Source organism: Gilliamella sp. Nev5-1, assembly GCF_001690895.1.
In the GTDB taxonomy this organism is placed as follows: Bacteria; Pseudomonadota; Gammaproteobacteria; order Enterobacterales; family Orbaceae; genus Gilliamella; species Gilliamella apicola_C.
Genome location: NZ_LZHO01000038.1, coordinates 1 through 57,671 on the forward strand (window position 1 = coordinate 1; position 57,671 = coordinate 57,671).

Consider the following 57,671-nt stretch of genomic DNA (forward strand, 5'->3'; position numbering starts at 1 on the left):
CACCGAGCACCGAGCACCGAGCACCGAGCACCGAGCACCGAGCACCGAGCACCGAGCACCGAGCACCGAGCATTTTCCTAACTATTGGTAGTCAGTATTCTGTACTTGGTTCAAGCTTTTGGTATTTAGTTTTATCTTCTTTTAATTTTACCTTCTTCCCATTTAAACCTGATTTTATAACCAAAATAACGGCACTTACAGCTTGCTTAAAGCCCAAACTAGCTAAAATAAGTTTGGTTTTATTATCTCAATTGGCAATAGCAAGTTCATCTCATGCCATATTAACTGCCACTACAACAAACGTTATTATAGGCAATGCGCCAGAGGTTATCGCGTTATCCAGTGCAGATAAGCAAGGTTTTACGGTTAACGGTGTTTTTTATAGTGAAGCAAATGGTAATATAAAAACGGGTGAAATTAAGGAATTTGACGGCAATTTAACGTTTAATGACTTTGTGATTTCAAGATATGATTCCAAGAATTTGGATAAAGTGAAAAATTATCGTGATATTGATGGTGATAATGCTGATCCGAGTGTTCCGTTTAAATTAGAAACGACCTATTATTGGTGGTACGACAATACAGGAAAACGGATAGAGGGTGATGATAAGAAAAAAATCATAGGCTGTGGTAGTGGTTATGCAATGCCATTAAAACTCATCATTAAAACTAATGTCAAAGCATATTCGGCGTATGGGATCCCAAAAGAAAGTGAACCTATTACTCTAACCAAAACGTATCAAATAGCGCCTAGAACACAAATTTGCTATGCTAAACCAAATGATATAGTAATTTCCAAAAACCAGCAATGGCGCTCATATGATCCGAGCATTACATCTCCGATCTCTGGGCCTTGGGCTTGGAACGCAGCTAATATAAGTCGCCATCCAGTTCATGGTGGAGGATATAGTGCTGATTATGTTCCTTTTTTTGGGTTTAAAGTTAATCCTATAACCGCAAATAAGCAATTTTTTCCAACAACTGGGTTCCCAGGCGCCAAATTTCAATTAGTGATGACTGGTGCACAAACGGATTACCATTACCAAGTAATTAACAATGGAGGAGGAGATATTTCAGTTGATCATAATGGCGTTGTAAAACTTATGAGCAAACCTGTTGGAAATGTCACTGTGAGGGCAACTTTAAAAAGAGATACTTCTATCATCAGTGATTATAGATTTAACCCTACTATTGTGTGGCTAGAGCCTCAAAAAAATGAAAATATCACATTATCCGATGCAATAAATTTGTGCGGTGGAATCAAAAATATACCTTTACGTAAAGACTATACTAATTCTCCAGCTATTAATGTTGCAGAAAATGAAAATTGGAGTGTTTACCCAAACAGTTTTACTCGATCGATTGGTGGTTCAATTATGGGCGAATGGGGATGGGTATCTGGCATAAACTACCCTGAATCTAATTGGCCTATAGAAAATACTTACTATATTCTTTATTGGACGCGAGAAATAAACAATGCTCAATATAATATTTATTTTACAGTTAATTTATCCGGTCACGTTTCTGTGCTTGAGGCAGAAAAAGGAGATACTAGCAAGATAGCGTGTAAACGTTAATCACTTTGGCATATAAAAAAATATTTAGCTATATTTTAAATATATAATTTTAACGGTTAAAAATAGATCTTACGACAGTGCTAGAATGTGCACTGTTGTTTTATGAGAGGTTATTTTTCCGTGCTTATAACAAATTAGTCTATCTTCTAACGCAACTAATTATTTTTAAATTAAAAATTATAGAGATAATGTAATGTTTTAGTATAAAATTAGTGTGTTATCTATGTGATAACCATTAAAATTTAAAATGCCTTATTAGGCAATTCTATTTACTTCTTAATAAAACTTTACAAAAAAGTTGGCAACATAAACGTATTATTCTTTTAAAATAAGGTTGATATTATTGTATAATGCATTACAAATTTGCATTGTCAGTAAATTAAAACTAACTGCTTATATAAATAAATCAGTAAAAAAGAGTATAGAGGATGATGAAAATATGATAAAATACGATATGAAACAGAGCACCGAGCACCGAGCACCGAGCACCGAGCACCGAGCATTTTCCTAACTATTGGTAGTCAGTATTCTGTACTTGGTTCAAGCTTTTGGTATTTAGTTTTATCTTCTTTTAATTTTACCTTCTTCCCATTTAAACCTGATTTTATAACCAAAATAACGGCACTTACAGCTTGCTTAAAGCCCAAACTAGCTAAAATAAGTTTGGTTTTATTATCTCAATTGGCAATAGCAAGTTCATCTCATGCCATATTAACTGCCACTACAACAAACGTTATTATAGGCAATGCGCCAGAGGTTATCGCGTTATCCAGTGCAGATAAGCAAGGTTTTACGGTTAACGGTGTTTTTTATAGTGAAGCAAATGGTAATATAAAAACGGGTGAAATTAAGGAATTTGACGGCAATTTAACGTTTAATGACTTTGTGATTTCAAGATATGATTCCAAGAATTTGGATAAAGTAAAAAATTATCGTGATATTGATGGTGATAATGCTGATCCGAGTGTTCCGTTTAAATTAGAAACGACCTATTATTGGTGGTACGACAATACAGGAAAACGGATAGAGGGTGATGATAAGAAAAAAATCATAGGCTGTGGTAGCGGTTATGCCATGCCATTAAAACTGATCATTAAAACCAATGTTAAAGCATATTCGGCGTATGGCATCCCAAAAGAAAGTAAATCTATTACATTAACCAAAACGTACCAAATAGCGGCTAGAACACAAATTTGCTATGCTAAACCTTATTCTTTAGAAAAAAAACCAGAGCATCAATGGGATGGTGTGGATGATATTGGGCGCTATTTTTGGAATGATCCAAACTATGCACAACGCAATTCTGCGGGCGGAGGTTATACTCAAGATTATGTGCCAAATTATGGTTTTAAAGCTAAACCAACTGTGTCATCAAGCACTTTTCCCACAACAGGCTTTCCTGGTGCTAAATTTCAGTTAGTAATGACTGGTGCACAAAGTGATTACAAATATAGTATTGTAAATGACAATGGTGGACAAGTTGCCATAGATACAACTAAAGGTTATGTGATTTTAAACAAGAAGCCAGCAGGTCCAATAACAGTTCGTGCCACTTTGCTTCGAGATACCCAAGTTAAAATCGATTATACATTTGATCCAAGAAGTATTTGGGCCATACCTCAAGGTAATTTTGGGGGATCATTTGAAGAGGCAAAAATACGTTGTGGTGGTGAACAAAATATGCTGACTCGCCTGCAAATGTCTAATTCTCCTCGATCTGAGCTAGTGGGGAATGAAGCGTCGTTTGAAAATGCTGGAGACGATTTTTTATCAAATGCTTATACTCGATCAATAGGTCAATCGCTTTTCGCAGAGTGGGGATGGTCAGATCAAGTGACTTATCCTGATTCTGGTTGGCTATTTGGTGTTCATTATTGGACTAAAGATAAATTTAATGGGTCGCCGACAAGCTCCAGTCACTATGTAGTTCATAGTCATGATGGTTGGATTGGGTGGCGATTGCCAGCCGGAGGCGTTTCTGTTGCCTGTAAAGAATAAAGAATTAAATTGAAAACTAGTCATCAGTGACCAGTATGATGGTTATAATCCAGTAGCCAGTAAGATAACGCAGTAGCGTTATCTAGCCCAAAAAGTATTCATAAAAAATGAAAATTAATTTTGCCAAAAAATAAGCAATACTTGATAAAGGTTTTTTTAGAGTTTATAAACAATCTTCATATATTATTAATGAATTATATCAACGAAAGTTGGAAATATCTTTAAATGCAATTGAAAAATTACAGAATTGTTTATTGTGTATTCCCAAAACAGAATTTTACATTACGGTTCAACAATGCTCAAAAAACCATCGGGTATGAAGTTGCTAGTGATTTTGAATTAACGTATCATATAAACTGGCTTAATCATCTATTTGTAGGGAAGCCTGAGCTGTATAAAAAAGCGAAGCATCATATTCAAAATTCATTCTAATAATTTATTTCACTTAAATCCGCAACAAGTCGCATTTTTAATAAATTGGAAACTAGGGATGAATGGCAACATTATTACCGATAACTTATTAAAAGCTTAAGGTAGCAGTTATTGATAAAGCTTTAAAGCTGTCTGTAGCAAAGCTAAAATGATAATAAGGTTCTTCATTTAAAACTTAAGCATTAAATGATAATCTTAAATTTATTATTATTTATTGTATGGATTTTTTACTGAAACATATACTTACCTGAAATCTTATTTACAATAAGTTTGAAGCAATTCAACAAAATTTGTATCAAATCTACATAGCTTTTATTTGAATTATGCCTAGTAAGCTAGATAAAGTGTAGTTTTCTTCAAACAGCTAAAAAGTAAGGAAGGATACCCCCATTCTCACTAGAATTTCATACAAATATGCGAGATAATTCCACAAGGTACAGGCAAAACCAAAAGGAGGTAGTATTATGGATGATCTAAATAAATTTAGCCAAAATCGCAAACCGAAGCAAAAAGCAATAAATAGTCCCTATTTACAAATATAGGCTAAATAATACATGCTAATGTTGTTTTGTTTTTATTGGTACAAGTGCCAAATATTTTCTCAGTAATTTTCTTATAGGTAGAAATTTTATCAGTGCAATTCCTTTTGGATTTTTTGACAATAAAAAAATGCATTAATGAAATTGTAGTAGGCGTGTTTTTTATGTTGAATTTTCTATTTTTATTTTGAAACATATGAGCCTAATTAAAATTCAAGCTAGATTCAGCTCGCTTGTTATAAGTACATTTATAGCCGTTTAAGATTATAATTCTCATTGAATTTCATTATGTTTCTTACCTGTTAGAAGTTATAATCTATATGATTAACTAATTGGATATAAATATGTTGAAATATTTACTATTAATTGTTTTATTCTTTCCTGTTTCCGTTTTTGCCGCTAAAAAAGAGTGTGGAGTTAAACCTAGTTACAACATCACGATAAGTAAAGAAAGCGTACATATTTTTAATAAAAAAAATGATTTAACTATAACGCAAAATGGTCGTGTTATCTTAAATGAAAAATTAGTAACACTTAACCCTTCATTACAAAAAGAACTCATTCAATTTCAACATGTATTACGCCAACAGCTACCTCTTTTAGAGTTGCAATCAGTAAATCTTTTAACTGAAGTTAAAGAGGCGTTTGAAAAAGTAATAAAAAATCAGTTGAGTGATGATAATGAACTCAAAGGTGAGTTAAATAAGTTATATAAACGTTTAGTTCAGTTGCTACATACTGCGATTATTACTGAAAATGGTTATACTCGATTTTCCTACCAAAATTTTAATAATCTAAAAAAAGACGGTGAAGATATTGGTCAGCGTATTTTCTATAATGTCGTGGGTGGCAGTATTTTGCATTTTAATTTTTTTAAGAATTTAGCCGCAATTAAACAAATCTCTAAAAATGAGTGGAAAGCTCAAAAGCCTAAATTAAAAGCTTTTGATGCACATATTTGTTCAGTTATAACAGATATTGATAAGCAATATACTCTAATATTAACTCAACTTAACAATCAATTCACAAGTAAATAGACATTAATAAAAACTTTTGCGAAAATGATAACATGACTAAGATAGCTAAACGGAAGCTTATGACTGCACATATTATTGATGGAAAAGCATTGGCACAACAAATACGAACGGATATTGCTAATAAAGTTAAAATACGCATTGAAAAAGGCCTATCTGTTCCAGGTTTGGCTGTGATTCAAGTTGGCTCAGATCCTGCATCGAAAATCTATGTTAAAAATAAACAAAAAGCTTGTGATGACGTTGGCTTTGCTTCCTTTGCTTATGACTTTTTATCGGCAACTACCGATGAGTTACTGGCATTAATTGATGAGCTTAATCAACGCCCAGATGTGCATGGTATTTTAGTGCAACTCCCTTTACCTGATAATATTGATAAAACAAAAGTCCTTGAACGTATCGATCCAAGTAAAGATGTTGATGGTTTTCATCCATATAATATTGGACACTTACTACAACGCGATCCTATTTTACGCCCGTGTACGCCATATGGTGTGGTTAAAATGCTAGAATCAACGGGGATAAATTTATCAGGTTTAAATGCAACTGTTGTAGGAGCATCAAGCATTGTTGGTCGTCCAATGGCATTAGAATTGTTGCTATTAGGTTGTACAACTACCATTACCCATAGCCGTACCGTTGATTTAGCAAAGCATGTCAATAATGCAGATATAGTGGTTGCAGGTGTCGGTATTCCAAATTATGTTAAAGGTGAATGGATTAAACCAGGAGCAATTGTGATTGATGTTGGTATCAATCGTTTGTCGAATGGTAAATTAGCAGGTGATGTAGAGTTTGATGTGGCTGTTGAAAGAGCTGGATGGATCACACCTGTTCCGGGTGGTGTTGGTCCAATGACTGTTGCTATGTTAATGAGTAACACGCTTGAAGCATGTGAAAAATTTAGTAAGCCAAATTGACCCCGACTCATTAAATTTTATAGAAAGATGTACATTAAATAAAAATAAGGAATATGTAATGATTATATTTCACACTAATTTAGGTGATATTAAGATCAAAACTTTTGACGATAAAGCCCCTGAAACCGTCAAAAATTTTGTTGAATATTGTAAAGCTGGTTTTTATAACAATACAATCTTCCATCGTGTTATTAATAATTTCATGATTCAAGGTGGCGGTTTTGAACCAGGCATGAAGCAGAAAAAGACAAATGCGCCTATTAAAAACGAAGCAGATAATGGTTTAAAAAATGATCGTGGTACATTAGCGATGGCGCGCACATCAGATCCACACTCTGCGACAGCTCAATTTTTTATCAATGTAGTTGATAATGATTATCTCAACTTCCGTTCTGCTGACGTTAATGGTTATGGCTATTGCGTGTTTGCACAAGTCACTGATGGGCTTGATGTGGTTGATAAAATAAAAGCTGTAAAAACAGGGCGCAGTGGCATGCATTCAGACGTTCCTGTTGAAGATATTATTATTACGAGTGTAACGGTTGAATAATCCAGCTCGTTATTTTATTGCAGATATTCATCTAGCAGATAATAAACCTGCTTCTGGTTATAGCGATATAACCGCAGGTTTTTTGTCTTTTCTAGATACCTTACCTGAAAATTGTGAGCTTTATATTTTAGGCGATCTTTTTGATTATTGGGTTGGTGATGATGTAAAGACTGAATTACATCAACAAGTTGTCCAAGCATTGTGCTGGTTATCAAAACGAGGCATCACTAAATATTTTGTGCATGGAAACCGCGATTTTCTATTAGGTAAAAAGTATGCTCAGCAATGTGATATGACTATATTGCCAGAAATTAATTGTTTACCTAATCAAGAAACAAATATCGTATTTTTACATGGTGATTTATTATGTATTGACGATTCTCAGTATCAAAAGTTTAGAAAAATCATGCATAATAAATGGTTACAAAAACTGTTTTTATTACTGCCTTTGTTCCTTCGACTAAAAATTGCGGCTAAGCTACGACAAAAAAGTAGCCAACATAATCAAATAAAATCTGGAACTATTATGGATGTAAATCAACACGCTGTGGTTAAGATGATGACAGAGCATAAAGCTGATATTATGGTGCATGGTCATACACATAAACCTGCAACTCACCATTTTCAAATTGAAGGGCGCAGTGCAACTCGCCTTGTTCTTGGCGCATGGCATGATGGTGTGACATACATTAAGCAATCACAAGATAGCAATACTTTGGAGCTTTATAGCCATTCTTTCAAATAATCACTTTGTAACACATGCTCGACCTTACCAAATTCAATCAGCTTCCCTTGATCTAATATTGCCACATTATTGGCTATCTGTTTAACTTCATTAATATTATGGGTCACATAAATAATGGGTATATTTAACTCATTGGATAATTTTTTAATATAGATTAATAATTCCTTTTTTCTTGGCATATCAAGCGCCGAAAGTGGTTCATCCATCAATAGCAATAACGGGTTGGTTAATAGCGCTCGACCTATTGCCACTCGTTGCTTTTCGCCACCAGACAAAGTGGCTGGATAACGATTTAATAATGAACGAATATTAAGCACATTGACGATTTCGTCAAATTTTGACAGATTTAAATTCTTAGCTCCATAAGTAAGGTTTTTTATAACTTTATAATGAGGGAAAAGTAATGCATCTTGAAAAATGGTGCCAATCTGCCTATTTTCTGGGGCAATAAAAAGATGTCTATTGCAATCAGCCAGAAGAGTATTATTTAGTTGAATATAGCCATGATCAGGCTTAATTAACCCATTAATAAGGTTAATTAGTGTGGATTTTCCCGATCCAGAAACCCCTAAAATAGCGGTGATACCTTGACATTTTATGTCATGCTTGAATTGGAACGAAAATGAAGCCAGTTGTTTGCTAATTTGTATTTGTAACATGAGTTATTATCCTACAATTTTGTTTTTATGCCAACGATTTAACAATTCGGATAAAAAAAGTGCAATTAGTGATAACACAACTGAAATAATACAAAGCCGTAGTGCACTGTGTTCACCATTGGGAATTTGCAGAAATGTATACATTGCGAGAGGTAAGGTGCGGGTTTCACCTTGAATATTTGATACGAACGTAATGGTTGCACCAAATTCTCCTAAACAACGTGCAAAACCTAGCACCATCCCCATTAAAATGCCAGGAACAGCTAAAGGTAACGTGATAGTTATAAACACCCGCCATTTATGAGCACCAAGAGTACGCGCTACGTTTTCAAGGCGGATATCAATCGATTCAATGGCTGAACGAATTGATCGAACCATTAGCGGAAAAGCTACCACCGCCGAAGCTAAAGCTGCCCCCTGCCAATTAAAGCTGAAACTAATATTAAAATTATTATTTAACCATTCACCAATTACACCATGCCGGCCCATAGTTATTAGCAATAAATAACCTAAAACTACGGGAGGTAAAACAAGTGGAAGATGTATAATGCTATCAAATAACGATTTACCAAAAAATTGACAGCGGGCTAATACCCAAGCAGTTAAAATTCCTATTGGTAAGCTAAACCCAATTGCCGAAGTAGCTATCTTTAAACTAAGTAATAAAGTTTGCCATTCAAATTCACTTAATAACATATTTCAAAATACACTTGGCGATAAATTATTTTATTATAAAACCGTATTGTTTAAAAATGGCTTTAGCTTGTGGCGAATTTAAATATTGATAAAAATCGTTTGCTTTGGGATTCAATAAGGTAATGGGATATTCTATAGGCTTAAAAGTATCCATAGGGAATGTCCCAATAATTTTTACCTTATCGCTTACCTTTGCATCTGTGCTATAGACAATACCAAGCGTAGCTTCATTACGCTCGACTAACATCAATGCGTCACGTACATTGCTAGCAGGAGCAAATTGTGGTGACAATTTATTAAATATTCCTAAATTGGTTAAGGATTCTTTGGCGTAAAGCCCAGCAGGAACATGATCTGGATCGCCAATGGCTATTTTTTCCCTTTTAGGTAAAATTGCTTCCCAGTCAGTTTGAGTATTAATAACAACATGATTTAATTTCGATTGCTTGGGAGCAATAAGAACCAATGTGTTTTTCAAAAGATCTTGTTTATTTTTAGCTACGTTATGTTCAATAAGGTAAGTCATCCACTTTTGATCCGCTGACATAAAGATATCAGCAGGTGCACCTTGTTCAATTTGTTTAGCTAATACTGATGATGAAGCAAATGAAAACACAATATCGGTATCTTCATGTTCAACTTTATAAATAGCAGCGATATTCTGTATAGAATCAGTCAATGACGAAGCAGCAAATACCGTTATTTTTTCGGTTGCTGATGCTAAAAAGGTTACTGTCATCATTATGATAATTTGCAAAATTCCAATAACTTTTTTCATTTTACTCCTCACAATAATAGTAAGTTTATTTGGGCTGACAATGCTATATATTGGATTGATTATTATAAATAAATTTTATGTTATCAATAGAATATTTAATAATCGCTATATAAAAAATAACATATCGATAATAACAAACTTTATCTATAAAGTACAATTAAAAAAATTCTATAAAACGGTTTTTTATAAAACAACCAATAAGATTTTTAACTTTTTTGAAGGAATGTCAAAAAGGGTCTACAATAATTACCTTACTCTTTCCTTTAATTAGTTGATTGTTCATGGTGTTACATTATGTTTTCTCCTGAAATTTTATTAACGTTGAATATTCATCAACAGCTATTTACCGACCCGAGGCGCATTGCGTTGTTAAAAGCTATTGAACGAACGGGGTCATTAAGTCAAGCTGCCAAGGAAATTGGGGTCAGCTATAAAACAGCATGGGACGCTATCAATGAGATTAACAAGCTAGCGCCTGAGCCTTTTTTAATTACAGCAATTGGTGGTAAAAATGGAGGAGGAACTAAGTTGAGTGCCTATGCTATTAGATTTATTCAACTTTATGAATTATTAACTCATCTACAACAAAAAGCATTTAATATTCTTAGTGACGACAAAATTCCATTAGATGATATTCTAAAAGCCACAGCCAGTTTATCTTTGCAAACTAGTGCACGTAATCAGTTATATGGTGCTGTTAAACAGATTCAAACAAGTGGGATTGCTGGATTTATTACTGTGCAGTTAAGTGATAATAAAACAGAGCTAAAAGCTTACATCACTCAACCAAGTATTGAGCGGTTAAAGTTGGGTACAGATAAAACAGTCTTGTTGCTAATTAAAGCTCCCTTAATTGAATTGAACGATGCTAATGAGAACTGCCTATCGGTCACTATTGAAAAAATCACGACTGATGGCAAATGGAGTGAAATCGCTTGCTCACTACCCTCTGGCATTGTGCTTTATGCTAGCAAATTAGCTAATGAAATTAAGCAATCGAGATTAATTATAGGCAAACAGGTTAAACTATCTATTAATCCACAACATATTATTGTTACTACATTAGTTTAGTAATATGAGGTTATCATGCTACAGATAGAAAATGCACATTTTAAAATTAATGACTACCAAGTTTTTACCATTGAATCATTAACAATTCAACAAGCTGGTAATGTTGCTTTTGTGGGGCGTAATGGCAGTGGTAAATCTGTACTTGCTAAAGCATTGGCTGGCAAACAAAAACTATTATCAGGGAAAATTATCAATCAATTTAAATCTATAGTTGATATCTCTTTTGAACAACTTCAAAAACTGATTAATGATGAATGGAAGCGAAACAATACTGACATGTTAAGTGAAGGTGAAAATGATACGGGGCTGAGCACTGAACAAATTATTCAACAAAATATGAGTAATCAAGAGCTTTGCCAGCAACTAGCACAACAATTTGGGATTGAACATTTATTACTTAGACGTTTTAAATATCTTTCAACGGGGGAAACACGTAAAACGCTAATCTGCCGAGCGCTAATGCAACAACCTGATTTTTTAATATTAGATGAACCTTTTGATGGTTTAGATGCCGCATCCCGTGAAAATTTAGTAGAAATACTTGCAGTGCTTGCAAAGCAAGGAGTCACTATTGCTCTTGTTTTAAATCGATTTAACGAGATCCCTACTTTTATCGAAAATATTGGTATATTAGCCGATTGTCAACTATTGAAAATTGACACAAAGCACACAATATTAAACGATACAACAGTTAAGCAATTAGCTGATTTAGAAAATATACCCAATATGTCCTTACCAGAGGCCGATGAACCCCCAACACCATTAGCCGATCAATTAGATCGTGTCATATTAAAAAATGGTTATGTCTATTATGATGATAAAGCAATTATTAATGGATTAACTTGGCAAGTAAAAGCCAAGCAAAATTGGCAAATTGTTGGGCCTAATGGCGCAGGTAAATCAACGTTATTAAGTTTAATAACAGGCGATCATCCGCAAGGATATAGCAATGATCTTACTTTATTTGGGCGCAAACGTGGTTCGGGTGAAACGATTTGGGATATTAAACGCCATATCGGTTATGTGAGCAGTAGCTTGCATTTGAATTATCGTGTTAGTTCTAGTGTTAAAACCGTGTTATTGTCTGGCTATTTTGATTCGATTGGTGTTTACCAAGCAACAAGTGATAAACAAGCTAAACTGGTTGATGAATGGTTACAATTGCTAGGATTGCAAGCGCAAGCCGATAAACCGTTTCAGTCGCTTTCTTGGGGGCAACAAAGGTTAATACTTATTGCCAGAGCTTTGGTCAAACATCCGACACTGCTTATTTTAGATGAACCGTTACAAGGACTTGATCATCTTAATAGAGAATTAGTAAAACGCTGGATAGATCGTTTAATTAATGAGGGGCACACACAGTTGATATTTGTTTCCCATCATGCTGAGGATGCCCCAAAATGCATCACACATCGATTAACTTTTGTTCCTGAGTTTGATCATAGCTATCAATATCAAATTGAACAGCTAAGTAAAATAATTAGTTAGATCTATTAAAATTGATGTTAAAAATAGAAATGATCTTCAAAATAAAAAGGATTTTTTTTTGAAAATTTATCTTGATAAATGAAAACATTTTATAAAGGCTACACTTATGAAGTTATCCCCGTTACCTGTGGATAACTCTGTTAATAGTTTATTGAAAAAAGCGCTAACCTCAGTCACTATCAGGATTTTTCTTGATTTGATTGTAACTTAAGCACAAAAATGTTTTTTGTTTAATATCAATAAGATAACATAAATCAAGAGGTGCATTTGTTGTTTTTTTTATAAATTAAAAAGGAAACTGAACAAAAAATAGAAGATTTTTGAAGGTCAAGTCCTTTTGGGGATAATTTTTTATTAATAGGTAAAATATTAGGTTGTGAGTAATGAAAAACTTTAAATTATGTTCCGAATTTAAGCCCGCTGGTGATCAACCTGAAGCTATAAAAAAAATTAATCAAAATCTTGATGACGGAATTGCACATCAAACTTTATTAGGGGTAACAGGATCGGGTAAAACATTTACTATGGCAAATGTTATTGCTCAGCATAACCGCCCTACAATCATTTTGGCGCCCAATAAAACATTAGCAGCCCAGTTATATGGCGAAATGAAGGCTTTTTTCCCGGAAAATGCGGTGGAATATTTTGTATCTTATTATGATTACTATCAACCTGAATCTTATGTGCCATCAACTGATACTTTTATTGAAAAAGATGCATCAATCAATGAACATATAGAACAAATGCGTCTTTCTGCCACTAAATCACTATTAGAACGGCGTGATGTTGTGATCGTTGCTTCGGTTTCAGCCATTTATGGTTTAGGTGCGCCAGAAACTTATATGTCGATGATATTGCACTTAACAAAAGGCACGATTACTGATCAGCGATCAATCTTAACTCGTTTGGCTGAATTGCAATACACTCGTAACGAAATAAACTTTAGTCGTGGTACGTTTCGCGTGAGGGGGGACGTGATAGATATTTTTCCTGCTGACTCTGATGAGCTTGCTGTACGTGTTGAGCTATTTGATGATGAAGTCGATCGTATTGTAATGTTCGATCCTTTAACAGGTAGCAGTGTTAGTGAAGTATCGCGAATCACCATTTATCCTAAAACGCACTATGTTACACCAAGAAATATTATGGAAAATGCCATAGCACAAATTAAACAGGAGCTAAAAGAACGGCAAAAGGTGTTATTAGACAATAATCGCCTATTGGAAGAGCAACGTTTAACCCAGCGAACACTATTTGATATTGAAATGATGAGTGAACTTGGTTACTGCTCTGGGATAGAAAATTACTCACGCTTTCTAGCTCAACGCAATCCAGGTGATCCACCTGCAACGTTATTTGATTACTTGCCAGCAGATGGTTTATTGTTTATTGACGAATCTCATGTTGCTATTCCGCAATTGGGGGCAATGTATAATGGTGATCGTTCTCGAAAACTTAATTTGGTTGAATATGGATTCCGCTTACCATCAGCGCTAGACAATCGACCTTTAAAGTTTACTGAATTTGAAAATATTATGCCACAAACTATTTATGTATCAGCAACACCAGCCAAATATGAAATAGAAAAATCTGGTGGAGAAATCATTGAGCAAGTAGTTAGGCCTACGGGGCTGCTCGATCCTATTATCGAGGTTAGGCCCGTTGCTACACAAGTTGATGATCTGCTATCTGAAATCAAAATTCGTATTAATAACGACGAGCGAATATTAGTAACTACACTAACTAAACGTATGGCAGAGAACTTAACTGATTATTTGTCAGAACATAGTGTCAATGTAAAATACTTACATTCAGATATCAACACAGTTGAACGAATGGAAATAATTCGAGATTTACGCTTAGGAAAAGTGGATGTACTCGTTGGGATTAACTTATTAAGAGAAGGGCTAGATATACCAGAAGTCTCTTTAGTGGCAATATTAGATGCTGATCGCGAAGGTTTTTTGCGCTCGGAAAGTTCTCTCATTCAAACCGTTGGGCGCGCAGCTCGAAATGTGAATGGTAAAGCCATATTGTATGCTGATAGAATAACGCCAGCTATGCAAAAAACGATTGACGAAACTGCTCGCCGTCGAAAAAAACAAGAAGACTTTAATACAACGCATGGCATTACACCAAAATCGGTACGCAAAGAAATTAAAGACATATTAGAAGCAGGTTTAAGCACTAAAAAGTCAACAGCCAAAGTACAGGCATTTGAACCAGGCAAACCATACCATTATGTTTCAGTTAAAGAAGTACAAGCAAAAGTGAAAGAACTTGAAGCAATGATGTATGAAGCTGCTCAAAATCTTGAATTTGAAAAAGCAGGTGTGTTGCGTGATGAAATAAAAAAATTACGTGCGGATTTTATAAAAGTATCTTGATGGCGCATTTAACAAGGAAAAAAGATGACAATAACTCGAATTGATCCAGATGATCGTTGGTCTGAAGCTGTGATCCATAATAACGTTATTTATTACACAAGCGTTCCTACTAATCTTGAAAATGACGCTTATGTGCAAACCAAAAGTGCATTAGCTGAAATTGACAAAATATTAGCCCGAGCTAACAGTGATAAAACGCGTATATTAGATGTAACATTGTTTTTAGTTAATAAAAGTGACTTTGCAGGTATGAATAAAGCATGGGACGAATGGGTAGCTAAAGGTAGTGCACCAGTACGTTGTACAGTGCAAGCTGAGTTAATGAAAAAAGAATATTTGATAGAAATTAAAATCGTGGCAGCAGTAAAAGCCTAGTTTTTCTATTATCGCCGATACTATTCGGCGATACCTCTAAGGTCATTTTCTTTACCTCGTTAATTGTAGCTTTTTTGTTGCTAAGTGATAAAGCCATTATGATCCCCATTAACAAAATTTTAGTGTATACTTTGCATACATTCTATTTTAATTATTCTCACATTTGCTATGCACACTCAACCTAAAATTGCCATTGTTATGGGATCTAAAAGTGATTGGAATACAATGCAACATGCCGCTGATATTCTTGATACATTGATTATTCCCTACCATGTTGAAATCGTTTCTGCTCACCGTACTCCTGATAAATTATTTCGCTTTGCCGAAGATGCTAAGCAAAAAGGCTTTGATGTGATCATTGCGGGTGCTGGTGGTGCTGCCCATTTACCTGGCATGTTAGCAGCCAAAACACTCGTTCCTGTATTCGGTGTTCCCGTGCAAACTGCTACCCTAAGTGGCGTTGATAGCTTATATTCCATTGTGCAAATGCCTAAAGGCATTCCTGTTGGCACATTGGCAATAGGCAAATCGGGGGCAGCCAATGCGGCATTACTTGCTGCGCAAATTTTAGCTTTGCATGATAAAGCTATTTATCAACGTTTATCAACATGGCGATTAAATCAAACGGATGATGTATTAAATCATCCCGATCCAAGAGTGAATGCATAATATGAAACTTCGATCTGTTTGTGTACTGGGTAACGGGCAATTAGGACGAATGCTTAAGCAAGCTGGTGAACCATTAGGTATTAAAGTCTACCCTGTAGGGTTAGAGGAAGAACCAACGACAATTCCATATCAACAATCAGTGATAACCGCCGAAATAGAACGTTGGTCAGATACACCATTTACACAGATTCTAGCTAAACACCCTCATTTTATTAATCGAGATATCTTTCCGCTTATTGCTGATCGTTTAACGCAAAAACAGCTAATCGATCAACTTGGTTTACCTACCGCCAAATGGTTTTTACTTAATCAATCTCAGGATTGGCAAAAACTGTTTACCGAACTGGGTGAGCTATTAATTGTTAAACGCCGCACTGGTGGTTATGATGGGCGAGGGCAATGGCGAATTTCGGTTAATAACCCAATAAACGTGCCAGATGATCTCTATCAGCACGCTATTGTTGAACAAGCTATTCCATTTGACAAAGAGATGTCATTAGTGGGTGCTCGTAACGCAAAAGGTGAAACAGTATTTTACCCTCTTACTCATAACTTACATCAAGATGGCATATTAAAAATGAGTGTTGCATTACCTAATGCTTTCCACTCATTATTACAGGCAAAAGCTGAAAAAATGCTATCTGCCATTATGCATAAATTAAATTATATTGGTGTGATGGCAATGGAATGTTTTATTGTTGGTGATGACTTACTGATCAATGAACTTGCACCACGTGTGCATAATAGTGGACATTGGACGCAAAATGGTGCCTCAATAAGCCAATTTGAGCTACATCTTCGAGCTATATTAGGACTGCCATTACCTAAACCTGATGTGTTTGCACCTTCGGTTATGGTTAATTTAATTGGCACAGAATTAAATATTAATTGGTTATCTATCGATTTAGTTCATCTACATTGGTATGAAAAAGAAGTCCGAGTTGGGCGTAAAGTAGGGCATTTAAACTTAACTCATAATCAACCTGACAAACTGCTAAAAACATTAGACACTTTAATATTGCTATTGCCTTGTGATTATCAAATAAGTATTGAATGGGCAAAACAAAAATTATTGTGATTTAGTGAGTTAAACCAATTAAGGCGATTAAATTTAAGGGTAGATCCATGGTCAACTTCAACCAAAAAATCAATTATCAGCGTTACGCCAGTAAACAGCGTGAAACACTGTCTGATGAGTACTCAATAGTGCGTTGTTTTGAAAGCGATCGTGAGCGTATTATTAATTCCGCTGCCATTCGTCGATTACAACAAAAAACGCAAGTTTTTCCACTAGAAAGAAATTCAGTGGTTAGAACACGGCTAACTCATTCAATGGAAGTGCAACAAGTGGGTCGCTATATTGTTAAAGAAATCGTCAATCGACTAAGCAAATCTAAGCAACTAGAAAAATATGGATGTGATAATTGCGTAATGGCTATCGAAAGTCTGGTTGAGATGGCCTGTTTAATGCACGATATTGGCAATCCCCCATTTGGCCATTTTGGTGAGGCTGCTATTAATCAATGGTTTATGTTACACCTAGGGCTTGGAAAACCGACAGCTTATAGTGCGCTTGATATAAATGATAACGATACCGATGAAATCAAAAAACTTAAAATAAAAATCCGCCAAGATCTATCTAATTTTGAAGGTAATGCACAAGCAATTCGATTAGTGCATACAATATTGCGTCTTAATTTAACCTATTCACAAATTGCCTCAATTCTCAAATATTCCAAACCGGCCTATTGGTCTAAACAAGTGCCGGCTGAATTTTCTTATTTAATGAAAAAACCAGGTTATTATTTATCAGAAGAGCCATTTATAAAAGAGCTATCTAAACAGCTCGATATTAAACCGTTCCATCGATATCCATTGACCTACATTATGGAAGCTGCAGACGATATCTCATATTGCATTGCAGATCTAGAAGATGCTGTTGAAAAGAAAATCCTAACAGTAAAACAGCTCTACGCATACCTAGCAGAAGCATGGGGACCAGTTAAAAAAGACGATCTGTTTGATACCGTTGTTAATCGACCTTATGAGAACTTAAAACAGAATGGATTTGATGCTATTGGTATTGATCAGTTCTTTATGTATTTACGTGTTAACACTATAGGTAAGCTGGTACCCCATGCAGCGGAACGTGTTATTGAAAATATTGAAGCAATCTATCATGGATCATTTAATCATGCTTTACTTGAAGATCATAGCGCTGAATATAAGTTATTAAATATTTTTAAAAAAGTTGGATTTGAACATGTATTCAATCATGAATCGGTCGAAAATATTGAACTTCAAGGGTACCGAATTATTAGTGGATTGCTTGATATTTATAGTCCATTGCTTAATATGCCAACTCATGACTTTTTAAAATTGGTTGACAATCAACATCACAAACATTATCCCATTGAGACACGCTTATATCATAAATTATCCTCAAAACATTGTGTAGCTTATAAACAAGCAATCAGCGAACTTAATTCAAATAAAACAAGTTTCGCTTGTATGGAATTTTATTACCGATGCCGATTATTACAAGATTATATTAGCGGTATGACCGATCACTTTGCTTATGATGAATATCGCAAGTTAATGGTCACATTCTAGTTTGTAGCAATTGATTAAATGATTGGGCACTACTAATATGCATTGGCACCAGATTAGTGCGTGGCTAATAGTTAAAATATCTAAAGAAACCGCGATTATTTATATTACTCATCATCGGTAAAAACGATTAAGACTAGATCTTTATCTCAACTACTTCCATATTCTTCTTAAATAATTCAATTTAGTTCAAGTTATCAATTTCTGGCATGTTCTTTGCATTATTCATTTTGTATCTCAAATTTATTAGGAGCATTGAATGAAATTAGTTACTGTAGTTATAAAACCTTTCAAGTTAGAAGAAGTTAGAGAAGCGTTATCTAATATAGGTATTACAGGATTAACTGTCACTGAAGTTAAAGGTTTTGGGCGTCAAAAAGGCCATGCAGAGCTATATCGTGGTGCCGAATATAATGTCAATTTTTTACCTAAAGTTAAAATCGACTTAGCCATTAGCGATGATCAGCTTGACGAGGTTATTAGCACTGTGGCTAAGGCTGCGCATACTGGCAAAATCGGCGATGGCAAAATTTTTGTCACTGCACTTGAACATGTAGTGCGTATACGCACTGGTGAAACCGATGACTCGGCGCTGTAATTTATTGTTAAGGGTATCATTATGTTGAAAAAAGCTATTTTATGTTTAACGATTTTATTTTCAAGCTCTGCTTTTGCTGGTGAAGTTGGCATAGCTGATAAAGCCGATAATGGATTTATGATGATCTGCACAGCATTAGTTCTTTTTATGTCTATTCCGGGCATTGCTTTATTTTATGGTGGTTTATTGCGCTCTAAAAATGTGTTATCGATGTTAACACAAGTATTGGTTGTTTTTTCGCTAATTTCTGTGTTATGGATTGTTTATGGTTATTCACTTGCTTTTGGAGAGGGTAACTGGTTTTATGGAAATTTGAATCACGCATTATTAATAGGTATAAGCATTAATAATGTATCAGGAGCTATTTATGAATTAATTTGGGTCGCATTCCAAGGATCGTTCGCTTGCATTACCTGTTGTTTAATTCTGGGAGCTTTTGCTGAACGGATTCGTTTTTCAGCAGTACTCATTTTTATGGTGCTATGGTTTACATTTTCGTATATTCCTATGGCGCATATGGTATGGGGTGGTGGTATCTTAGGTGATGAGGGAGCACTTGATTTTGCAGGTGGCACTGTAGTACATATTAATGCAGCGGTTGCAGGAATAATTGGTGCTTATTTTATCAAAAATCGAATTGGCTATAATCGTGAACCACTAAAACCGTTTAACTTACCTTATGTTTATCTTGGTGCAGCCATTCTTTATATTGGATGGTTTGGTTTCAACGCCGGCTCATCAACACATGCTGACGAAATTGCTGGTTTAGCTTTTATTAACACAGTTGCAGCAACTGCCGCCGCAGTTTTAGCATGGACATTGGCTGAATGGTTCTTCCGCGGAAAACCATCTTGCCTTGGTTCAGCATCGGGTGTGATAGCTGGATTAGTAGGGGTAACGCCAGCCGCAGGTCTAGTCGGGGTAGGTGGGGCTATGTTAATTGGCTTTATTTGTGGTTTTGCTGGTGTTTGGGGCGTATCAACACTCAAACGAATTCTAAAAATTGATGACACTTGTGACGTATTTGGTGTACATGGTGTATGTGGCATCGTCGGTTGCATATTAACAGGTGTATTTGCATCAGAATCCTTAGGCGGTGTCGGTTATACACAAGGTATTACTATGGTAAGCCAAGTTGCTATTCAGTTGATGAGTATTATAACTTGTGTAATTTGGACCACGGTTATTTCTTTTATTTCTTATAAAATTGCAGATCTTTGCGTTGGTTTGCGTGTGTCAGAAGAACATGAAAGAGAGGGGCTTGACATCAATAGCCATGGTGAAAGTGCATTTAATAGTTAACTGCAAACACAAAAAAGCTCATATTTCGAGCTTTTTTGTTTCCTACTATTGCTATAATGTTGTGGTCGTGCTTAGTGTGTTACTTTCTATTCTACTTATTGTGATATTCCAAAGCTTAATCGTCCCAAAGCATAATTGCATTATCATCGGTTAAAATTAAAGGTGGAGCAAAAAGATACTCTTTAACTTTAGCGGGTAAAGCTTGCATATCATTAAAATTAAACTGCAACTCAGGGTAAGCGTTAGCGATTTTTTTGATTCGAGTATCTAATAACTCCTTTACCTTATTAGATTCTTTGGTAATAGCAATTTCATCTTTCAGCATACTAATCTGCTTTTTATGGTGCTCTGATTCAAATATTTCATTAAAAATAAAGGAAAAACCGCCTTTATTAGTTCTATTACTATCATGATACTCCCTATATTCGGAATGGTGTAATTTAAGTTCCTTAACACGTAATGCAATAATCTCATCAATATGATCAGTATAATAATTTAATGTAGGATCTAAATAAGCTAATGTTCTATGTTCAGGTATTGCATCATTACTATGTACTAAGGTAAATAAAGGTTTTTTAAATGTCTTCATTCTGTCACTTCCTTTTTAATTAAAAGAAAAAGGTAACAAGACCTTCAATACCAAAAAGCGATTGTTACATTTTACGTAAAGATCTTTCAGGGTAACATGGCGCTTTAATATAAAGATCAATAATATTTCAAATAGTTATTTTAATTCTTCAAGAAATATTCAAACTAATGAGTTCGAATTACAAAGCAAAAAAGTTTAAAAAATAAAAGGCTATTGGTAACAGCCTTCGCTAGATAAACAGTTCCAAATGAAAAAATAACTAAAGCATGTTCGTAACATACTAATACTCAAAATATCAATTGTTATATTCTAAGGCTAGGCTAAATAGCCTTATTTACTTATAGGTCATGTTTTAAAGGCGAAGATGGTATCAACCAATAGCACAACGCCTTTACTTAATACTTGACTAAAACATCTCGAGAGTCATGACTCTTATTAAGACACATTTAGTTTTGGAGAGTTCAATAATATTGCTAGATATAATTTTTTTTGTTAAAGGTTCTTCTTTAAACCTCATAAATACAATGTAAAACTAACACATCTATCATAATAATTTTTAACATGTTTGATTGCTAATGCGTAAAAATAGAGTGACTTATAAAGTTATTCATCTTTGGACTAAATTTTAGCAAAGCTAGCTAAATTGACAAAACAACTATAGATATGGTGATGATAAATTAGGTTTTCAATACCCGAGGGCATTATTACTTCATTGCTTTTGCAATACTAACAAATAAAGCTAGTTCACTATTTATTAATCAAGACGAAGTCGAATTGTTATACCACTTTTTTACTAAATAATAAATATAAATGTTATTCAACACTTCAGTTAAGTATCTAATCAATGCTTAATAATAAGCTAAAGGTGGGCTGGATTGTTTTTTAAATGCAACTAATCTTTTACTTAAAGTAGTATGTTATTTAATGGTTAAAAATGACTTACAATAAACTATACGGGTTTATATTGTTTTAAAAACGATTATTAATTAATTTTTAAATAAAATGAGCCAAAAACAACTAAAATAAATAATAAGGGCAGGGTATTCGCCTACCCAGTTATTTTGAGTTAATTCACTTTTTTATGTTTTTTAAGTTCGGTAAAGCAATTGTGAGCAGGATGATAATCACGCCTACCCATTGGTTAAAATAAACCGATTCATGCAAATAAAAAAATGAACAAGTCACCGCAACAGGTAGCTCTGCAGCTGACAGAATCGCACTCAAAGAAATACCTATTCTAGGTATTCCGATCGAAAATAAAAAAGGAGGTAACACAGTTCCAAGTAATGCTAATAAAAATCCTAATTGATATAGTTTATCGCTAATATCAAGCTTAAAGAAAAACAAAGGTGGAAAAATTAAAAAGGTGATAAAGCATGCGCCAGTAATCATTAAAGCACTTTTTTCAAGTTTAGGTAATTCATTACCAATATTGCTACTAGAACTAATAAAGAGCGAATACATTAGTGCAGCTAGAAAGCCGAAAAAGCAACCTGTTAAATTTAAACTAATATCTTGATTAAAAATACCAGCTGCTAAGCTACTTCCAAAAATAATCACAATAACGGTGATTAGTTGGGTGATAGAGGGTTTATTTTTGAAAATAACAAAATCAATAATGACACTAATCCATAAATATTGCATTAATAAAATAATTGCAATTGATGCAGGTACTAATTGCACGCATTGATAATAACAAATACCTACTAACCCAGGAAAAAGCCCAACGGCAAAAACCTTCCATTTTTTTGTTAGTTGAGGTATTTTAGTAGCCGAATTTGATAATGCATTATCCGTTGTTGTTTTGGGCTTGCGGATTGTTTTAACAATAAGGTGAAGGCTCCATAACATTAGCATCCCCAAAAAACACTGGACACCAGTAACTTCGCCTAGTGTATAGCCCGTTTTATAAGCAGTTTTTACAATTGAAGAAAGCACACCAAAACTACATGCACCTAAGAAAACCAAAAAACCACCTAAAAATTTATCTTTCATAATTAAATCTCGTAACACTAAAAAAATAACATTGTTGAATATATCGACAAAAAACACAATAAAAGCCCTAGGGGGACTTGTTTTATTCGCCCCCCTATGGCTTTTAACTCATTTATTTAAAAAATGTAGCAAAACAGTGATAAGTGATATTCTAAAGTCCGCTAATCTACATAAACAAGGGATTACTCTACAGAATTGTTTTTAGTATAGTTATAATTAAATGAATAATAAAAAACAATACCTAGCACAAGTGCATAACAAGCAAAAATTAACCAAATTGTTTGCCAATCCTTAACACCATTATGCGTACAGATGTCAACAACAACACCACTTAAAATTGAGCCAAAATAAGCACCAATTCCGTTGACCATGGTCATAAATAGTCCTTGAGCGCTAGCTCGAATATTTGAGTTAACTTCTTTTTCAATAAAAATAGAGCCTGAAATATTAAAAAAGTCGAATGCACAGCCGTAAACGATCATTGAAAGCATAAGTAGTGCAAACCCGAAAGGCGTTGGATCACCAAATGCAAATAAACCAAATCTGAGAGTCCAAGCAATTATGCTTATCATTATGACTTTTTTAATACCAAATTTTTTGAGAAAAAATGGGATAGTTAAGATAAACGCAACTTCAGCCATTTGTGAAACAGATAATAAGATAGCGGGGTATTGTACAATTAAACTATTTTGAAATTCCTGGGTTTTACCAAAATCATGTAAGAAAGCGCCACCAAAAGTATTAGTGACTTGTAATATTGCACCAAGCAACATAGCAAATAGAAAAAATACAGCCATTACTGGGTTTTTAAATAACACAAACGCATCTAACCCTAAATAAGAACTCCAAGACTGTTTTGGTTTTTTTTGCGTTTCGATATTGGGTAAGGTTGAGCTATAAATCGCAAGTATTAAAGAGGCAATGCAAGCAATATAGAGTTGAGCAGCGCTCAACTCTAATTTACATAAACTGACAGCCCACATTGCAATAATAAAACCTACTGTACCAAAGACGCGTATTTTAGGGAATGTGGCTACCGTATCTAAGTTATCTTTATCTAAACAGTGATAACTAATTGAGTTAGATAAAGCAATAGTAGGCATATACGCTAACGCATTGCCTAACATCGCCCAAAATAAAAGCGTTGCATTGTTTATTGATGCAGCATAAAAAAGTGCAATTGCACAAATGGCATGGCAAAACATATAAAGATGTTTGGCTTGCAAAAACTTATCAGCGATAATACCAACAATAAATGGGGTAATTAATGCAGCCAAAGCTTTAGTGCTAAAAATCATTGATACTTCAACACCTGAAAAGTGCAAAGTATTTAGTAGATAAGCACCAAAAGTCACCAACCAGCTTCCCCAAATAAAATATTGGAAAAACATCATTATTTTTAATCTATTTTTTATGTTCATTGTTTATTCCTAAAATAAAGTAAAATCTTTTATAGAAAACCACAAATAAAAAGTACTGATTAAAAACGTTCAATCGTTTTTGTAATAAGTTGTAAAAAGGTTGATTTAACGCGTTCTGCTGTTTCTATCACTTCTTCATGCCCTAGCGGTTGATCTAAAATGCCACAAGCCATATTGGTTAAGCATGAAATACCAATGGTTTTTATACCTGAATGATGCGCTATAATGGCTTCTGGTACGGTTGACATACCAACCGCATCGGCACCTAAAACGCGGATCATTCTAATTTCGGCTGGTGTTTCATAAGTTGGGCCAGTCCACCAAGCGTAAACACCTTCACGTAAGGTAATATTAAGTTCATTTGCTACATCCATTACTGTTGCGCGCAATTGTTTGTTATAAAGTTCACTTACATCTAAAAAGCGCACGCCTAAATCAGGGTTATTAGGTCCAATAAGTGGATTATTAGCAGTTAGGTTGATATGATCGGTAATCAGCATTAAATCGCCTGGTTTAAAGCCAGTATTCACAGCGCCACATGCATTAGTAATAATCAATTTTTCAACACCTAACATTTTCATCACTCTAACAGGAAAAGTGACTTGATCTAACGAAAATCCTTCATAATAGTGAAAGCGACCTTTCATTGCCACTACTGTTTTGTCGCCACATTTTCCAATAACTAGTTCATTGGCATGACCAACGGCGCCAGATTTTGCAAAATGAGGAATTGTGTCATAAGCAATATGAACGGCATCTTCAAGTGTATCGGCAAAAGGTCCTAGACCTGAACCTAAAATAATACCAATAGTTGGTTTTTTATCTGTGTGTTTTTGAATATAGTTAACGGCTTGTTGAATATCTGAAGTTTGATGCATGATGGTATCCTTTCAAAAAGTTAAATGCTAAAGTAAAACAGGCACAATAAAATAAATAATAATAACCTATTATTTAGCTTAATTGGATAATAAGCTTATAAAGTAACTAAAAAACAGAGTAAACTCTGAGGTATATATTATGATGATCTTCACTCAATAAATAAAGGTGAGAATGGCGGCATCTTGGATTGAATAAGATAATTTTTTTTATTCTTTATTATTCAATAAATTAAAAATTAATTTTTGATAATCAAAATTGATCAAGGCGAAAATCGGCATTAGATTAGTCGATCTTCACCAGAATAGATCACGCTTTTATCACCTCTAAAAAATCCTAATAACGTCAAGTTACACTGTTTGGCTAAATCAACAGCCATTGAGGTTGCAGCTGAAACCGCTAACAAAATCTCTACACCACAATTAGCCGCTTTTTGTACCATTTCGTAGCTAGCACGGCTTGATACTAATACCACGCCTTGTTGAAAGTTAGCGTTGTTAGGCAATTGCATTGCTCTAAATCCAAGCAGTTTATCTAATGCCACATGCCTGCCAATATCTTCAAAACCTGCTATAAATTGCCCTTTCAAATCTAACCACACGGCCGCATGTGTGCAACCAGTCTGTTTACCTACATGTTGAACTTGTGATAAATAGTTTAGCGTAGCACTAAAATCAGTTAGCTTAATCTGGCTTGTTAAAGGCAAAGAAGGAATGGCTTGGTAGACTTGATCTATTTGCTCAGTGCCACAAATACCGCAGCCTGTGCGCCCAGCCAAATTACGGCGTTTCTCCTTTAGTTCACTAAAGCGCCGAGACGAAAGTTCAATTTGCACTTCTATACCTTTGGAGCTATCAACAACATCAATACCATAAATATCATTAACCGATTGAATGATATTCTCAGTTAATGAAAACCCAATTGCAAAATAATGTAAATCTTTTGGTATTGCCATCATTACCACATGAGAAATTCCGTTATAAATTAATGCAATTGGTTTTTCAATAGCTAGTGTGTCAGGTTGTGGATTTTGTAGTTCACTATTTTTAAATTTACGCACAAGAATTGATTCAATACCGATTGTCATAATTTACCTCTTATTAATTGGGTTATCATTAAAGCTATCATAAGTGTAAGCTCAAATGTTAATAAATTTAAAAAACGCTAATGCCGTGTAAAATTATACAATAGATAGTGCTCTTAGCTCTAAACGCCTAATATTATGGTAAAATGGTTGATTATAATCAATTGATAGTTCACAAGCTAACCCATGTCACTACACGAAATCACATTGACAACCATGCAATTTATTGAGCATCATCAAATTTGGGCGTTGCCGATTATATTTTTATTAGCATTTGGGGAGTCATTGGCGATTGTCTCGCTTTTGGTTCCTGCTACTGCTGTTTTATTGGGGATAGGCGCTTTAATCGGTGGTGGTGCAATATCATTTTTACCTGTATTAATTGCTGCTACCGTGGGAGCTGTTTTAGGGGATTTCTTATCTTATTGGTTAGGAAAGCACTATCATCAACAAGTTATTGCTTCATGGCCTCTCAATAAACACCCTAAATTAGTTTATCGTGCCGAACAATTCTTTTTGCGTTATGGAGTACTAGGAGTGTTTATTGGGCGCTTTTTTGGACCATTACGTGCAATTGTGCCATTAATCGCTGGCACAATGCATATGCCAACTGCCAAATTTAATCTGGCCAATATTGCATCTGCACCCGTCTGGGCATTTGCATTGCTTGCTCCCGGCGCTTTCGGTGTGCCATGGCTAGAAACACTATTTAACTAAATGGTACCAACAGTATAACTACGACGCCCACTTTTGCGACCTAATGCCTCCAAATTGGTTTGTAATGGTGGAAATGGTAATGTTAAATGATGCTCACGATAAGCTTCAAGTATTAGCTTATGTATAGCGCTTCGGAGCATCATGCGGTGTCCCATTTCGGCAGCAAAAACACGTAACTCAAACAATTGAATACCTTCTTGAATATCTACCAAAAAGACTTGAGGTTCAGGATCGTTAAGCACATATTCACATTCATTTGAAGCTTGTTGTAGTAGTTTGATAACCAGATCACTATCAGCATCAATGGTTGCAGGAATGGTTAACACAATACGCGTTATCGAATCAGATAACGACCAGTTTACCAATTGTTCCGTAATAAAAGCCTTATTAGGCATTACAATTTCTTTGCGATCCCAATCCACAATGGTAATGGCGCGAGTATTTATTTTAGTGATGTTGCCTGTTAAATCACGAATTGTCACTGTATCACCAATGCGTACTGGTTTTTCGAATAAAATAATTAGACCCGAAATAAAATTGGCAAATATTTCTTGTAAACCAAAACCTAACCCAACACCGAGTGCAGCAATGAGCCATTGAATTTTAGACCAATCGATACCAATAAAAGAAAACGCAATCATGCAACCTACCATCAAAATAATATATTTTGAAACGGTGGAAATAGCATAACCTGTTCCTGGAGCTAGCTCTAGATGCTGTAAAATGCCTAACTCTAACAAAGCAGGCAAATTTTTGACTAACTGCACGGTAATTGTCATGACTAAAATCGCAATGCATACCGCTCCAAGAGTAATGTATTGCTCAATTTCAGTGCCGTTAACAATAGCATTTGTTTTCCACAGTTTAATATTATTCATAAAGGCAAAAGCTGAATGTAGTTCTGACCATAACAAAATCATACTAATGAGCGCAATCATCATAATAATTGATCTCACTAAATGTAAAGATTGAGCACTAATAGCATCTAAATCAATAACGGGTTCATCAACGTTGTCGCTAAGTGAATTAATATCTTCATCGTGTGATTTGGCACGTTGCATGCGCTCTAAGCGGCGTTGCTTGGTACGTTCAAATTCAATACGGCGCTTTTGGATCCACATCCAACGGCGAATCATAAAATAAATAACTAACAGCGCAAACCAAATAATGACCGATGCTTCAAGACGCCCCAATAGCACTTGGGCAGTCGATAAGTAGCCCAAACAAGCCGCAATAATGGCAAGCCATGGTGCACTCAATAAGATAAACCATAAAATATGACTTAATAAATTATCACCAGAGCTTTTTTTATCAATATAAAGAGGAACCCCTGCACGATGAATGGCGTTAGTCATAAACACTAAAGCAAAGCAAAGACAAATAAACGCCGTGCGACCAATGGTGGCAGCAAATTGACGATTGTTGTACTCATCAAAACTCATGACTATCATCACTAATGGAATCACAAGCCAAATCGAAAGTTGATAATATTTCATAGCAGCACGTACGCTACGTTCAGGCCAACCAAAGTGGGCAATAAAAAGCCCATTCGATGAGGCAAAATGGGCTGAAATAATAAATACCCATAAAATTGGTGCTGCCGCATTCACCCCATAACCTAACGCAAAGGCAACGGGATAATCCCAATTAATCTGCAACGCATAACCAAACACCGCCCACAAAATTGGTACTGGTAACGCCATAATTAATGAAAACATAACCACTTTTAGCGTTAAAGAATAACTATCTTGTGTTACTTTACCGACGCGGCTCGCTGATTTATTTAAAAAAATGTTATATTTAGCGCGCATCTTAAAATGCGCAAACACAAACATTAACGACAAAATAATTAAAAACAGTGGCTTTGGCGCACTAAGCACTTCTGCGCTCGCATTATAAAGTTGTGAAAGGGTATCGATTGAAAAAATCGCATAAACCACATCTTTAGCTAAGTTGATTGGATAGCTCATCGATATTGGGTTGACATCTGCCACCCAAAAAAAGTAACGATGTGCAGCATCGTTCACTTCGTCAATTGCATTGGTGAGTTGCTTATTTGCAATTTTTAATTTAGTTAATTCTAATATGGTGGTATCCGTGCCAGAAATAAGCGTCTTAAGTAATTCGGTTTGTTCTCGAATTAAACGGCGATATTGCGTGGCCTCTTTCACACTATTAAGTGGATTGGTTAAAGTTGGATAATCACCTAAGGAAGTTAAAATATTGCTATAATTAAGTTGTTGGGCTTTTGCTTCGGCAATTTCGGCATCAAGTGCTTGCGATTTAGGTTTTTCGGGTAAGCGTAATAATTGTTGACGTAAAGTTTCGCCAAGCGCTGTTGAAAAGCTCAGCCATTCACCTTGCTCATCAAGCGTGGCTAGCGTATTTTGTACATGTGAAATCTGTGTAGTGATATTGTTTTGTTCATTAATAATACTGGTTAAATGCGTTTTTTGTAGCTCCATATTTTGTCTGAGCTCATCATTTTTATCACTCAACTGGTGAACAACTTGTGAAAGATCTTCTTCATTATTAATGATTGGCATGGTTTCTTCAGCAAAGGTGAGTGAAGAAAACAACACCACAGCAAGGCACAAAACACTACGAATCCACATAAAGCTATATCCTATTGGCTAATTTTTGACCCACACGAGTAACATCCCCCACCTTAAGATAGCTTTCAAACTCAATGGCATTTGATGCAAAGAGCGTAATAACCGTTGAGCCTAATTTAAAGCATCCCATATCTTGCCCTTTGGTTAATTGTATCCCTTCGGCATAATTCCAGCGTTTCATAATACCTTCACGCGGTGGCGTAATAATGCCTTCCCATAGCACTTCTATACTACCAACAATGGTTGCACCAACTAAAATTTGTGCCATTGGCCCCAATTCGGTTTCAAATAAACAAATCACACGTTCATTACGTGCAAAAATATTAGGAATGCTTTCGGTTGTTGCTTTATTGACTGAAAATAGTGAACCAGGCACATAAATCATCTCACGCAAAATACCGTCACAAGGCATATGAAAACGGTGATAATTTTTAGGTGATAAATAAGTGGTTACATATGAACCATTTTTAAAAAACTTAATCATATCAGCATGACAAGCAACCAGTGACTCTAAAGAATAAAAATGCCCTTTAGCTTGTAACATTTGGGTATCTTGAATAGTACCAAATTGGCTAATGACACCATCGGCCGGCATAATAACGGAGCTATCTCCAGTATCAATCGGGCGAGCATCATCATTTAATTCACGAGCAAAAAAGTCATTAAATGTTTTAAACGTTTTTGCATCGCTAATTTTTGCTTCGCTCAAATCTACTTTATATAGTTTACAAAAGCCCATAATCATCCATGTTGTGACCTTTCCCAACTGTTTTTTGGCAAGCCAACCAAATATAGCGGTTAATAACTGTTTAGGTAGAAGATACTGAATAATTGCTTTTAACTGATTTAACATATATCACTCTCAATAAGTTCGCAAATGCGAACATTATAACAATATTTACACATAAAGTGTAAAACGACTGAATCTTATAAGATATGATATTGGTTACTTACATTTTTAACACATTGCAAACCATAGAAAGCAATATTGTTCATCATTGTATGCATTGGTCACCTAAGTTAGATAAAATTTATTTAACAAAATGGTATAAAAGTAATGAAATAAAAATTCACTTAGTGAATCATTACTTGAGCAGAAAACCTGTACTTCAACTTGATGATGGATGACAATTGATGCGTATTTTGTCACCATAATTAATGAGTAGTGAGGGCTATTTAAAACGCCAAAATGAAAATTTATTAAGGCGTTATTCTTGTCGAATTTAAAGCAAAATTCACAATATGGCGGTAAATAAAAATTATTTTATCCATAGGTATTTTAGTACTTAATTTTTAAATGAAATAGTCATATTATTTAATTATACGCTACTACTCGCTAAAAAAACAAAAAAGACTAAATTATCGATAATAAACACAGGAATTAATATACATATTGACCATTTCATATAACTAAAAAAGCTGGGCATGTTAATCTTATTTTGAGTGGCAATGCTTTTGACCATAAGATTAGGCGCATTTCCGATATAACTCAGTGCACCCATAAAAACCGATCCCATTGATATAGCGAGTAATGTCTTGTTAAGTGTTGTCATTAATATTACCGCATCACCCGATGCCAAATTGAAAAAAACAAGATAGGTTGGTGCATTATCTAAGAAGCCCGAAAGCAAACCGGATAACCAAAAGTACATACTATTAACCGGCTCGCCTTGAGCGGTGGTTACTAGCGATACTAAAGGCGCTAGCGCGCCGTTGCTACCCTTGTGCAAAATAGCTAGTACAGGCACAATAGTAATAAAAATACCAATAAATAGCTTTCCAACTTCAACGATGGGAGCCCAATTAAATTCATTAACTGCACGTACTTGTTTCGGGGTTATTTTTATCGAAATTATTGTTATGGTAATAAAAATAATATCGCGAATTAAATTAGGTAAAGTAATGTGTGCATCTAAAACGGTAAAGTAAATTGATGAGTGCCAAATGCCCGACATTAGTACACTAGCAATAATTACCAATAATAAAAAAATATTTCTTATACCATAAATTTTAACTTTTGCACTTTTTGTGGTTGAAGTCAAAGTGGGCAAATTACCATATTGTAAACGAAAGTAGTGGCAATCAATCATATAATAAATAACTAATAACAACAATGAGTTAAGTAAAATCGGCAATAACATATATTTAACTGTCCAGCCAAAATTAACACCTTTTAAAAAACCAATGAATAAAGGTGGATCGCCCAGTGGCGTTAGTCCGCCACCAATATTGGCGACTAAAAAGATAAAAAAGATAACCGTGTGCACGGCGCAGTTTCGCTCTCGATTGGCTCTGATTAAAGGGCGTATCATTAACATTGCTGCACCTGTAGTACCCATGATTGAGGCTAATACCGTTCCGATTGCCAGTAAACCAACATTTAGCTTGGGTGTGCTAAGCACATCGCTTTTAATCAAAATTCCGCCTGAAACGGTAAATAGTGCCAACAATAACAAGATAAAGGGAAGATATTCCACCATAATTGCATGAACGGTAATATTGATGGCGGTTTGCAAACCAAATGAAAACAACAAAAAGGCTAAAAATAACAACGTCCAAAAAATAATAATCTTGCCATAATGGTAGTGCCAAAGTTGTGGCAAAAATAGCGGAATTAACGCAATAGAAAGTAATATCCCCACGAAAGGAATCGCCCAAAGTAGTGATAAATCATATTCGTTAAAACCCATTGCATAAAGATCAAAAGGGAAAAGCAATAATGCAAAAAGTGATACCAGCGGTAAGTTAAAATAATTTTTCATGTCATTTTTTACTTTTTTAAATTGGTGCAATTATAACAAATAAAACTAAAATTAATTTTAAAAAGCGTTTTATTACTTTTTATTGATTTTTATCAATTAAATACCACAACAGAACAATGAAATATTATAATCACGCCATTATAAGCTGGCGTTAACCGATAGAGGGTAATAAATTTCTGTACTGATTATTTTTTAGTGATATTACTCTTGTTTTGCAATGTCGGTATTTTCGCTTAATTGCTCTAAATATTTTATAATAGCGGCTATTTAATTTTCAATAAAATAGGAACAGTGTGCCAGTATCATTCAAAAAGCCTTCTTTGCATAACCGTAATAAACATCAAAACGGTTATCATTTTGATCTGCTCATTCAAACTTTGCCTAGTTTAGCACAGTTTGTTAAGCCCAATGGTTATGGCAATTTGTCGATTGATTTTGCCGATCCTAAAGCAGTTAAAATGCTCAATAAGGCGCTTTTACTCCATTATTACCAGTTATCGTGGTGGGATATTCCTGATGGTTATTTATGCCCACCAGTTCCTGGAAGGGCAGATTATATTCATTCTTTAGCGGATTTATTAGCACAAGACAACGGTAATCAGATCCCTTGTGGCAAGCAAGTGAAAGTGCTTGATATCGGAGTTGGTGCAAATGTGATTTACCCTATTCTTGGGCGTGCTGAATATGGCTGGTCGTTTGTTGGTAGCGACATTAATCCGATCGCTATTAAAACAGCATCGTTAATTTGCCAAGCTAATAACCTATTAAATGGATCTGTGTTATGTCGATTACAGAAAGACAAGGCGGCAATTTTTAAACATATTATTAAACCCAAAGAATTTTACCTACTAACACTGTGCAATCCACCATTTCATTCTTCTGAGCAAGAAGCATTAGCCAGCACGCGTAAAAAGCTGACAAATTTAGGTAAGTTAACAAGCCCAACACAAAAAGCAGTTCTTAACTTTGGCGGGCAACATGCCGAGCTTTGGTGTCAAGGTGGTGAAAGTGTTTTTATTACAAAGATGATTAAAGAAAGTGTAGTGTTTAAACATCAATGCTTATGGTTTACTTCGTTAGTATCTAAAAAATCCTCATTAGAATTAATACAAAAACAATTAAAAGTGGCAGGTGTCATTGATAGTAAAATTATACCCATGGCACAAGGACAAAAAGTAAGCCGATTTGTAGCGTGGACATTTTTTAATAAAAATGAGCGTAAAGATCTTTTTAAAAAGATTTCAGGAAATACATCCGTTTCAATAAAAAACAACTCAGCATATTAACTGCATTTATTTTAAAAGCATCACAAAAGTAAACCAAATATGGGGAGAGGCGTGTCAATTTAGATTTTATTGGTGGTTGGATCTTAATATCGACACCGTTTTTAAGGTATTTAATAGAATAGTAAGTCGTTTTAAATAAAAACGTTAAGTATTGGTGGGTTATTTTACTCGCTTTGGATAAGCTTTGAGTAAATTGTTGTGTGCGTTTTGTTCTGATAACCAATAGGCGTAATTAAAAATAGTATACATAATTGGAATGATTAAATAGTATATTTAATAATAATTATTCAATGAAGAGCTAAACAATGAATAAAAAAATAACTGTAGAATATAAAATCAACTCGCAATATTTGTTAGATTCGTACTATGCTCAGTCAGGCGTGCTAGATAAAGAGTTTGCCGAGAGTTTAGACCGCTCAATAGCCGACAATATGCGAAATTTTCTAATCACATTTGATGATGAAAAAATGCTATTACATAATCAGGATAAAAGTGAAACCAATACTTACTATTATCAAGACTTTTATCAAATCCATAAAAAAGCAGATGGGTATCTATTTTTTGTTAATTGCACAATATTTTATTTTATTAAATTTGACCTATTTAAACCCGAACATTTAACAATATTAGACAATAAATTAAGACCATATTACGAAAAAGAGTGTGACGCACCATTAGCTGTTATTGACAATTACGAAGTGACAACAAAAAGAATCCTAACGGGGCTCAAGTATTTGTACCGTAATATAACGATCGGAATGTTTGTAATACTTTTTATTATACTGATAGATTTTATTTTTTATCAAATTTCTCTATCTATGCTATTGGGCTCTATTTTTGCCGTGGTTGGGTATCAATTGTGTTTGCGATTATCGGTGAATCGCATTGTTAAATCGGTGAATAGCGTTTATCGCCATGCAATTATCACATTTTATAATGATAAATTAGAATGCACATATAAAGAAAAACTATCTGGGTTTAAAATTAAATATTCGGAATTTTATAAGATAAGAAAATTAAAGAAAGGCTATTTAATACAAATACAAAAATATTCTTTTTATTTTCTTTTTTATGACGAATTTACTCATCAGCAACGGCAAAAACTTGAGGAAAGTTTTAAGCAAAATAAGAATTATTGTTAGTCATATTTGGTATGCATTTAATCTTACGCCTCTCAACTACCCAGAGGGATATTTTCTTGTCTTATTTTTACGGATGTTACGTTGTTATTTCTAAGATTAAAGTTAATGATTAAGCGAGAAAGCAATAATACATCTTAAAATAAGATAAATCATATCAAATCGATTTTTTATTGTTAATGATAAAAATTGTATATGCCCATTCCATCATAAAAAAGTGAATGTATAAGAAAGCGTAAATTCTTGCACTTGATGCTCAATGATAACCGATAACTTATCCATTATTTACGCTTAAACTTAACGACTATGCTTCACGGTTAACCTATTTTTCATGAAAAATAACGATTAACGCGCGGTAAAGATTGGTGAAATACCGATAGCTAATTGTGTAGCTTTTAGTTAAGATGGTTGATTATTAAATAACCAGTGTTAACGCAATACAATTTTCAATATACATGGGACATACCGATATGAAAAGTAATCAAACAGCTAAACTCATTGAGAAGCTACAAAGTATTATTGGACATAAATATACTTTAACTACTCCTAGCCGAACACTCCCTTACCGTCAGGGTATTCGCTTTGGTAAGGGAGATGCCTTGGCGGTAGTTTTGCCAGGCACACTTGTTGAGCAATGGCAAGTTTTAAAAGCTTGTGTTGAGGCTGATGTGATTGTGATTGCACAATCAGCGAATACAGGTTTAACAGGAGGATCTACGCCAGATGGCAATGATTATGATCGCCCTATCGTTATTGTTAGCACTCGTAGATTGGACGGGATTAATGTTATTAAAAATGGTGAACAAGTTGTTTGCTTGCCAGGTAGCACGCTCTATCGGCTAGAAAAAGAATTAAAAAAATATCATCGAGGTCCACATTCAGTGATTGGCTCATCTTGCATTGGTGCATCAGTAATGGGAGGCGTTTGTAATAATTCTGGCGGTGCGCTTATTCAGCGAGGACCTGCGTATACTCAAATGGCTGTTTTTGCTCAATTAGATCAGCAAGGGCAATTGCACTTAGTTAATCATTTAGGTATTGAGCTGGGGGATGAGCCAGAAACGATTTTGCAGAATTTGCAAAATCATACTTATACCGATAAAGATATAAATGCAGATGCAGGTTTAGGCCATGATGATCATTATTGTGAGCATGTTCGTCAAGTTGATGCTAATACGCCTGCTCGATTTAATGCCGATCCAGCCCGCCATTATGAAGCGTCGGGTAGTGCAGGACGTTTAATGGTTTTTGCTGTGCGCTTAGATACCTTTCCTTTAGAAAATAAATCAGCTGTATTTTATATTGGCACAAATAATATTACTGAATTAAATGATATTCGTCGCCATATTTTGCGTCAATTTAAAACCTTACCTGTGTCGGGCGAATACATGCATCGTGTGGCTTTTGATATTGCAGCTATTTATGGTAAACCAACTTTTCTTGCTATTCAGAAATTAGGCACAGATATGATGCCACGCCTGTTTGTTTTTAAGAATGTTGTAGATCGCATTACCGCTAAAATTCCGTTCTTTCCTAAGAATTTTTCGGATCGGTTTTCTATTTTTGTTTGTAAATTATTACCAAAGCACTTGCCCAAGTCGTTGCGCAATTATCGTGATTGTTACCAGCATCATCTTATCTTAAAAATGGCAGATGATGGAATCGCTGAGGCTGAATCTTTTTTAAAAGGCTATTTTCGAAATAAAAATGGTAATTATTTTTTATGTAATGAAAAGGAAGCTCAAGCAGCGATGTTACACCGCTTTGCTGCCGCAGGAGCTGCAACGGCTTACCGCAATGTGCATAGTAAAACAGTAGAAGACATTGTGGCACTTGATATTGCATTAAAACGCAATGATACCGATTGGTTTGAAACGCTACCAAAAGATATCGATCAACATTTTATTCACAAAATGTATTATGGGCATTTTTTCTGTTATGTTTTTCATCAAGATTATATTGCCAAAAAAGGTGTGGATTGCGATAAAGTTAAGCACGATATTTTAGCATTACTCGACCAGCGAGGGGCTCAGTATCCAGCAGAGCATAATGTTGGGCATTTGTATCATGCGAATGATGATTTGAAAAAATTCTATCAACAGATCGATCCAACAAATAGCTTTAACCCTGGTATTGGTAAAACATCAAAGAAAAAGCATTGGGCGTAATCACACCTAAAAATCTAACTGCCAAAAGTCAATTTGGCAGTGATTATTGATAGTTGTTAAATTGTAATGTGATAAAACAATTATTGCGCTTGCACATTACAATAATTTTTTTAATTGATATAGCATTTCTAAAGCTTGTTTAGGTGTTAAAGCATCAGGATCGATCTGTTTTAATGCTTCTTCGACTTCTGACGTTGCAGGCTCACTGATCATCAACGAAAGTTGCGATTTATCAATATGGCTACCAGCAGATTGTTTGGAAATAATTTCTAGCTCTTTCAATTTTTGTTTAGCTCGTTTTAATACTGCTTTGGGTACGCCAGCAAGCCCAGCAACAGCAATACCAAAACTTTTACTAGCCGCACCTTCAGATACTTCGTGAATAAAAGCAACAGTATTATCGTGTTCAATAGCATCAAAGTGGATGTTATAAACACCTTGCAGATGTTCAGGTAGTTGGGTTAATTCAAAGTAATGGGTGGCAAACAGTGTCATTGATTTGATTTCATTAGCTAAATTTTCGGCACAGGCCCAAGCTAAAGAAAGCCCATCATAAGTTGAGGTGCCTCGACCGATTTCATCCATTAAAACAAGGCTTTGTTCTGTGGCATTATGCATAATGTTGGCCGTTTCAGTCATTTCAACCATAAACGTAGAACGCCCTGAAGCTAAATCATCTGAAGCGCCAATTCGGGTAAAAATGCGATCTACTGGGCCAATTGTTGCTTTTGATGCAGGTACAAAACTACCAATATAGGCAAGCAACACAATCAAAGCCGCTTGACGCATATAAGTACTTTTCCCCCCCATATTCGGTCCAGTAATAATTAACATGCGTCTGCTTGGCGATAATGATAGTGAATTGGCAATAAAAGGCGTCTGTAATACTTGTTCAATAACCACATGCCGCCCATCTTTAATTTCTATACCTGCGTTGGTTGATAGTGTTGGGGTTTGATAGTTAAGTGTTAATGCGCGCTCTGCAAGGTTGGTTAAAACATCAAGCTCTGCAATGGCATCAGCGCTAATTTGCATATCGGCGAGTTCGGGCATTAATAGATCAAATAGCTGTTCGTAAAGTTGTTTTTCGAGCGATAATGCTCGCCCTTTAGCTGTAAGGACTTTATCTTCATACTCTTTAAGCTCGGGGATTATGTACCGTTCAACATTTTTCAGTGTTTGACGACGAGTATAATGAATTGGTGCTAAATGGCTTTGACCTCGGCTGATTTGGATATAGTAGCCATGCACCGCATTGAAGCCCACTTTAAGCGTATCAATGCCAAGAGTTTCACGCTCTCGTATTTCAAGCTGTTCTAGATAATTGGTTGCACCATCAGCAAGGCTTCGTAGCTCGTCTAGCTCTGCATTATATCCACCAGCAATCACACCGCCATCACGAATAATCACGGGCGGGGCATCAACAATAGCATGATTTAAAATATCTGCTATGCGATCAAATTGGTTTATTTTGGCACGCAATGTGATTAATGCGGGCGAAGTAAGGCAACTCAATAGATTTTGTAACTGTGGTAATAAATTATAAGCATCACGCAGACGAGCAAAATCACGAGGGCGAGCAGTTCGCAACGCGAGCCTTGCTAAAATACGTTCTAAATCGCCAATTTGTTTTAATAATGGGGTGGTATCATCAATATAATTTTGTAATTCACTGATCGCAAGTTGGCGATTTTGTAATATTGTCAAATTGCGAATTGGTGCATGTAACCAACGCTTAAGCATTCGGCTACCCATTGGCGTTTGGGTTTTATCAAGTATTTCAGCAACGGTATTTTCAGTGCCACCAGCTAGATTTTCAGTAATTTCTAGATTACGCCGAGTGGCTGCATCTAATACCACAAAATCATAGGCTGATTGTTTGATAATTGAACGTATATGAGGCAGCGCCGTGCGTTGGGTATCTTTAACATATTGCAATAAGCACCCCGCTGCACAAAGTGCGTAATGGCAGTCTTCAACACCAAATCCGACAAGGTCATTGGTACCAAATTGTAAATTAAGTTGCTGTTTTGCCGTTTCAAGGTCAAAATCCCATTGTGGGCGACGGCGTAAACCATGACGATGTTCAATTAATGGCATGGATTGAAAATCTTCGGGATAAAGCAATTCAACGGGACTTGTTCGTTGCAATTCGGCTTGAATTGCCTCGAAATTATCACATTCAAAAACAAAAAATCGACCTGAACTGATATCGAGTGTCGCATAACCATAATGGCGGTTTTGTTGCCAAATTGAAGCCAGTAAATTGTCTTTGCGATCCTCTAGTAACGATTCATCACTGACAGTACCTGGGGTAACAATACGAACAACTTTACGTTCAACGGGACCTTTACTGGTGGCCGGATCGCCAACTTGTTCACAAATAGCGACTGATTCACCGAGCGAAATTAACTTGGCTAGATAGCTTTCAACAGCATGATAGGGCACACCCGCCATAGGAATAGGCTCACCATTTGAAGAGCCGCGTTTAGTGAGCGAAATATCTAAAAGCTGCGAGCCACGTTTAGCATCGTCATAAAACATTTCGTAAAAATCACCCATGCGATAAAAAAGCAAAATATCGGGGTTTTCGGCTTTGAGTTTTAAATATTGCCGCATCATGGGTGTGTGGTCGGTGAAGTTTTCATTTTCATTCATAGTGTTATTTGTGTTTTTTATTTATATTTCAATATGTTGATAAATTCAATTGGTCTCATTAAATATCATTTTAACTCATAAAATCTCACTAATTCTTAATCATTAGTGTAACTAAAAGTATAACTAACATAATAGTTATCATCTTTTTATTATAACTGATTATTAGTTCATAGCAGAGGGGTATTTTATGGCAAATGGTGATCAAAAAGCATTATCACATCAAGCTATAGTAAAACTAAAGCCGAATGGTAAAGTATTATCCGATTGTAATGAAAATCGTGGTTTAAGAGTTGAGTGTTCAAAAAACTGGTAAAAAACGGTTTATATATAGATTTCGAAGAACTGATGGTAAATTAGTTGAAATGACTATTGGTTATTTCCCACAAATGCAATTAGCTGAGGATCGTATAAAATTGCAAGAGTTGAAAAAAATTCGAGAAAGTGGATATTGTCCTAGAGAGCTACGAGAACAACAAAAAATTAATGAACTACAACTTAAAAAAGCTCAAGAAAATAAATCTAAGTTTACCATTAAGAAAATGATTGATTTATATTTAACAGAATATATCCAAGATCGCCATACTAAAGATGGTAAAGTAATAAAAGGAGCAAGAAAGCTTAAAGGTCAAAATGAAGTTAGAAGAACACTATATGCTGATCCTGTACAAGTTTTAGGTAATAAATCTGCTGTACTATTTTAGGGGTAGTTACACGAGCGTTTTCATAAAAATATTTTACATGAGTTTTATATGGTGACATTTCGTAAAAAGCGCTATTCAGATTTAGAAACACTCCAAACAGATCTGGACAATTGGCTGCATTATTACAATAATGAACGAGCTCATCTGGGATACAGGGAAAAATGTGCTGTGGTCGAACACCAATGGAAACATTGCTTGATGGAAAACGGAACTGGGAAGAAAAAAATCTGAACCAGATTTAACCTGACAGAGACCCAATAAAAACTGGTAACTGTCGGATTAGGCTTGAGCTAGTACAATGCATACAAGTACTATTCTATGGGGACAATAATGTTTTCTTTTGCAACAACAATATTATTTTTTATAACGTAGCATTCGACCAGATGATCTCCAGTAAAACTGGTTGACTCAATTTTCTCTTTATTTCCATTATCATTAAGGATCTGCCCTCTAATACAATCTCTTCGTTCTGCTTCTTGACCTATGTTTAAGATTTTCCATTTTATAATATAGGGCTCTGGCACATCAATATCAGATGCAACAAAATTAAGTCTTTTATTTACTGATAATCTCCGAGTATGGGAACTTAGCCTGAATGGTCTAAATCCATTTTGTGTAACTATGCAATCTAATTTAAAACTATAACGAATATCTATAGGGTATTTATCTTCAATAAATTCTTCTGTATTACTAAAATTATAAGATAATTGAGCTCGCGATTCTGATAATTGTTTTGGTCTACAAGGGAATGCCGAACCATAGATTTTTCTCCATTTATCATATGCAATATCATTACCACCAGAATCAATAGCATCTAGGCACATTTCATAAGCTTTTTTTGCTGCTTGTTGAAACTTTTTTTTAACTTTAACTTGTTGGCGACTTCCTAATGCAAGATAATAATCTTGATCCCCTTGATCTTTTAGAAACTCAAAAAAATCTTTACTTAAATGATTATAGTAAGAAAAACTTTTATCATCATAATAAGTATTACTATTTAAGAAGTTATACGCTAATGTATCAATAAGTAATCCTCCCATGGCAATACCGTGATTATTTTTCCATGCACGCACCATTTTGCATAAGCAACGGAGATTGTTATTTTTATTATCAACAAACTCTTTCATTGCAGAAATTTCTTCACGGGGCTTAGTTATTTTCCAACTACCACCATCATAAGTGTCGGGATATTGAAAATTACCATCATCAAGTTCAAAAACCGGTTGTACCTCAATATAGAAATTATTAAATGTCACTGTTACAACTAATCTATCAACTTTTACCTCTGTTGTTGGATATCTACGTTGAATTACATCTTTAACCTCTTTTAGAAGTTTTGACTGTCCTCCTGAATTTTGATAGTCATACCATTTTGAATTAGGCATAATATAAAGCATATCTAGGTCAGAAATACCTTTAATAGCAGTCCATCTACCATAAGAACCAATTTGCAGCCTATTACTTGTTTTTGCGTCACTGCATCTATACTTCTTATTGAGACAGCAAGTAATTTCCTCATAACGAGAAGTAATTTGTTCAGAGTTATCAATTTTTAAATTAGCTAAAAACTCTTTAAACATATCAGTAACTGACATTATCAATTCCTTATCTAAGATTAGTTTTATTTTTTCTTAAAGCAGGTGGTAACATAAGATCTAATTCTTTTTTGGAAAAAGTTTGTTCTTCTTCATTTTTTAACACTTTCCGAGCTTCTTTATAACTTTTTGAATCAGTTTTTGGCGCATTCTTATAAATTTCATAAGTACGATTTTGTAACTCATCTCTTTTTTTAACCATCACACTCTTATCTAATTCATCTAAATCAGTGAGTAATGAAACATATTCCTCTCTTACCTTCCATAGTTCATGAGCAACTTTTTGATGCTCTTTAGTATGTTCGGATAAATTAGAATTTTTTAAGTACAAATTTATTCCCGTTAGTACGCCGGACAGCACTGCACTAATAGCTTTTGAGTAGAATTCATCATAAAAAAGTATAGATACAATTGAACAACTAATAATTGCAGATAGTATAATCTGAACCCATTTCCATCTACGATTATATTTATAAAAGCGTTCCGCCATCTTGTGATGACAAGTTTGGCTATAGACTATTTTTCCGTAAGCTTCTCTAATCTGAGCTTCTAAAGCTAATTTATAATTTTCTTTTGGACTCATGTTAATTATCTTAATATTTATTTAAATAAATCAGTTAAGTTCGATTAATAATCTTCTTTATTACTTTTAAATCCACCTCCATAATTTTAGCCATACTTTCAATGGCATGTCTACACATTTTAGTACCAAAAAGATAAGGTCATAGGTTGATTTTATATTCAATAGGTGACGGGTAATTTAAAGAAGAATGAAACCTATTGTCATTAAACCAATCTATATAGTGATTAAATGGCAACCTAAGCTGTTCAAGTGAATCAAAAATCGTGTTTGACACAAATTCAGTCTTCACCGCTTTAAATTTCGCTTCAGCAACGGTATTATCATAGGGATATCCCTTATGGCTTAATGAGCGTTGAATGCCAAATTCCTTTAAACATTCATCAAGTAGATGATTATTAAATTCTTTTCCTCTATCTGAATGAAATACCTGAGACAGGTTACACTAATTACTGCCAGTTTAATAAGGTCATTGTTATGATGGACATGCCACTACAGAATGTTTTATATTATAAGTCTTTATAAGTAGTTTTAAGTAAAATAAATATGGCAGAATATAAAAATCAACATTATGTACCTCAACATTATTTATCGCGTTGGGCAATTATTTCTAATCCCAATAAAAAGAATGAACGTCTTCCTTTTATATTGGATAAAAGTACTAACAATATAAAACAGAAAAATATTAAAAATTTATTTTCCGAAAGTTATTTTTATGATGTCAAAAAATTAACTGATCCTGAAACTAAACAATTACGTGATTATTTTTATAAAAAAATACCTATAGTTAATAGCGGAAAAGAAGTAAAAGATAGCGATATAAAAGAAATTATAGATAAAGGTATGTTAAGTCTTAGCCTTTGTGTCGAAAGAGCGGATAAAAATATCTCCATAGAAAAATTTTTTTTTAGTCAAATAGAAGCAGGATATAAAGTGATCGGTGATATTATCGATAAAGGAGAGCATGTAAAAAATATTCTGGACGAGAACTTAGTTAATTTGCAACTATATATTGCTTTTTTATTTTCAAGAACTAAATTTTTTCGAGCTCATCTGCCTGAAATTTATAAAGATATTGGCGTTGTTACTGATAATCCAGATAAGTTTTTTCCTTACTTGCTATTAATTGATACCTTTTTGGAAAGTTCTTTTTTCCATCAATATTATACCAAAATATCTCTTAAAAATACAAGGAAGCCTTTAATAACAAGTGATAATCCAGTTATATGGAGAAAAGATTATATTGTATTACCAATATCTCCATGGAAATATTTGAAATTTGCAAAAGATTCTTGCTGTTCCGATGCTATTTTATATGATGATGACAAATTTCTAAATTATTGCCAATATAATCAAGCAGATAAATATCTTATTGCTGCAACAAAAGAAGATTTTGATTTCTTAATAATCTGATAGTTTTTTTATTTTGAATGTTTTTGTTAGTTATTCCATATTCAAATGCTGAAGTAATTTATTGTCAGGTATCAATATTAAATGATAACTATAAGAGAGGAATCTAGTATGGAAATGTCTTCATTACGCCAACTTCACCAAAGTATGTTGCAGATTTCAGTTGATATGCAACAGTTTAGAATAACAACTGGATCCGCTAGTTTTGATTGCTTATTTTCTACAAGAGAAGATCCATTTATTTTAGCCTTGACTTCAAGAGGTGTTAACCCTCATTTTTTTAAATTTGAAGTAATGAAGGGATATAAAATAAGGCCATATTTTGATGGTTTCTATTATGAATTGGCGGAGGTACTGAATAATGGTTTTAGCACCGGAAAACTAGAGCCTAAAAAATTCTTAGACCAACTAAACACTTCTTTGCCTACAATAGCATCTATTCAAAATAACCCTACAGTAAGTGAAGTTGTACGGTTAAGACGTGATATTATAGAAGAAAGAGAAAAGCCTTATTTTGATACATGGATATATTGGACTAGCGAAAAAAGACCAAATGGAGCATCAGAAGAAAACCGAAAGAAAACTTTATTACTGCTTGGTAAAGATGCTCTTCAACATAGTATAAAAATGAAAGCCTCATCAAAATGGAGTTCAGTTGATTTGGGCCATAATTGGAAGATGTGATAACTTCCAATTATGATCTATTTGCTATCCTGAAGTGATTTAATAGATAAGGCGTCTTGATTAGATATCTTATAGGGATATAGGTAACGTTAATTGAGCTTATCAAATAGGCGAATATTACATTCATATCTTTTATGCCTACCTATTGAATTAGCTTTGTATAGGTGTTATTTTATAAATCTAACTTAAATATAAAGAGTATAAGTGTTTAAATTTTTTAGAATGTTATGCGTAGTGGCATTTGCGTTATTTATCGTATCATGCTCCACTTATAAAAGTTCTGCCGAATATCATATAGAGCAATGGCTAGCAGAATTTCATGCTAAATTTTTATCAAAAAGTCGTTTTTATTCTGAAGTTAAACCAACGGGTAATCAACCTAAAGCAAGAGTTACCGTTATTCAAATAGGGGCAAGTGATGTTAACGTAAAGATGCGGATATATGATGAAGCAACCCATTATGACAATGGTGGTATGGTTCCTTTTCGATTTGGTGATACAGAGGCCGTAACTCCGGTTACAGATATTCATGGCGTAACGGTTTTTGGTGATTACGTCAAACCATTAAGTCAAATTAATGTCATTCCAAATAAACCATTTATTTTTGGTTTTACAGTTGGAATGTCAACTAAAGTTGAACCTGGATGGTTTCGTCAAGGTTATACCAAGTTTTTTGTTTGCAATGGGATTAACCACGCATTTGAATTTACTCCTGAAGCAGGCAAAGATTATTTATTCTCCGTTGGCGCTAAACCGGCACAAGACGAAAACTACCATCTTTGCTTACTCAAGCTAGAAGAATGGGATAAAAGAACTAAACAATATAAAAAAATACCGTTTATACTTTATGCTAAAAAATAATGCTTATCAAAAATATCAAACCGCTTATACTGCGGTTTAACATTATCAATAAAAATAACACGCCAAATCAATCACTAAAAAGCAAATAAAAACATGAGGAAGATAGGAAGCCTTAATATCATCCAAAATTACTGTTTTTCCTGAAGGCTAAGTGGTTTGTAAAATCGGCACCATTTCGTTAAAGCCTCTGTGGCAAAAGTGGAGCAAATTTTTCTGCAAAAAATTTGAACATCTTAGCTATACTAAGATGACCTAGAAGAGGTGAGTATCATGGATGATACGAGTAATTATAAGTAGAGCGTATTGTGTGCTATGTGTAGGAATTAAAACCCCCCGCTTTAGTGTTATCATCAATCACTTATTTTATTTACAAAAACTAAAACGCCCGAAACCGCAACTTCCCTATCAGCTGTTTTTCATTCTAAAAACCAGTCAGGAAAACAATTGATTTTATTGAAGTTTTTATTTTATAAAAATTAGCGATTTTTTACTTAATTTATGCATGAGGGGAGGGGATTTTGCACAAAATCCCCGCTTTGGTGTTATTATTAATCGCTTATTTTATTTACAAAAACTAAAACGCCCGAAACCGCAACTTTCCCATAAGCTGTTTTTTATCCTAAAAATCAGTCAGAAAAGCTATTGATTTTATTTAAGTTTTCATTTTATGAAGATTAGCGATTTTTTACTTAATTTATGCATGAGGGTAGAGGATTTCGCACAAAATCCCCGCTTTGATATTATTATTAATCGTTTATTTTATTTACAAAAGCTAAAATGCCCGAAACTGCAACTTTCCTATAAGCTGTTTTTTATCCTAAAAATCATTCAGAAAACACATTGATTTTATTGAAGTTTTCATTTTGTGAAAATTGGCGGTTTTTTACTTAATTTATGCATGAGGGGGAGGGGATTTCGCATAAAACCCCCGTTTTGATGTCGTTTCTTAAGATCTTATATTTGTTAAAGCGAAATAATTCGATCAAATAGCGGATTGTTGGTCAGGCGATGGGTGACCATGAGCAATGTTTTATCTTTACAGGTTTTCTTTATTAATTGAATAATTTGTTGCTCGGTTTGTCGATCAAGACTTTCTGTTGGTTCGTCCATTAAAATTAATGGGGAATTATGCAGTAAGGCTCTTGCAATGCCGATACGGCGAATTTCGCCACCGGATAGTGTTCGGCCACCTTGTCCAATAAGTAAGTCTAAGCCTTGATCCGTAGCTAATAGTTTGTCGAGCTCAACTTGGTATAATACATCTATTAATTGTTGCTCGGTCGCTTGTTGATTGCCTATGAGTAAATTTTGCTTTAAGGTGTCACTAAATATCGTGATCACTTGTGGCACCATAGCAATCGTTTGCCGTAATGTTTTTTCATCAAGTTGATTGAGTTCAACATTGTTGATATAAATATTGCCTGATTGAGGTTGCCATGTGCGATTTATTAGGCTTAGCAATGTCGATTTACCACAACCTGTTTTACCAATTATGCCAATATGTTCACCATGTTCAACTGTCAATGAAAAATCAGTTAATACCGCAAAAGGCTGATTGGGATAAGTGAAATTGATTTGCTTAAATTGTAATTTTGCCACGTTTAGATCTATCGTTCTGCCTTTTGGCACAAATTTAATATCTGGTGTTTGATTGAAAATAGCGGTGGTGCGTGTGGCAGAAGAAAGCACTTGTCCTAAAAAGATAAATGCACCGGGAATTGGCATAAGGATTTCGGCACTGGCAAGACTAACAAATACAAATAAAGCCACTAAAGGTGATAAGGTGTATTGGGTAATTAACCATAGCACAAGTAACGTTAAAAAGCCTGCAATTAGTAAGACTAATGCACTTGATAACGCCATTAATGTTGATTGGCGCTGCTGATTATACAACCAATCTGATTCCAGTTCATCAAGCTGAGTGCGATAGCGCAGTTGCGCATTAAATAGGGTCAGTTCAGCTTGCCCTTGCAGGTAATTGATTAATAATGTTCGGTACTCACTTTGTTGTTTGGCCAGCGTTTTGCCTAGCTGTTCTCCTGCTTGGTAAAAAATAACGGGAACGACAAGTAATGTAATTGTAAGTATGATAGTAATGATTAGTGCAATGGGTAAATTGATAGTTGCAAGCCCAATAAATAAAATGCCAATGGTCACCAAAGCAGTTACAATAGGGGCAAAGAGTTTTAGGTATAAGTGATCAAGCGCATCAATATCAACAATGAAGCGATTAAGTAAATCTGCTCGTTGGTAGTGGGCAAGTTGATTAGCACTTAATGGCAAAATTTTACGAAAAGCAAGCGTTCTTAGATAAGCCAAGATTTTAAATGTAGTGTTGTGATCAACCAAACGCTCCATATAACGTGAAGCGGTGCGAGCAATCGCTGCCGCACGTACGCCGGCTGCTGGCAACATATAATTAAACGAATACAAACCAGCAACGCCAACAAAAGCGGTAGAAGCTAAAAACCATCCTGATAAAGATAATAGAAAGACACTAGCAAATAGGGTAAGAATTGATAACAATAAACCAGCTAAAATTTGCCAAAAATAGTGTTTATAAAGAGCTATATAAGGGCGCAATGTGGCTAACATAAATCCTCCTCGCTATCACAAGGTAGCTTACCTTGATGTAGCTTGCTGTGGGCTAGTTGCCAGATTTGTTCATAATTCTGCATATCATCTGTTTGGTGAGTAATGGTAATGCTGTTGGGGGCAATAGGTTGTTGATCTAGATTTTGCATGGTTTGCTTGTCTAAACTAGCCGTTGGCTCATCAAGAATAATTAATTGGCAAGGTTTTAGCATAGCTCTGGCTAAAGCAATTCGTTGTGCTTGCCCAACAGATAAACGCACGGCATCTTCGCCAACTTGGGTTTCAATTCCTTGTGGTAATTTGGCAATTACATCGGCTAATTGTGTTTTGGCGATTACCTCTTCAAGTTCTTGCATTGTGGCATTTGGCTTGCCAAGTAAAATATTATCGCGAATAGTGCTATTTAGCAGATAAGGATTTTGCCCTATCCAACTCACCTTTTGCTGCCAATCATTTATGTCTAATTGGTTAAATTCGATGCCATTAATTTTTAGCGAACCTTGATAAGGTAAAAAACCGAGCAACACTTGCATTAACGACGTTTTCCCTGCGCCACTGGTACCAATCAAAGCCAATTTAAACGGTGCTTGCAAATTAAACGATAGTGGGCCAACGATAAACTGTTGTTCACTGGATAGTACAATTAAGTTGTTTGCTTCAATGGTTTGTAATGGTTCATTCAATTTGATGTTAGTTGCTTTAATGTTAGGTTGTTTTTGCACAATGTTTTTACTTAAAAAAGTTTCGATATTATCAGCCGCTGCGATTGCTTCTGCTTTAGCATGATAGTAGGTGCCTAAATCACGTAATGGTTGAAAATATTCAGGTGCTAGAATTAACGCAAAAAAACCAGCAAATAAGGTAACAGTTCCGTTGTATGCGCCAAAATCAAATTCTCCCAAATAGGAAAAACCAAAATAAATCGCCACAATGGCGATTGAAATTGATGTGAAAAACTCTAATACAGCAGAAGATAAGAATGCAATTTTGAGTACTTGCATCGTTTTTATACGAAAATCCTCAGAAGCACGAGCTATTTCGTTAGTTTGTTTTTCGCCTTGGTTGAATAGCCGAATGGTATTGAGACCTTTTAGACGATCTAAAAAGTGACCACTTAAATAAGCGAGGGCTTTAAAATGGCGACGATTGATATCGGCAGCCCCCATTCCGACTAAGATCATAAAAATAGGAATCAGTGGTGCTGTGCAAAGTAAAATTGTAGCGGCGGCCCAATTAAAAGGGAATATCGCTATACAAATTAAAATCGGTGTCATGCTTGCCAATCGCATTTGTGGCAAATAGCGTGCAAAAAAGTCATGCAATTTATCGACTTGTTCAATAAGTAACGTACTCCATGCGCCGATCGTGCTTTGATTTAAGTAAGCTGGACCATGCAATTCAAGTTGGTTAATTAATTGGTGTCGAATTTGCTTGCGAACTTTTTGGCCTATGGCAAAGTTGATTTTTTCACGCAGATAAATAAAAAATGCCCGACCGAGTAATACCCCAATTAGTCCGCCCCAAAAAGGTAAGATATCCGTAAAATGGTGTTGCTCAATAATGATTTTTTGTAAAATAATTGCAAGCAACGCAGCTTGGATAATCACTAATATTGTTAAAACAAAGCCAGTTAAAATCGAAGCCCATAAATTACTTTTATGCATTTTTGCATACTGTTTTAACCAGCCAAGTAAATAGGCTTGGCGTTTTTTATCTAATGACATGAAGCTCTTTACTGTTTATTTTAAGTTGTCCAAATAGTGTTCGGCATCTAAAGCCGCCATACAGCCCGTACCTGCTGAAGTAATCGCTTGACGATAAATATGATCCATTACATCACCAGCTGCAAATATTCCCTCGATACTGGTTTGTGTTGCATTTCCTTGTGTGCCTGATTGCACTTTAATATAGCCTTCATTTAATTCAAGCTGTCCTTCGAAAATGGTCGTATTGGGTTTATGTCCAATAGCAATAAATACGCCCAAAACAGAAATTTCTTCAGTTAAATTTGTATCTTGTGTGCTACGGATTCGAACGCCTGTAACGCCCATGTTGTCACCTAAAATCTCGTCAACGATGCGGTGTGTATGTAAGATCACTTTACCTTCTTTTATTTTTTGGTCTAAGCGATCCATTAATATTTTTTCAGCTCTGAAGGTATCTCGACGATGGATTAAATGTACTTCGCTAGCAATATTGGCTAAATAAAGGGCTTCTTCAACGGCAGTATTACCACCGCCAACAACGGCAACTTTTTGGTTACGATAGAAAAAACCATCGCAAGTTGCACAAGCTGATACCCCTTTGCTTTTGAAAGCCTCTTCTGATGGTAAGCCCAAATATTGTGCTGAAGCCCCTGTAGCGATGATCAATGCATCACAGCTGTATTGCGTTTCACTACCATAAAGCTTATAAGGTTTTTCGCTAAAATCGACACGATCGATGTGATCTAAAATAATTTCGGTGTTAAACCTTTCAGCATGTTCTTTCATTTTGACCATTAATTCTGATCCTGTTAAGTCAGGTGCACCAGCAGGCCAGTTTTCAAGATCTGTGGTTGTAGTAAGTTGTCCACCTTGTTGCATTCCTGTAATTAATACGGGGGAAAGGTTTGCACGTGCAGCGTAAACTGCTGCGGTATAACCTGCAGGGCCAGAACCAAGTATTAACAAACGGGCATGTTTGGTTTTCATTTTAAATCCTTACTTATTTTGACTTTGGTCATTTTTAGCAAAACTAGTGCAACTTATAGCAGATAAGTCTAACATTATTAATCCTTATAGTGTAAAAAAAATTGATTATTGTATCAATAGGCAATCATAACAGGTTGTATTTGTATTATTTGCGTTGAGTTAATTTTTTGCGAATTAATTGGTTATCTTTTTCTTTTCAATTATTTTAAAGATATTTATTCTTTTTTAAACTTTGTTTGTTTTGGTTTTTTACTTTCAGTGTTTAAAATATGCGCTTTTCTTATTCTTAAATTTTTTCCTAACATTTAGCAATAACATTTTTATTATTAGTTTACTCGACATCCTAACAAAACAAGGGGGAGATAAGATGAACAATCCTTCAAAAGAAAATGTAGAAGCAGTGCTTAGAAAAATTGGTTGGGCACAAGAGATTTTAAATTCGGTACAACAAAATATTAGCGATCCTCAAGTTGGTAATATTTTATCTGGTGTTGCCTTTATCATGGATTCGGCTTCATCTGAAGCTGAAGCGCTCTATCAATTAATTAAATAAACAATTAATTAAATAAAGCTCTGCTGTTTTTTCATTTATACCTTCATTCGCCGTTTGGCGATTGAAGGTATTCAATTGGTTAGCTCGTTGAATTGTCATCCGATAAATATGTTGTTATATCTAGTAATGGCCAGCGAACACGTGCTGTAGGCTCTCCGGCTCGATAGCCGAATGCTAAACATAGCCCAACACCAAATGATTCACTACTTAACTGCGGTATATATTTTTCTAAAATTTGTATTACTTTATCGTGATCAAATCCACCTATTGCACATGAGTCAATGCCTCGAAATGCAGCTGCTGTCATCATATTGGCGCTAGCGATATAATCTTGCATTTCTGACCAGTGATTAATGGTTAAACCATCAGCAAGCCCTTGCTCGCAAAAATTAATAAATGCTTGACAAGCAATGTCGATTGCTGTTTGATCATTGGGATTAGGTAAAGTACGAGCAATAGCTCGGCGTAAGTAATCACTTTGCGAAGTGAAGTTATTGGCTTTGCGATAAAGTATGATCACAAAATGTGAACAGCTTGTCACTTGCTCTTGATTGTAGCAAACCGATCGCAATTGTGCCTTTATTTTATCACTGTCAATGACCACAAAATGCCAAGGCTCCATACCAAATGATGAGGGAGATTGTCGGCCAGCTTCTAATATATATTCAATATCATCATTATTGATTTTTTTTGTTTGATCAAATTTTTTACATGCATGTCTAAAATCAAATGCTTGGGTTAGCTTATCCATATTTTCTCCTTACGATTTGGTATTCCATGGGGCAACTTTTAATAATAATAACATACCTGGGATGGCGAGAATCGTACATAAACTAAAAAATGTTGTCCACCCCAAATATTCAACCATAATGCCTGTTGTCGCATTAATTAATGTTCTTGGAATTGATGCTATGCTAGTAAATAAAGCAAATTGTGTTGCAGTATAAAGCGGATTGGTTGTTTTTGCGATAAACGCTACAAATGCGGCAGAACCAAGGCCAACGCCAAGTGATTCGAAACCAATTACTATTGCTAATAAAGCTTTTTGGTATGTCCCTATAGCATTAAAAGGACCTTCCACCGAAAGCCAAGCAAATCCTAAAATTGAAATAACTTGTACAAGACCAAAGGACCATAGTGCGCGGTTTATTCCTATTTTTATCATCAAAATACCGCCAATTAGTGCACCCAATACGCTTGGCCATAAAGAGGCATTTTTTGCTATCCAGCCAATATCGGGGCGACTATAGCCCATTTGTAAATAAAAAGGTGTGGCTAATGAAGTAGCCATACTATCGCCTAATTTATATAAAAAGATAAATGCTAATATTAAAATTGCTGTTTTAAGCCCATTTCGAGTAATAAATTCATTAAATGGCTCAATGATGATATCTTTAAAATGGTGATTTTTTGGCATTTGATTAAGAGGCTCTTTGACCAGCAATGTCATTATGATAGCCGGTAGCATAAATAGTGCTGTAATGATAAAAACACTATTCCACGGTAAATAGTTTGATAATATAAGTGATAATGAACCAGGTACTAAACCTGCAATTCGATAAGCGTTTGTATGAATACTATTACCGAGCCCTAATTCTTTATCAATTAATAATTCTCGTCTAAATGCATCAAGCGCAACATCTTGAGTGGCGGAAAATAGCGCAATAATAAAGCAGGTAATCGCAATTAACCAGATGTTTAACTTAGGCGAAAAAAATCCCAATATTGCGATTGATAAAGTGAGTACAATTTGGCAACCCAGCATCCAACCGCGGCGTCGCCCTAAATTAAACGGTGAAATATTATCCATAAATGGCGACCAGATAAATTTCAAAATATAAGGAATTTGCGTTAACGAAAAAGCACCAATTGTTTTTATATTTACACCATCGCTTATTAACCAAGCAGGTAATAGTTGTAATAATAAATAAAAAGGAAGACCAGAAGCAAAACCCGTAAAAATGCAGATTAGCATCTTGGTGTTAAAAATTGTTTTCAAAAGTGAATTTTGCGCATTATTCATTATCTATCTTTATTGTTAGTTTTTAGCAAAGTGCTATCATAGCATATAACCTATAAAAATAATTTGATAAGTGAAGGTAAACACTGTTACCTAAAGTGATATTGCCAACATAACAAATTCATACGCAATATTTTTTTGAAAGCTAAAAGTCTTTTTTGTTAAAAATTGTAAAGGCTATGTGTTGTGTTTCAGTATAAAAATTGTTTGAGTATAAAGATTAACGCCAACAACCAGTAAAAAATAACTAATTACCATTAAGAGGGGTTTAGTAATATGAAAAGTTCAATTAAAGTCGCTGTCTTTAGTAGCAAGCATTACGATAAAGAACACTTAGAAATGGCAAACAAAAAGTTTGGTTTTGATATTGAATATTATGAACATAAACTCAGTCATAAAACGGCTGTTACAGCTCAAGGGTATGATGCTGTTTGTGCATTTGTTAATGACGAAGTCGATAAAAAAGTACTACAAAAATTAGCCAGTTATGGCATTAAAATTTTAGCACTTCGTTGTGCTGGTTTTGATAATGTTGATTTAGCAGAAGCTGAAAAATTGGGAATTACTGTAGTGCGAGTGCCTGCTTATTCGCCAGAAGCCGTTGCAGAGCATGCAGTGGCTTTAATGATGACGCTAAATAGAAGAACGCATAAAGCCTATCAACGCACTCGTGATGCTAACTTTTCGTTAGATGGGTTAACTGGCTTTAATATGCACAATCGTACTGCTGGCGTTATTGGTACCGGCAAAATTGGTCAAGCGGTTATTCGTATATTGAAAGGTTTTGGTATGCATATTCTTGCTTATGATCCTTATCCTAATGATATTGTGGTTGAACTAGGGGCGCAATATGTTGAATTAGATGAGCTATATGCCAAGTCAGATGTGATCACATTACATTGTCCAATGACACCAGAAAATTATCATTTATTAAATAAAGATTCATTCCAAAAGATGAAAAATGGCGTGATGATTATCAATACCAGCCGTGGAGCATTACTTGATGCAACAGCTGCTATTGAAGCATTAAAACAAACCAAAATTGGTGCTTTGGGCATGGATGTTTATGAAAATGAACGTGATCTATTTTTTGAAGACAAATCAAATGATGTCATTTTAGATGATGTATTCCGTCGTTTGTCTTCTTGCCATAATGTTATTTTTACAGGTCATCAAGCCTTTTTGACGCAAGAAGCATTGTTGAATATTTCTGACACCACTTTGAGCAATATTAAGCAAGTTGCGGAAGGTAAATCATGCTCAAATATTGTTAAATAATAAGAAATCCCTTATGATGTTGTCGATTTTTTAATTACTTAAGATATGGATTTTTTTATGCGCCGTATTATCGTTTGTCTTAATTTAATTTTATTGCTTGTAGCTTGTAGCAGTAATAGATCTTCAACATCGCCAATGAAAGAACACCGTGGGCATGCAAATGTCAAAGGCGGTGTTTATCTCGAAAAAGATCACAATCCATCTAAAACCGCAAGTCCGTCATTAGAAATAGATAAAGAAAAATTTATCGATAGAATGGTGAGCAAGCATGGTTTTAACCGTCAACAGCTTCGCAATGTGCTTGCTCAGACCAATAAACTTGATTGGGTAATTAATTTAATGGATAAACAAGCACCAAAATCAGGGCCTGCAACAGGACCAAATGGTGCTTGGATTCGTTATAAAAATAAATTTATTACGGCAAGCAACCTCCCTCGTGGTGTCGAATTTTGGAACCAATACGAAAAAGAGTTAAAGCGTGCTTATACCGAATATGGTGTTCCACCTGAAATTATTGTTGGCATTATCGGTGTCGAAACAGGTTGGGGTAGAGTAATGGGTAAAACGAAAATTATTGATGCGCTATCAACGCTTGCCTTTTACTATCCAAGGCGTGCACAATATTTTTCTAACGAATTAGAAGACTTTTTGGTGATGTGCCGTGATGAAAGCGTTGATCCGTTTGATTTAAGTGGATCATTTGCTGGCGCAATGGGATATGGTCAATTTATGCCGTCAGCGTTTAGACGTCATGCCGTTGACTTTAACCATGATGGTCATGTTGATTTGTGGGATCCAGTTGATGCTATCGGTAGTGTTGCAAACTACTTTAAGTCATATGGTTGGCAACGAGGTAAGAAAGTGGCGGTAATGGCTGATGGTCAGGCTCCATCACTTAACTCAGGTTTTAGCACTAAATACTCAATTGAAACGCTTGCAAAAGCTGGCTTGAAACCACAAGGCTCACTAGATGGTCATACTCAGGTGAGTCTATTGCGCCTTGATATGGGTGATCGTTACCAATTTTGGTATGGCTTACCGAATTTTTATACCATAACCCGCTATAACCATAGCATGCATTATGCCATGGCAGTTTGGCAATTGGGACTTGCAGTTAAAGAAGCAAGATAACTATCGAATATTTAATATCAAATTTTATTAGGTCGTTGTTATGCGACCTTTTTTATATCTGCCAATAATATTTAAGAAATAATCAGTTTTATTGCAAGTAATAATAAAAATACACCAAAAAACTTGATCAGCTTTTTTATTGATAATTTTTGTGCAATTTGTGCCCCCACTTTTGCCATAGGAATGCTCGCCAGCATAATAGTTAATGCCGCAGGTAAATAAATAAAGCCTAAGCAATATTGGGGTAATTGTGGGGTATGCCAACCCGCAATGATGTAGCCAACTGTACCACCGATAGCAACGGGTAAAGTGAAAGCAGCCGATGTTCCAATTGCTTTTCGCATATCTATGCCACATTTTTGTAAAAATGGTACAACTAAAACACCACCACCCACGCCGACAAGTGCAGCAAAAATGCCAATTAAGGTTCCTGCAAATATAAAAATGCTGTTATTAATAGAAATATTTTTACTAGTATGATTTTGTGAAACTTTACTCGCTTGTAAAATAAATTGGCCACTAACATAAATAAGAAAAATGATAAATATCCATTTTAACCAAACCCCTGGAATATAAGGCGTCATATACGAACCACCTAAAGTGCCTATGATACAACCTAAAACCATTTTTCTAAGGATATTCCATTGAATATTATTGTTTTTATTATAAATATAGCTTGAAGATAAACTTGTGCCAATGATGGTTGCTAATGAGGTTGCAATCGCGATATGGTTAACCCAAGCATTACCTAGATTAAAATAATTTAAGGTAAAGATTAAGGAGGGCACTATTAATGCACCACCGCCAACACCAAACATACCAGCTAATAATCCCGCAACAGCGCCTATAGAAAGGAATATAATAAATTCAAGAATCATGTTTAATCCTTAAGGTATGGTAACACTAATAACCCATCTTTTTTGTTAAGTAAAAATTAAAATTAGATAATTGATTTTACTGATCCACCGTTTAATATCATTATCAGGTTTGATTGCAAAATAGTAAATTAAAAGATGACAAGATGGCTAAAAAATCTTATGTTATTTAGCAGATGGTAACGAATAAAAGTTTGAAAATAAATTGGCGGGAGTGAATAATGAAAGATCGTTTAAAGTGGATTGATGATTTTGGTTTTTTAGGCGAAACAGCCAGTGGACACTCGTTAGTTATGGATGGTGGTATTGAACATGGAGGGCGTAATCGCGGTGCTCGCCCTATGGAGCTTTTGTTACATGGTGCAGCAGGTTGTATGGCTTATGATATTATCGCTATTTTAAAAAATAATAAAAAAGATATTCGCGATCTTTGGATAGAAATTGATAAAACTCAAGCAGAATCTTCACCAAAAGTCTATACATCTATTAATTTCCATATTGTGATTACAGGTATCAATATAGATGATCAAGCAGTAGAAAGAGCAGTGAAGCTTGCTTCAGAAAAATACTGTAGTGCCTCTATCATGCTAGGGAAAACCGCAAAAATGTCTTATACCTATGAGGTTAGGGAATATCATTAAAGTCTATTCTTATAACGAATAATTATAATCTAATAACAACCTGATCTTAGTGTGTTTTGCATTAATCATTTAACATTTTATTAGTCAGTGTAATAAGAGAGTGGTTATGCAACAGTTAAGTAAAACTATGCGATTTCGGGATATGGTTATTCTGGGATTGCTTTTTATTGGCCCAGCGGCACCAATAGGATTATTTGGTGTTTTAGATGCAATCAGTGATGGTGCAGTTGTTTTAGTATATATTGTAGCAACTTTAGTAATGGCATTTACCGCATTTTCTTATGCTAGAATGGCAAATGCTTTACCCCATGCAGGA

The 57,671-nt window shown here is 34.9% G+C and carries 48 protein-coding genes and 4 pseudogenes (1 of these 52 running past the window's edge); 31 read left to right on the plus strand and 21 right to left on the minus strand.

What is annotated here, in order from left to right; genetic code table 11:
- From A9G41_RS14260 to A9G41_RS05620, 7 genes and pseudogenes are all read left to right on the plus strand, one after another.
- Window positions 1-1,577, plus strand: a pseudogene (locus tag A9G41_RS14260) (hypothetical protein); the annotation flags it as partial.
- A gap of 343 nt (window positions 1,578-1,920) precedes the next feature.
- Window positions 1,921-2,088: a hypothetical protein gene (locus tag A9G41_RS14265; RefSeq protein WP_179854682.1), complete on the plus strand. Its 168-nt coding sequence runs from the start codon at window positions 1,921-1,923 to the stop codon at window positions 2,086-2,088.
- 152 nt (window positions 2,089-2,240) lie between these two features.
- Complete coding sequence (locus A9G41_RS05595; protein ID WP_075539424.1) at window positions 2,241-3,575, plus strand: hypothetical protein; 1,335 nt, start codon at window positions 2,241-2,243, stop codon at window positions 3,573-3,575.
- A gap of 1,315 nt (window positions 3,576-4,890) precedes the next feature.
- The gene (locus A9G41_RS05605) at window positions 4,891-5,583 is read left to right on the plus strand and encodes a DUF2884 family protein (RefSeq protein WP_075539425.1); all 693 of its coding nucleotides are present in this window, start codon (window positions 4,891-4,893) and stop codon (window positions 5,581-5,583) included.
- Between the two features lie 59 nt (window positions 5,584-5,642).
- Entirely contained in the window at window positions 5,643-6,500 is an 858-nt protein-coding gene (gene folD / locus A9G41_RS05610) for a bifunctional methylenetetrahydrofolate dehydrogenase/methenyltetrahydrofolate cyclohydrolase FolD (protein ID WP_075539426.1), read from the plus strand.
- 58 nt (window positions 6,501-6,558) lie between these two features.
- Window positions 6,559-7,050, plus strand: a complete 492-nt coding sequence (ppiB, locus tag A9G41_RS05615; protein WP_065568462.1) for a peptidylprolyl isomerase B — start codon at window positions 6,559-6,561, stop codon at window positions 7,048-7,050.
- Window positions 7,043-7,795 (plus strand): UDP-2,3-diacylglucosamine diphosphatase, encoded by a 753-nt coding sequence (locus A9G41_RS05620; protein ID WP_065583476.1) that lies wholly within the window; start codon window positions 7,043-7,045, stop codon window positions 7,793-7,795. The genes ppiB and A9G41_RS05620 overlap by 8 nt, the downstream gene beginning before the upstream one ends.
- Here A9G41_RS05620 and modC read toward each other — a convergent pair.
- The 3 genes from modC to modA are packed head-to-tail and all read right to left on the minus strand — an operon-like array spanning window position 7,774 to window position 9,928.
- Entirely contained in the window at window positions 7,774-8,454 is a 681-nt protein-coding gene (modC, locus tag A9G41_RS05625) for a molybdenum ABC transporter ATP-binding protein (RefSeq protein WP_065583475.1), read from the minus strand. The genes A9G41_RS05620 and modC overlap by 22 nt on opposite strands.
- A gap of 6 nt (window positions 8,455-8,460) precedes the next feature.
- Window positions 8,461-9,150, minus strand: a complete 690-nt coding sequence (gene modB, locus A9G41_RS05630) for a molybdate ABC transporter permease subunit (protein WP_065583474.1) — start codon at window positions 9,148-9,150, stop codon at window positions 8,461-8,463.
- Window positions 9,151-9,175: 25 nt separating this feature from the next.
- A complete protein-coding gene (gene modA, locus A9G41_RS05635) occupies window positions 9,176-9,928 on the minus strand; it encodes a molybdate ABC transporter substrate-binding protein (protein ID WP_075539427.1) in 753 nt (250 codons plus the stop codon).
- A gap of 294 nt (window positions 9,929-10,222) precedes the next feature.
- Here modA and A9G41_RS05640 point away from each other — a divergent pair, with 294 nt between their 5' ends.
- The 9 genes from A9G41_RS05640 to amtB all read left to right on the plus strand — a co-directional run bounded on the left by A9G41_RS05640 (window position 10,223) and on the right by amtB (window position 20,428).
- On the plus strand, window positions 10,223-10,999 hold the full coding sequence (locus A9G41_RS05640; protein ID WP_075539428.1) for a TOBE domain-containing protein: 777 nt from the start codon (window positions 10,223-10,225) through the stop codon (window positions 10,997-10,999).
- 15 nt (window positions 11,000-11,014) lie between these two features.
- The gene (modF, locus tag A9G41_RS05645; RefSeq protein ID WP_065568456.1) at window positions 11,015-12,487 is read left to right on the plus strand and encodes a molybdate ABC transporter ATP-binding protein ModF; all 1,473 of its coding nucleotides are present in this window, start codon (window positions 11,015-11,017) and stop codon (window positions 12,485-12,487) included.
- Window positions 12,488-12,870: 383 nt separating this feature from the next.
- Window positions 12,871-14,874, plus strand: coding sequence for an excinuclease ABC subunit UvrB (gene uvrB, locus A9G41_RS05650; protein ID WP_065583470.1), 2,004 nt, complete (start codon window positions 12,871-12,873; stop codon window positions 14,872-14,874).
- Between the two features lie 24 nt (window positions 14,875-14,898).
- Window positions 14,899-15,249 carry a RidA family protein gene (locus tag A9G41_RS05655; protein ID WP_065580844.1) on the plus strand — a complete coding sequence of 117 codons (351 nt, stop codon included), beginning with the start codon at window positions 14,899-14,901 and terminating at the stop codon, window positions 15,247-15,249.
- A 168-nt stretch (window positions 15,250-15,417) separates the two neighbouring features.
- Window positions 15,418-15,918 carry a 5-(carboxyamino)imidazole ribonucleotide mutase gene (purE, locus tag A9G41_RS05660; RefSeq protein WP_065568453.1) on the plus strand — a complete coding sequence of 167 codons (501 nt, stop codon included), beginning with the start codon at window positions 15,418-15,420 and terminating at the stop codon, window positions 15,916-15,918.
- Between the two features lies 1 nt (window position 15,919).
- Window positions 15,920-16,996 carry a 5-(carboxyamino)imidazole ribonucleotide synthase gene (purK, locus tag A9G41_RS05665; protein ID WP_075539444.1) on the plus strand — a complete coding sequence of 359 codons (1,077 nt, stop codon included), beginning with the start codon at window positions 15,920-15,922 and terminating at the stop codon, window positions 16,994-16,996.
- A 47-nt stretch (window positions 16,997-17,043) separates the two neighbouring features.
- Window positions 17,044-18,531, plus strand: a complete 1,488-nt coding sequence (dgt, locus tag A9G41_RS05670) for a dGTPase (RefSeq protein WP_075539429.1) — start codon at window positions 17,044-17,046, stop codon at window positions 18,529-18,531.
- Window positions 18,532-18,787: 256 nt separating this feature from the next.
- A complete protein-coding gene (gene glnK, locus A9G41_RS05675) occupies window positions 18,788-19,126 on the plus strand; it encodes a P-II family nitrogen regulator (protein ID WP_065568451.1) in 339 nt (112 codons plus the stop codon).
- A 21-nt stretch (window positions 19,127-19,147) separates the two neighbouring features.
- Entirely contained in the window at window positions 19,148-20,428 is a 1,281-nt protein-coding gene (gene amtB / locus A9G41_RS05680) for an ammonium transporter AmtB (protein ID WP_075539430.1), read from the plus strand.
- A 115-nt stretch (window positions 20,429-20,543) separates the two neighbouring features.
- Here the strand turns inward: amtB and A9G41_RS05685 are convergent, their stop codons facing one another.
- The 5 genes from A9G41_RS05685 to fdhD all read right to left on the minus strand — a co-directional run bounded on the left by A9G41_RS05685 (window position 20,544) and on the right by fdhD (window position 26,396).
- Window positions 20,544-21,017 carry a hypothetical protein gene (locus tag A9G41_RS05685; protein WP_065568449.1) on the minus strand — a complete coding sequence of 158 codons (474 nt, stop codon included), beginning with the start codon at window positions 21,015-21,017 and terminating at the stop codon, window positions 20,544-20,546.
- Between the two features lie 1,071 nt (window positions 21,018-22,088).
- The gene (locus A9G41_RS05690; RefSeq protein ID WP_065583494.1) at window positions 22,089-23,012 is read right to left on the minus strand and encodes an EamA family transporter; all 924 of its coding nucleotides are present in this window, start codon (window positions 23,010-23,012) and stop codon (window positions 22,089-22,091) included.
- A 182-nt stretch (window positions 23,013-23,194) separates the two neighbouring features.
- Entirely contained in the window at window positions 23,195-24,433 is a 1,239-nt protein-coding gene (locus A9G41_RS05695; RefSeq protein ID WP_075539431.1) for a nucleoside permease, read from the minus strand.
- A gap of 59 nt (window positions 24,434-24,492) precedes the next feature.
- A complete protein-coding gene (locus A9G41_RS05700) occupies window positions 24,493-25,311 on the minus strand; it encodes a purine-nucleoside phosphorylase (protein WP_065568446.1) in 819 nt (272 codons plus the stop codon).
- Window positions 25,312-25,589: 278 nt separating this feature from the next.
- Entirely contained in the window at window positions 25,590-26,396 is an 807-nt protein-coding gene (gene fdhD / locus A9G41_RS05705) for a formate dehydrogenase accessory sulfurtransferase FdhD (RefSeq protein ID WP_075539432.1), read from the minus strand.
- A gap of 183 nt (window positions 26,397-26,579) precedes the next feature.
- Between fdhD and A9G41_RS05710 the strand changes: the two genes are divergently transcribed.
- Window positions 26,580-27,110, plus strand: coding sequence for a DedA family protein (locus A9G41_RS05710; protein WP_075538673.1), 531 nt, complete (start codon window positions 26,580-26,582; stop codon window positions 27,108-27,110).
- Here the strand turns inward: A9G41_RS05710 and mscM are convergent.
- The 3 genes and pseudogenes from mscM to A9G41_RS05725 form a co-directional block, all read right to left on the minus strand.
- A pseudogene (gene mscM / locus A9G41_RS05715) lies at window positions 27,107-29,605 on the minus strand (miniconductance mechanosensitive channel MscM); the annotation flags it as partial. The gene A9G41_RS05710 and the pseudogene mscM sit on opposite strands and share 4 nt — an antisense overlap.
- Before the next feature lie 127 nt (window positions 29,606-29,732).
- A pseudogene (gene asd, locus A9G41_RS05720) lies at window positions 29,733-30,578 on the minus strand (archaetidylserine decarboxylase); the annotation flags it as partial.
- A 466-nt stretch (window positions 30,579-31,044) separates the two neighbouring features.
- Window positions 31,045-32,487: a sodium:proton antiporter gene (locus A9G41_RS05725; protein WP_075539435.1), complete on the minus strand. Its 1,443-nt coding sequence runs from the start codon at window positions 32,485-32,487 to the stop codon at window positions 31,045-31,047.
- Window positions 32,488-32,780: 293 nt separating this feature from the next.
- Between A9G41_RS05725 and rlmF the strand changes: the two genes are divergently transcribed.
- The 3 genes from rlmF to dld all read left to right on the plus strand — a co-directional run bounded on the left by rlmF (window position 32,781) and on the right by dld (window position 37,080).
- Window positions 32,781-33,773, plus strand: a complete 993-nt coding sequence (gene rlmF / locus A9G41_RS05730; protein ID WP_075539436.1) for a 23S rRNA (adenine(1618)-N(6))-methyltransferase RlmF — start codon at window positions 32,781-32,783, stop codon at window positions 33,771-33,773.
- Between the two features lie 305 nt (window positions 33,774-34,078).
- The gene (locus tag A9G41_RS05735; RefSeq protein WP_075539437.1) at window positions 34,079-34,915 is read left to right on the plus strand and encodes a YcxB family protein; all 837 of its coding nucleotides are present in this window, start codon (window positions 34,079-34,081) and stop codon (window positions 34,913-34,915) included.
- Between the two features lie 467 nt (window positions 34,916-35,382).
- Complete coding sequence (gene dld, locus A9G41_RS05740; protein ID WP_075539438.1) at window positions 35,383-37,080, plus strand: D-lactate dehydrogenase; 1,698 nt, start codon at window positions 35,383-35,385, stop codon at window positions 37,078-37,080.
- A 96-nt stretch (window positions 37,081-37,176) separates the two neighbouring features.
- On the opposite strand, the gene mutS is transcribed toward dld, so the two are convergent.
- Window positions 37,177-39,738 carry a DNA mismatch repair protein MutS gene (gene mutS / locus A9G41_RS05745; protein ID WP_065583456.1) on the minus strand — a complete coding sequence of 854 codons (2,562 nt, stop codon included), beginning with the start codon at window positions 39,736-39,738 and terminating at the stop codon, window positions 37,177-37,179.
- Between the two features lie 187 nt (window positions 39,739-39,925).
- Between mutS and A9G41_RS14695 the strand changes: the two genes are divergently transcribed.
- From A9G41_RS14695 to A9G41_RS05755, 3 genes and pseudogenes are all read left to right on the plus strand, one after another.
- The gene (locus A9G41_RS14695) at window positions 39,926-40,051 is read left to right on the plus strand and encodes a hypothetical protein (protein ID WP_255305766.1); all 126 of its coding nucleotides are present in this window, start codon (window positions 39,926-39,928) and stop codon (window positions 40,049-40,051) included.
- Complete coding sequence (locus A9G41_RS05750) at window positions 40,029-40,439, plus strand: Arm DNA-binding domain-containing protein (protein ID WP_065583455.1); 411 nt, start codon at window positions 40,029-40,031, stop codon at window positions 40,437-40,439. The genes A9G41_RS14695 and A9G41_RS05750 overlap by 23 nt, the downstream gene beginning before the upstream one ends.
- Before the next feature lie 12 nt (window positions 40,440-40,451).
- Window positions 40,452-40,681 (plus strand): annotated as a pseudogene (locus A9G41_RS05755) (IS3 family transposase); the annotation flags it as partial.
- A gap of 69 nt (window positions 40,682-40,750) precedes the next feature.
- On the opposite strand, the gene A9G41_RS05760 reads toward A9G41_RS05755, so the two are convergent.
- The 3 genes from A9G41_RS05760 to A9G41_RS14990 form a co-directional block, all read right to left on the minus strand.
- Window positions 40,751-42,034 (minus strand): SMODS domain-containing nucleotidyltransferase, encoded by a 1,284-nt coding sequence (locus tag A9G41_RS05760; protein WP_065583453.1) that lies wholly within the window; start codon window positions 42,032-42,034, stop codon window positions 40,751-40,753.
- A 10-nt stretch (window positions 42,035-42,044) separates the two neighbouring features.
- Window positions 42,045-42,617 carry an SLATT domain-containing protein gene (locus A9G41_RS05765; protein ID WP_065583452.1) on the minus strand — a complete coding sequence of 191 codons (573 nt, stop codon included), beginning with the start codon at window positions 42,615-42,617 and terminating at the stop codon, window positions 42,045-42,047.
- Between the two features lie 139 nt (window positions 42,618-42,756).
- Entirely contained in the window at window positions 42,757-43,053 is a 297-nt protein-coding gene (locus tag A9G41_RS14990; RefSeq protein WP_081295521.1) for an IS3 family transposase, read from the minus strand.
- A 107-nt stretch (window positions 43,054-43,160) separates the two neighbouring features.
- Here A9G41_RS14990 and A9G41_RS05770 point away from each other — a divergent pair, with 107 nt between their 5' ends.
- From A9G41_RS05770 to A9G41_RS05780, 3 genes are all read left to right on the plus strand, one after another.
- The gene (locus A9G41_RS05770) at window positions 43,161-44,027 is read left to right on the plus strand and encodes a DUF4238 domain-containing protein (RefSeq protein ID WP_065583451.1); all 867 of its coding nucleotides are present in this window, start codon (window positions 43,161-43,163) and stop codon (window positions 44,025-44,027) included.
- A 108-nt stretch (window positions 44,028-44,135) separates the two neighbouring features.
- Entirely contained in the window at window positions 44,136-44,708 is a 573-nt protein-coding gene (locus tag A9G41_RS05775; RefSeq protein ID WP_065583450.1) for a DUF6037 family protein, read from the plus strand.
- Window positions 44,709-44,912: 204 nt separating this feature from the next.
- Entirely contained in the window at window positions 44,913-45,569 is a 657-nt protein-coding gene (locus tag A9G41_RS05780; RefSeq protein ID WP_179854683.1) for a hypothetical protein, read from the plus strand.
- A 963-nt stretch (window positions 45,570-46,532) separates the two neighbouring features.
- Here A9G41_RS05780 and cydC read toward each other — a convergent pair.
- Genes cydC through trxB form a run of 3 tightly spaced genes read right to left on the minus strand, consistent with a single transcriptional unit; the run spans window position 46,533 to window position 50,857 of the window.
- The gene (gene cydC / locus A9G41_RS05785; protein WP_065583448.1) at window positions 46,533-48,164 is read right to left on the minus strand and encodes a heme ABC transporter ATP-binding protein/permease CydC; all 1,632 of its coding nucleotides are present in this window, start codon (window positions 48,162-48,164) and stop codon (window positions 46,533-46,535) included.
- Window positions 48,158-49,888, minus strand: coding sequence for a heme ABC transporter permease/ATP-binding protein CydD (gene cydD, locus A9G41_RS05790; protein ID WP_065583447.1), 1,731 nt, complete (start codon window positions 49,886-49,888; stop codon window positions 48,158-48,160). The genes cydC and cydD overlap by 7 nt, the downstream gene beginning before the upstream one ends.
- A 15-nt stretch (window positions 49,889-49,903) precedes the next feature.
- Window positions 49,904-50,857 carry a thioredoxin-disulfide reductase gene (gene trxB, locus A9G41_RS05795; protein WP_065583446.1) on the minus strand — a complete coding sequence of 318 codons (954 nt, stop codon included), beginning with the start codon at window positions 50,855-50,857 and terminating at the stop codon, window positions 49,904-49,906.
- 367 nt (window positions 50,858-51,224) lie between these two features.
- Here trxB and A9G41_RS05800 point away from each other — a divergent pair, with 367 nt between their 5' ends.
- A complete protein-coding gene (locus tag A9G41_RS05800) occupies window positions 51,225-51,410 on the plus strand; it encodes a hypothetical protein (protein WP_065566774.1) in 186 nt (61 codons plus the stop codon).
- Window positions 51,411-51,489: 79 nt separating this feature from the next.
- Here the strand turns inward: A9G41_RS05800 and A9G41_RS05805 are convergent, their stop codons facing one another.
- Together A9G41_RS05805 and A9G41_RS05810 are read right to left on the minus strand one after the other, a co-directional pair.
- On the minus strand, window positions 51,490-52,161 hold the full coding sequence (locus tag A9G41_RS05805; RefSeq protein WP_065566775.1) for an NAD(P)H-dependent oxidoreductase: 672 nt from the start codon (window positions 52,159-52,161) through the stop codon (window positions 51,490-51,492).
- A gap of 9 nt (window positions 52,162-52,170) precedes the next feature.
- A complete protein-coding gene (locus A9G41_RS05810) occupies window positions 52,171-53,433 on the minus strand; it encodes an AmpG family muropeptide MFS transporter (protein WP_075539440.1) in 1,263 nt (420 codons plus the stop codon).
- A 285-nt stretch (window positions 53,434-53,718) separates the two neighbouring features.
- On the opposite strand from A9G41_RS05810, the gene A9G41_RS05815 reads away from it, so the two are divergent.
- Both A9G41_RS05815 and mltB read left to right on the plus strand, forming a co-directional pair.
- Complete coding sequence (locus A9G41_RS05815) at window positions 53,719-54,708, plus strand: 2-hydroxyacid dehydrogenase (RefSeq protein WP_065566787.1); 990 nt, start codon at window positions 53,719-53,721, stop codon at window positions 54,706-54,708.
- Between the two features lie 57 nt (window positions 54,709-54,765).
- Window positions 54,766-55,839, plus strand: a complete 1,074-nt coding sequence (gene mltB / locus A9G41_RS05820; protein ID WP_065566777.1) for a lytic murein transglycosylase B — start codon at window positions 54,766-54,768, stop codon at window positions 55,837-55,839.
- A gap of 71 nt (window positions 55,840-55,910) precedes the next feature.
- On the opposite strand, the gene A9G41_RS05825 is transcribed toward mltB, so the two are convergent.
- Complete coding sequence (locus tag A9G41_RS05825; RefSeq protein ID WP_065583444.1) at window positions 55,911-56,717, minus strand: sulfite exporter TauE/SafE family protein; 807 nt, start codon at window positions 56,715-56,717, stop codon at window positions 55,911-55,913.
- A gap of 218 nt (window positions 56,718-56,935) precedes the next feature.
- Here A9G41_RS05825 and A9G41_RS05830 point away from each other — a divergent pair, with 218 nt between their 5' ends.
- Entirely contained in the window at window positions 56,936-57,355 is a 420-nt protein-coding gene (locus A9G41_RS05830) for an OsmC family protein (protein ID WP_065588084.1), read from the plus strand.
- 106 nt (window positions 57,356-57,461) lie between these two features.
- On the plus strand, window positions 57,462-57,671 hold the start of the coding sequence (locus A9G41_RS05835; RefSeq protein WP_075539441.1) for an APC family permease. The gene runs 1,137 nt beyond the window's last position; 210 of the gene's 1,347 nt are visible here — the first part of the coding sequence; the start codon lies at window positions 57,462-57,464; its stop codon lies beyond the right edge, outside the window.

Coding starts and splice junctions, on each gene's coding strand:
- A9G41_RS05605 (WP_075539425.1), top strand. CDS start 4,891: ATGTTGAAATATTTACTATTAATTGTTTTATTCTTTCCTGTTTCCGTT.
- folD (WP_075539426.1), top strand. CDS start 5,643: ATGACTGCACATATTATTGATGGAAAAGCATTGGCACAACAAATACGA.
- ppiB (WP_065568462.1), top strand. CDS start 6,559: ATGATTATATTTCACACTAATTTAGGTGATATTAAGATCAAAACTTTT.
- modC (WP_065583475.1), bottom strand. CDS start 8,454: ATGTTACAAATACAAATTAGCAAACAACTGGCTTCATTTTCGTTCCAA.
- modB (WP_065583474.1), bottom strand. CDS start 9,150: ATGTTATTAAGTGAATTTGAATGGCAAACTTTATTACTTAGTTTAAAG.
- modA (WP_075539427.1), bottom strand. CDS start 9,928: ATGAAAAAAGTTATTGGAATTTTGCAAATTATCATAATGATGACAGTA.
- A9G41_RS05640 (WP_075539428.1), top strand. CDS start 10,223: ATGTTTTCTCCTGAAATTTTATTAACGTTGAATATTCATCAACAGCTA.
- modF (WP_065568456.1), top strand. CDS start 11,015: ATGCTACAGATAGAAAATGCACATTTTAAAATTAATGACTACCAAGTT.
- uvrB (WP_065583470.1), top strand. CDS start 12,871: ATGAAAAACTTTAAATTATGTTCCGAATTTAAGCCCGCTGGTGATCAA.
- A9G41_RS05655 (WP_065580844.1), top strand. CDS start 14,899: ATGACAATAACTCGAATTGATCCAGATGATCGTTGGTCTGAAGCTGTG.
- purE (WP_065568453.1), top strand. CDS start 15,418: ATGCACACTCAACCTAAAATTGCCATTGTTATGGGATCTAAAAGTGAT.
- purK (WP_075539444.1), top strand. CDS start 15,920: ATGAAACTTCGATCTGTTTGTGTACTGGGTAACGGGCAATTAGGACGA.
- dgt (WP_075539429.1), top strand. CDS start 17,044: ATGGTCAACTTCAACCAAAAAATCAATTATCAGCGTTACGCCAGTAAA.
- glnK (WP_065568451.1), top strand. CDS start 18,788: ATGAAATTAGTTACTGTAGTTATAAAACCTTTCAAGTTAGAAGAAGTT.
- amtB (WP_075539430.1), top strand. CDS start 19,148: ATGTTGAAAAAAGCTATTTTATGTTTAACGATTTTATTTTCAAGCTCT.
- A9G41_RS05685 (WP_065568449.1), bottom strand. CDS start 21,017: ATGAAGACATTTAAAAAACCTTTATTTACCTTAGTACATAGTAATGAT.
- A9G41_RS05690 (WP_065583494.1), bottom strand. CDS start 23,012: ATGAAAGATAAATTTTTAGGTGGTTTTTTGGTTTTCTTAGGTGCATGT.
- A9G41_RS05695 (WP_075539431.1), bottom strand. CDS start 24,433: ATGAACATAAAAAATAGATTAAAAATAATGATGTTTTTCCAATATTTT.
- A9G41_RS05700 (WP_065568446.1), bottom strand. CDS start 25,311: ATGCATCAAACTTCAGATATTCAACAAGCCGTTAACTATATTCAAAAA.
- fdhD (WP_075539432.1), bottom strand. CDS start 26,396: ATGACAATCGGTATTGAATCAATTCTTGTGCGTAAATTTAAAAATAGT.
- A9G41_RS05710 (WP_075538673.1), top strand. CDS start 26,580: ATGTCACTACACGAAATCACATTGACAACCATGCAATTTATTGAGCAT.
- A9G41_RS05725 (WP_075539435.1), bottom strand. CDS start 32,487: ATGAAAAATTATTTTAACTTACCGCTGGTATCACTTTTTGCATTATTG.
- A9G41_RS05735 (WP_075539437.1), top strand. CDS start 34,079: ATGAATAAAAAAATAACTGTAGAATATAAAATCAACTCGCAATATTTG.
- dld (WP_075539438.1), top strand. CDS start 35,383: ATGAAAAGTAATCAAACAGCTAAACTCATTGAGAAGCTACAAAGTATT.
- mutS (WP_065583456.1), bottom strand. CDS start 39,738: ATGAATGAAAATGAAAACTTCACCGACCACACACCCATGATGCGGCAA.
- A9G41_RS14695 (WP_255305766.1), top strand. CDS start 39,926: ATGGCAAATGGTGATCAAAAAGCATTATCACATCAAGCTATAGTAAAA.
- A9G41_RS05760 (WP_065583453.1), bottom strand. CDS start 42,034: ATGTCAGTTACTGATATGTTTAAAGAGTTTTTAGCTAATTTAAAAATT.
- A9G41_RS05765 (WP_065583452.1), bottom strand. CDS start 42,617: ATGAGTCCAAAAGAAAATTATAAATTAGCTTTAGAAGCTCAGATTAGA.
- A9G41_RS05770 (WP_065583451.1), top strand. CDS start 43,161: ATGGCAGAATATAAAAATCAACATTATGTACCTCAACATTATTTATCG.
- A9G41_RS05775 (WP_065583450.1), top strand. CDS start 44,136: ATGGAAATGTCTTCATTACGCCAACTTCACCAAAGTATGTTGCAGATT.
- cydC (WP_065583448.1), bottom strand. CDS start 48,164: ATGTTAGCCACATTGCGCCCTTATATAGCTCTTTATAAACACTATTTT.
- cydD (WP_065583447.1), bottom strand. CDS start 49,888: ATGTCATTAGATAAAAAACGCCAAGCCTATTTACTTGGCTGGTTAAAA.
- trxB (WP_065583446.1), bottom strand. CDS start 50,857: ATGAAAACCAAACATGCCCGTTTGTTAATACTTGGTTCTGGCCCTGCA.
- A9G41_RS05800 (WP_065566774.1), top strand. CDS start 51,225: ATGAACAATCCTTCAAAAGAAAATGTAGAAGCAGTGCTTAGAAAAATT.
- A9G41_RS05805 (WP_065566775.1), bottom strand. CDS start 52,161: ATGGATAAGCTAACCCAAGCATTTGATTTTAGACATGCATGTAAAAAA.
- A9G41_RS05810 (WP_075539440.1), bottom strand. CDS start 53,433: ATGAATAATGCGCAAAATTCACTTTTGAAAACAATTTTTAACACCAAG.
- mltB (WP_065566777.1), top strand. CDS start 54,766: ATGCGCCGTATTATCGTTTGTCTTAATTTAATTTTATTGCTTGTAGCT.
- A9G41_RS05825 (WP_065583444.1), bottom strand. CDS start 56,717: ATGATTCTTGAATTTATTATATTCCTTTCTATAGGCGCTGTTGCGGGA.
- A9G41_RS05830 (WP_065588084.1), top strand. CDS start 56,936: ATGAAAGATCGTTTAAAGTGGATTGATGATTTTGGTTTTTTAGGCGAA.